Source organism: uncultured Dysosmobacter sp. (genome assembly GCF_947631635.1).
In the GTDB taxonomy this organism is placed as follows: domain Bacteria; phylum Bacillota; class Clostridia; order Oscillospirales; family Oscillospiraceae; genus Oscillibacter.
In genome coordinates this window covers 1-56,708 of record NZ_CANRMB010000003.1, presented here as the reverse complement: position 1 = coordinate 56,708, position 56,708 = coordinate 1, and the positions used below count along the sequence as shown (strand labels likewise).

The following is a 56,708-nucleotide window of genomic DNA, read 5'->3' as shown; positions in this document are numbered from 1 at the left end:
AAGAGCTGGGAGACGTTTTGATGCAGGTGGTCTTTCACGCCCAGATCGAAACGGAGCGCGGCCGCTTCACCATGGACGACGTGGTGGACGGCGTGGCGCAGAAGCTGGTGTACCGCCACCCCCACGTGTTCGGCACGGTGCAGGCGGATACCAGCGAGCAGGTCCTGGTGAACTGGGAGGCTCTGAAGCGCCAAGAAAAGGGCCAGCGCTCCACTGCGGACGCCATCGAATCCGTGCCCCACACCCTGCCCGCCCTGTGGCGGTCCGAGAAGATCCAGAGCAAGACCGCCAAGGCCGGCTTTGACTGGCATGACGCTGTCGGCGCTCTGGACAAGCTGGAGGAAGAGGTGCGGGAGCTGCGGGAGGCCATGGAGTCCGGCAGACCTGCCGACAGTCCCCATGGCGTTCGGGAGGAGCTGGGCGACGTCCTGTTCATCGCCAGCAAGATCGCCCAGACGTCCGGCGTGGACCCCGAGGACGCCCTTCACCGGGCCTGCGACAAATTCGAGGCCCGCTTCCGCCGTGTGGAAACGGCGGCGGACAAGCCCCTCTCCGCCTGCACGGAGGCGGAATTGGCCGCACTCTGGAAGTCGGCCAAAAAAGAGTCTTAATCGCTTTCCGCGTTAAGAAAATAGATCTGGATCCAACAAATGATACAATTAGGAGGATATGACCCATGAACAAAGCTGAACTGATCAACGCCGTCGCTGCCAGCGCCGAGGTCTCCAAGAAGGATGCCGAGGCTGTTATCTCCGCGACTCTGGACACCATCACCGCCGCCCTGAAGGAGGGTGAGAAGGTCCAGCTGGTGGGCTTTGGCTCCTTCGAGGTGAAGAAGCGCGCCGCCCGCATCGGCCGCAACCCCAAGACCCGGGAGTCCATCGAGATCCCCGCTTCCGTCGTGCCCGTGTTCAAGGCTGGCAAGGCTCTGAAGGACGCCGTCGCGAAGTAATAGGCGAACAGATTTTGAGGCTGCCGGCACTGTGGTGCCGGCAGTCCTTATTTGGAGGATATCCCATGCGTTTGGATAAGTATTTGAAGGTCTCCCGCCTCATCAAGCGGCGGACCGTGGCCAACGAGGCCTGCGACAACGGATTGGTCACGGTCAACGGCAGGCCCGCCCGGGCCTCCTATGACGTGAAGGTGGGAGACCGGATCTCCCTGCGGTTCGGCGTCCGCACCGTCACCGTGGAGGTCCTGTCCGTCCAGGAGACGGTGAAGCAGGCTGACGCCGCCGCGCTGTACAAGGAGATCGGCCGGTGATCCCATCTCCCTGAGCAAGGCGGGCGTTCTTTCAATAGCCGCCTTTTCGGGGGAAGCATCCGGGCGCTGCCTTTCCGGCGGTCCGGGAATATTGGCAGGCATATTCCCTCCCGTCCGCCCATATCATGGGACAGGGAGGGACGAGTAATGAACGATTATAATACGATCCCACAGGCCGCCCACCGCCTGGAGCTGATGGGGCGGGAGCATCTGACGGTCTCCGGCGTGGAGGATGTGGAGCGCTTTGACGAGACGGGCATCGTCATGTCCACCTCCGCCGGAACGCTGGTCATCACCGGAGAGGACCTTCACATCGGAAAGCTCTCTCTGGACGGCGGCGAGCTCCATGTGGACGGCCGCATCGACTCCGTGTCCTATGAGGACCAGGGGACCAGCCGGGGCGGATTTTTCAGCCGCCTGTTCGGATAGCGATGAGGAATTACATCTCCCAACAGCTGCTGGTGTTTGTCCAGTCCATCCTGCTGGGGCTGTCCGCCGGACTGCTGTATGACCTGCTGCGCCCCTTCCGGCTGCGGCTCCCTCGGCTCACCGGGCCGCTGGACACCCTGTACTGTCTGGCCGTTGGAAGCACGATGTTCCTGTTCCTCCTGCGCCGGGCCGAGGGCCAGCTGCGGGGCTTTGTGCTGCTGGGCGCCGTGGGCGGCGCGGTGCTTTTCTTCTGCACGCTTTCCGCGGTATTGCGCCCTGTGTGGTCCTTTTGGGCGGACACACTGGCCTACTTGGTACATTTGTTGTCTTTTCCGCTGCTTTGGGCCAAAAATTTTTGCGAAAAAATGGCCCGACGCGGAAAAAATCTCTTTTATTTTGCGCGGAAATGCTATACAATAAGAAAAACTGGGTATCGATCACTCTTACACAAAGGAGGCGGCAGGCATGGGAAGCACACAAAAAAAGCACGCGCAAAAACGCCGGCACACCCGCGCCAGCCTGCCCACAAAGCTCCTGATCCTGACCCTACTGGTGGCCATCGGCTGGCAGCTGCACAGCCTCCACGGTCAGGTGGAAAGCGCCCAGGAAAGAAAAGAGCTCCTGGCCGCGCAGGTAGAGGCGAAAACTCAGGAAAATGACGCCCTTGCTGCGGACATCGCCGAGGGCCCCACACCGGAGAAAATGCAGGACATCGCCCGGGAGGAGCTGGGCTGGGTCGCTCCGGGCGAATATGTGTTTTACAACAGGAACAATTGATCGGTGTCGGGCGACGAGGATGGCGGCCGCTTTCCGCGTGCGCCGGCATCGGTCTTTTTTGATGGCTGTTCTCAAGATTTAAGAACAGCGAAAATCATGGAAGGAGAAACAAGTTACTGTATGGAGCCGCAGGTTGGGAGCATTCTGGAGGGCAAGGTGACCACCATCACCAAATTCGGCGCGTTTGTCGCCCTGGAGGGCGGGCGGTCCGGTTTGGTACATATCTCGGAGATCGCCAACACCTTTGTCAACGACGTACACGATTTTCTGCAGGAGGGACAGACTGTCAAGGTCCTGGTCCTGTCTGCGGAGAACGGGAAGATCAATCTTTCCATCAAGAAGGCTCTGCCGCCCCAGGAACGGCCCGCTCCCCGGGGCCCCCGTCCCATGGGCGCCCGCCCCGCCGGACCCCGTCCGGCCGCCGGAGGCGGTGCAGCGGCTCCCCGGCCCGCCCAGCCGCCCCGGTCCTTTGGCCGCGCACAGCAGCCCCTGCCGCCCTCCGGCGACCAGTCCTTTGAGGATAAGCTCAAGCAGTTCCTCTCCTCCTCCGAGGGCAAAATGGCCGATCTGAACCGCAGCATCGACGGCAAGCGGGGCGGCCGCAGAAGAAGATAAGACCAACGGGACCGCACAGCGGTCCCGTTTTTCCATAGGGATAAAAAAGAGCCGCCCGGCGGTTTTCGCCGTGCGGCCCAAGCGGGTGGGATATTGGAAAGCTTCCTTCATCATAATAGCACCGCCCCTATTCCTTGTAAATAGGAGCTTTTGCCGCTTTTACACTGCTTTTGTCGAAAGACCGCACCCTTGAACAATTTGTAAAACTTCCCATATTTCCTCTATGCAAGAGCCGACAGATGTGTTATACTGTACAAAAGAGAGGACCCCGCCTCTCTTCCACACGAAAGGAGCGATCTCGATGAAGTACACCTACGCCTGCAAGAAAGTCTCTCTGAACGATTCGATCAAGGAGTACGCTGAGAAAAAGATCTCCAAGCTGGAGCGCTACTTCCGGGAGGAGGACACCACCGCGTTTGTGACTTTTTCCGTGGAAAAAGACCACCTGTGCACGGTGGAGATCACGATCCGCGGCGGCGGCACACTGTTCCGTGCCCAGACGGAAGCGCCGGATGGTGATATGCGCGGCGCCATTGACGCCGCGGTGGGATATATCGAGCGCCAGATCCTGAAGAACAAGACCCGCCTGTCCAAACGCCTGCGGAGCGAGGGCTTTCCGCCGCCCGCCCCTGCCAATGATTTTGAGGTCGCAGAGGAGAAGGAGTTCAACATCGTCCGCACCAAGCGCTTCTCCGTGAAGCCCATGAGCCCGGAGGAGGCCATTTTGCAGATGAATCTGCTGGACCACGATTTCTTCGTGTTCCGCAGCAGCGAGGATGACAGCCTCTGCATCGTCTACCAGCGGAAAAACGGCGGCTACGGCCTGATCGTTACCGGCGAGGAAGAGTGACGCATTCCTAAATAACCCGGGAGGCCGAGGATCGGCCTCCCGGGTTTTCTTGACTGGTCCACCCCTCCGTTGGGCGGGGAGCATGGGCAGTCCCAAAATGAAACTACCCGATAAATACGCTAATTCAAATCAAAAAGGCAACTCTCATAATCTTTTAAAAAATATCTGATATTTTTTCGCCCTCTTGGAATGATTACATGTCCTTCTCTCTCCAGCATCTCTTTCTGCGCCTCGATACCACCAGGATATTTTTCATTGAGTTCTCCATTTGCCTTGAGCGTTCTCCAATAAGGCGTTTTTTCTTCGGAGCGCTGATAACTCGCCCACGCGGCAATGGAAACAAAAATTCCGGCTGTAATGGGTTCTGTAAAATCCGCACCGCTTAATTTTGCAAAGTATTCTCTGATTTTACCAACTGTGATTATTTTGCCACAAGGTATTTTCCGCATCACTTTGTCATAGTCGATCGGCGGCGCAAAATACATTCTGCTTCCGCCATATTTCTCAATACTTTTTGGGTCTGTAATTGTCTGGATCTTTGGCATATCCTTACTATCATGCAGCATAGCATTAAAATCCTTCTTATCTTCATCAGCCATATCAGCCACCTCCTGCTTTAAAGATAATCCGTTCAGCAATTCTATGCAATGAGACAGTTTGAAAAAAGTATCGGCAGCTTCCACTTGATTGCGTTCATTTTATCAAATCAAATTGTCTGCGGCAAGGATGCTTTGTGAAGCCGCTGGGATTTTTACCGGCAGCAACTGTCAAAAAGGAGCCTGCACCGGCGCGGACTTGCCTTTTCATCTGGCATTTGTTATACTGTATAAAACCTCCTTAGAGGGAGGTAAATCGCGTGAAGGAATCTGTAAACTCTATGAAAATGATATTTTTAGTGGACGGCGACAACAATATCGGCACCGGCCTGAAGGGCATCGATATGCTCTCCGAGCAGGACGCCGTCCTGGTCTTTTACCAAAAGAGCGGCTTGGCGCTGGCCAAGATCCAAAAGCTCTGCGCCGGGACCCGCGCCGAGGTCCAGTATATCGAGAGCGTCCGGGGCGGCAAGAACTCCATCGACTTCCAGATCATCACAGAGCTGGGCGTGCTGGTGGGGAAGCGGGCGGCGGACTATGCCTATGTCATCAGCCAGGACAAGGGCTACGCGGCCTCCATCGACGCCCTGCGGGCCCGGTATGCCGACGCCTTCCAGGAGGTGGCCCTGCGCCCCTCCATCGAGGACTGCCTGCACCTGCCCTTTGTGCTGAAGGCCGCCACCCGGCAGGACCTGTGCAACGCCCTGGTGAAGGAATACGGCGCCGCCCAGGGCGAAGCGCTGTACAACCACCTGAAAACCGTTTTTCAGGGACCGGAAGCGCCGGAGTCCGCGGAACCGGAGAAAAAGGCGGCCCGTCCCCGGCGGAACTACCGCCGGAAAAAGGCCGTCCCGGAAAAAGAAAACGCATAAACAGACACGTCCCGGAGGGGGGGGCCTCCGGGACGTGTTTTTATAGTCGGCACAGTGGAAAAGAATTCAAAAGATTCTTTTCCATGCAGCGCTGCTGTGCAGCGTTGCAGACCTCATATACGGCCCTCTGTGCCTGCCTTCAATAGGAACCGCACACGCGCCTTGCGCGCCGGTGGGCCAAAGTTCCGCCGGTTGAAAAGGAGCTTGTGCCCCTTTTCAACTGCGTTGACTATATCAGGCGTTCTGCGTGTCCACCTCGTGCATGTGGGCGATCAGGTCCAGGAGCTTGTTGGTATAGCCCCACTCGTTGTCGTACCAGGCGATGAGCTTCACAAAATCGTCGTCCAGCATGATGCCCGCCGTCTCGTCAAAGATGCAGGTCTGGGAAAAGCCGGTCAGGTCCGAGGAGACCACCTGGTCCCGGGTGCAGGTGATGATGCCCTTCATGCTGTTCTGCGCGGCGTTTTCCATGGCCACGCACACATCATGGTAGCTGGCCGGCTGGATCAGCCGCGCGGTCAGGTCCACCACGGACACATCGTTGGTAGGCACCCGGAAGCTCATGCCGGTCATGCGGCCCTTCAGCTCCGGGATGACCTCGCCCACCGCCTTGGCAGCGCCGGTGGAGGAGGGGATGATATTGCCCAGCACGCTGCGGCCTGTCCGCCAGTCCCGGCCGGCACGGGCGTCCACAGCCTTCTGCTTGGCGGTGGCGGCGTGGATGGTGGACATCAGCGCCTGCCGGATGCCGAAGGTGTCGTTGATGACCTTGGTCATGGGGGCCAGGCAGTTGGTGGTGCAGGAGGCGTTGGAGACCACGTCCATCTCCGGGCTGTACTTCTTGTGGTTGACGCCCATGACAAAGGTGGGCGTGCAGTTGTCCTTGGAGGGGGCGGAGATCACCACCTTTTTCGCGCCGCCCGCCAGGTGGATGGATGCCTTTTCCGTGGTGTTGTAGGCGCCGGTGGACTCGATGATGTATTCCGCGCCGCAGTCGTCCCAGTGGAGCTGGGAGGCGTCGCTCTCGCTGTATACCCGGATCTTCTTTCCATTGAGGATCAAATGCTGGTCATCCCGCTCCACGCTGCCCTGGAACGTCCGAAAAACAGAGTCATATTTCACCTGATAGACCATATAATCCAAGTCCGCATTCCGCAGATTGATGCCGCAGATCTGATAGCTGTTGCAGCCCCGCTCCACCATGATCCGCAGTGCCACGCGGCCGATCCGGCCAAAGCCGTTGATACCCACTTTGATAGCCATAGTTCTGTTTCCCTTCCAGCCCTTTATTTTACCGGCGGTACCGGTAAGTCTTGTTTTCATTATACCACTTACCTCTGTTAAGTTAAATGGGTTTTACGCAAAATTGCGTATTGTTTGAAAATATTTTCTTAGGAAAATTGTACAGTCTACTGCCGTTTGCTCCTGTTCCTTCCGATGGGATTCGACACAATTCGACAAAATCCTTGTTTTTCCAGCGTAGTTTTGCTATTCTATTGGTACGGCAGGCAGGGTTTTCCTCGTTTGACCGGCAGGCCTGCCGCAAATGCTACATCCAGCGCGTCAAATACCCGAAAGGAGCTTTTCATGGAGCCGGATCAAAATCAACTGGCATCCCTGTTTCCCAATATCGCCGCGCAGCTGCGGGGCACTCTCAGCAATCTGCATCTGGCCGCCGCGCAGCTGGCTCCCGCCGGCGCCCGGGAAGAGGACCCCAAGCTGGATGCGCAGGCCGCCCTGTTGGACCAGAGCTATTATCAGCTTCTGCGGCTGGTAAACAGCCTGTCCTCCGCGGCCTACCTCACCAGCGACACACCGCTGCCTCTTCAGGACCGGGACATTGTCGATCTGGTCAGCGGCCTGTGTGACCGCGCCGCCGCTCTGGCGCCGCTCCTGGGACTGGAACTGCGGTTCGTCTGCGCCATGGACCGCCATATCTGCGCCATCGCGCCGGACGCACTGGAGCAGCTTCTCTATCATCTGCTGTCCAATGCGTTCAAATTCACCCCCTCTGGCGGGACTGTTACCGTGGAGCTGCGGGTACGGCAGAAGCATGTGCTTCTCTCCGTGGCGGATACGGGCTGCGGCATTCCGGAGGAACGTCTCGCCACTCTGTTCGACCGCTATCTCCAGAGTGGAGCGATCGATCCGCCGCCCCATGGACTGGGGCTGGGGCTGCCCCTGTGCCGCCGGATCGCGGAGCGGCAGGGAGGCGCCTTGATGGCGGAATCCCATCCCGGCAAAGGCAGCCGGTTTATCCTCTCCCTGCCGGACCGGCAGGTGGGCGGCGGTGTGTCTGATGTGCCCTTCGATTACTCCGGAGGCTTTAACCGCACGCTGCTGGCCCTGGCGGACGCCCTGCCCCCCCAAGCGTTTCTGCTCCGCAGCCAGGATTGATCTGTTTGGCCGCGAGGATCTTGTCCCTCGCGGCCAAATTTTTGTTTGCTTTTCCCGCCTGATCCGATACAATACCAGTATGGTTTTAAAAAAGGAGTGTTTCCATGTCTTATAAGCGCGTATTCGTCGCCATGAGCGGCGGCGTGGACAGCGCCGGTGCGGCGCTGCTGCTGCAAAAGGCCGGCTATGAGGTCTCCGGCGTCACGCTGCGGCTCCATTCTTATAAAGACCGCCCGGGACTCTGTGGCTCGGCGGAAGACATCGAAGCCGCCCAGTCTGTGGCAGCCTCTTTGGGCATTCCCCATACCGTGCTGGACTTGAGCGAGCTGTTTCAATGCGCTGTGATGGATAAATTCGTCTCCGAATACGTCCATGGGCGCACGCCGAACCCCTGCATCGACTGCAACCGGGAGGTCAAATTCGGCGCCCTGCTGGATTGGGCCCTGTCCCATGGCGCGGACGCCATCGCCACCGGCCACTATGCCCGGGTGTCCCTGGATGAGGCCTCCGGCCGCTGGCTGCTGCTGCGGGGGCAGGACCGCCGCAAGGACCAGAGCTATGTGCTCTACCAGTTGACACAGCATCAGCTGTCCCACCTGCTGCTTCCGGTAGGGACCTATGAAAAGCCTGCTCTGCGGGCTTTAGCGGCGCAGGCGGGCCTGTCCAACGCCGAAAGAGCCGACAGCCAGGATATCTGCTTCATCCCTGATGGAGACTATGTTTCATTCTTGTGCCGCTATGGCGGTGTGGAATTGACCCCCGGCGATTTTGTGGACCAGTCCGGCCGCGTTCTGGGCCGTCATAAGGGACTGGTCTGTTACACCACCGGCCAGCGAAAGGGGCTGGGTGTCAGCGCCGACATGCCGCTGTACGTGCTGAAAAAGAATCTGGATGCCGACACAGTCGTTTTGGGGCCGGACCGTGATCTATATGCCCGGGAATTGACCGCAGAGCGCGTTAACTGGATCTCCATCCCGGAGCTGACCGCTCCCATGGCCGTCACCGCCAAGACCCGCTACAGCCAGCGGGAGGCGGCTGCCGTGGTGGAGCCCCTCCCGGATGGGCGTATCCGCGTCGTCTTCGACGAGCCCCAGCGGGCCATCACCGCCGGACAGGCCGTGGTGCTGTATGACGGCGAGAAGGTGGTGGGCGGCGGCACTATCTGCGGCTGAACGCAAAAGGACGCCGCATCCGCGGCGTCCTGCACCCTTATCGGTCGCTGGTGAGCCAACAATCTTGAAAAATCAAATCGTCTACATCTCCCATGCGATTTGCCTGGACTTCCATATTCAGTTCCTCCTTTGCATTTCGTGCTCCTGTCAGTATATGCGCAAGGGCCTGCAAAATTGCACAGAACGATGCAACGCAGAATCTGTCGAAGGATTTTTTGATATTTTTCCCTTGCAGCCTTGACAGAATGGGGTGGTTGTGGTATTCTAATTATTGCCGACAAGCTGCCGGTGTGGTGGAATAGGTAGACACAGGAGACTTAAAATCTCCCGGTAGCAATACTGTACCGGTTCGAGTCCGGTCACCGGCACCACAAAATAAGATATCGCGGAGTAGAGCAGTTGGTAGCTCGTCGGGCTCATAACCCGAGTAGTTACCATCATTTCCGGGGCAGTACCGGAAACCGCGGAAAATTTAACATCGCGGGGTAGAGCAGTTGGTAGCTCGTCGGGCTCATAACCCGGAGGTCGGAGGTTCAAGTCCTCCCCCCGCAACCATGGTGTGCGACCAAAATAGATACGCACGATGAAACCCTAGAACCGCAACGGTTCTAGGGTTTTTTCGTCCCCCCATTTGAGGTTGCGAAAAAAAGATACCGAAAGCATCAGGTGAATATTCAGAATGACATGAACTAACGCCCCCTCTATTTCGAGCCGATTTTTCAAGATAATTTTGAAAAATCGGCTCTTTTTTCTTTCTTGAAATTGTAAATTTTTTATGAACAAAGAGGTTACGCCTACATTTTATCACAAACCACCCATCGACGAAATACAGGCGGAATTAAGCAAATGAGGTGTTGACCAGTTTCAAAAGAGTATGGTTTCCCATCATACGTTTACCTGCCGGAGTGATCAAGTTCACTCCGGTTTATTTTTTTGCAGGAGGAAATTGATATGGACAAGCAAAATGATATGGCGCAGCTTCGCTACCTTGAAGAAGTAGCCATCAGTCTGAAGCGAGCAGGTTTCGATACCGAGCGGATTGAAGACCATCACCTTCCCGTCACCTGGAACGGGAGCTACCTATGCCGCATCTCTGGCAAAGGCAGTGTCCTGTACCGCCAGCAGAATGTGGATGCCAATGGCGCACAGGCGGAGTTGCAAAACGTGATCGACATCGCAAAAACGACCTCCGAGTACATGGCAATGATGGAATGTGCGCCGCAGCTCAAGGCAAGAGATTTGGAGGGCGACTACCGTGTCCTGGCGGATTTCAACTGCATCGTTCTGGCGGGGCATCCCACCAGCTATGGCGTCCGCTTCATTACCTGGGAATGGGATTGGAATCGTGAGGGCGTCCACACCGGGAACTATTTCTATGAGCATTACGAGGAAGCGAAGCGGGACTTCGCCACACGGAGCGGGCTGGTTCAGAAAGACGCCCTTTTTGCACCGGAGCAACTCGCCGAGATCTACCATGCCCTGCGCTTCACCAGGGAGCAGGACGAGTCTCTTTCCATCGGGCAGGATCGGGAGCTGAAGAATATTATGACGCAGGTTGAGCAGCTGGTACCGGAGAATGACCTGCATCGCCGGGAATCCCCGGAGCAGAGCGGTATGACAATGAAATAAGATCAGACGGCTGAGTCGGACAGAAATGTCCGACTCTTTTTTCATTTTGGAGGAAATCACTTATGAGAGCTGGAGACAAGCTCCGATTTAACATCAGGCTTTCTCAAGTCCCGGAGTATCACCCGGAACCGGAGCCAAATCCTATATGCACCCATTCTCCAAACTGTCGGGACTGCCCGTATCCCCGCCACGGCTTCCTCTGCTGGGGCTCAGACGGGAGCTGCCTGCGGAGCAGAATGAGCGAGATCATAGGAAAGGAGGAAAAAAGCAATGATGCAGGTAATTCTCAGTAATTCCAAGCACCCGGAATACGGGCAGGCCACCATCCCATTCCCACTGGCACAGGACCAATACGAGGACTGTGTCGAGCTGTTGGAGAAACTGGAGGTCGGCAGCGCTACCAAGCAGGATTGCAAGGTCCTGGAGATCAGCAGCGCATTTCCTGTCTTGAAACGTATGGAAATGCTCACCGTCAACCTGGACGAACTGGACTATCTTGCCAAGCGATTGGCGAGCTTTGATGTTGGAGAGGCTGCGCAATTTCAGGCCATGGCACACAAGCTGGAACTATTTGAACTGAAGGACCTTATCAACCTGACCTTCTGCTGTCAGCAGGCCACCGTCATCACGGACTTCACCAATTTGGAGGCCATTGGCCGTGACCACTACATGAATCTGCATGGCGGCTGCGCCAGCACGCAGGAATTAGAGGACCTGGACGGTGCCGAAACCGCCAGATTACTCATCGACAGCGGTACCGGAGCGGTCACGCCTTACGGTGTGGTCTACGACAACGGCATGAAATTGGAGCAGTATTATGATGGACAGCACTTCCCGGCATATCTCTATGAACCGTGTATGCTCATGATGGGATTGACCCATCGCCTGGAGCCGGAGGAAACGAAAAATATCACATGGTTTTACCTTCCCGCAGCCAAGGGCCAATTGGAACGCGCCATGGTGCGTTCCGGCATTACAGACCCTGCGGATATGCGCTTCCGATTTTCTGAAAGTATGTTCCCCGATGAGGTGGATGCTACGCTGGACTTCCGATACGAAAATATCTACGAACTCAACAACCTGGCATTGGCGGTAAGCAAGCTCTCTGTGGAGGCGCAGAAAAAGCTGGGCGCTGTGGTGGAAATGGCCGAACCAGAATACGCCTCCCAGATCTGCCGTCTGGCAGAGAATCTGGATCAGTTTGAATTTGCTCCTGGCGCTCACACGCCCGCAGAGTACGGCAGATTTATGATCCAGGAGTCCGGCCACTTTGAATATGACGAGAATCTGGAAGGATTTTACGACTATGAAAAGTTCGGCCTCCAGCGTATGGAGCAGGAATCCGGCATGTTCACCGATAGAGGTTATGTTTCTTACCACGGAACCATGAGCCTGGAGGAACTGATGATGGAGGACCCGGCAGAATCCTTTCGGGAGGAACAGGGCCTCCAGATGGGAGGGATGAAATGATGACACTGTATCTGACGAGAAAAGCCGGCACAGAGCCTGTCCCCCTCTCACTTCCTGCAACGCCTGCTGATATCGGAAACGCCTTTGCGAAACTGGACACCATCTGTCCGGACCCTTCCACCACGGAGATCTATAAGGTGGACAGTGAAGTCCGAAATCTGAGCCGGTACATTTGCAAAGCAGATGTGGAGGACAGCGAAATCCTGCGGAAGCTCAACCAACTGGCGGAATTGCTTCAGGGCATGAGCCGGGAGGATCAGATGAAGATGGAGGGCGTGCTGGACGGCAATTCCATCAACGGTATGGACGATATCCTGAATGCGGCGAATAGGGTGAAAGAATATGTCATGCTGGAGGAGGTGACATCGGACCGCACTCTGGGGAATTACCTCGTTGCGCACGGCGTGATCGACTGCCCCGAAAACATCAAGCCGTATCTGGACTATGTTGGCATCGGCGCGGAGTTTTACAGTGACCACGGCGGGGCATATACGCTGAACGGTTATGTGGTCAGGAAAACGGAACTGCCACCGCAGCTTCAGTCTCAAAAGCCATTCCGTGTGGAAAGCCGGGACGAGATGCTCCGCCTGACCCTCCGTACCGCCCGCCATGCGGACTATCCTCTCATCCTTCCCGCGGATGAGGAGTACCTGTCTTCCGTGAAGAAATACCTTTGCATTGATGAATTTGCCGAGGCGCAGATTCGGGATGTGCGCTTCAAGACTCCCTATATCGGGCAGATGATCCATGCCATGGAATGCCCTTCCGTGGAGGAATACAATGAGTTCGCCGAAGCGTTGGAGGCAATCTGGCAGACAGACGGCGCTCTTTTGACCTACGCCGCCGTGCTGGATGCCGAGCAGCCGGACACCCTGCGCCGCGCCTATGAGCTTTTGCAGGATCTGGACAATTACGAGCGCATCGTTGAGGGAACCTACGAGTATGGACAGCAGCGCCTACAGGAACTGTTGGAATTGGATCACGACGAGATCGCGGAGCTGGACGGTTACATGGACTTTGAGCAGTATGGACAGGACTGCATGGATAAGGACCATGTCATCCAGACCGAGTTCGGTTTGCTGCGGCGTTTCGAACCGCCCTTTCCTGAGCAAAGTCAGACCCAGCAGATGAAGGGACTTTGAAAAACTTCTGGTAGCTATTACGGAAAGAGTGTGTCACGGTTACCGCTATTCATTAGGAAATAGACACTGAATTGATAACTTTTTGATAACACTTACCCCGACGTATAGCTATTGCTTCGAAATTGCGGTATGGTGCGTCGTTGACAGGAGGCGATGTGATGTACGAATACATGAGAGGACTGCAGCGGCAATTCTTCAAGGAACCGGACTTTCTGGAACTGCGGCAGGAACTGAATGAGCTCCACCAGGAACTGACGGAGGACAGCCCCAAGGATGAACGGCGCAAGCTGCTGAAGCTAGTGGATCTGGAGGCGGAGTTGCGGGACGAGATTTCCCTCGCCAGCTTTGCGGCAGGCTTTCGTCTAGCGTGGGGCATTATCGGTGAACTGAACATAGAGCCGCCCTACTCATTCGCTGAGGAAGAAGAGCGCAGAATGGGACGGCTTGCAGACTTAAGGAGGGATGAATAGTGGCAAAGCATAGGCCGTCCGGTGACGGCATGGTACGCAAACGCGATGATAGTCAATAGGAAGTTCGCATCGTGGTATGGCATCGGCTACAATAACAAAGGTTAGACTTTCGCAAAACGCTGTTGTATGTTGTGTGGCTATACCACAGGAAAAGAGGTGAAATACAATGCAGAAAAGCGAACCCAAACCCAATAACACCAGGTTCCAGATCAGGCCCGCTTCTCCCGAGGAAGCGGGCTTGTTTTATGCCCAGCTTCCTGTGGAGGATGAGCGGCTGGGCGCCATCGGCCATGTCCGGATGGACTTCGGTCGCAGCGGAAATGAGTTCTGGCACACCTGGTGGCCCCGCGGACCGGAGGAGCTGAACAGCCCCACGTTCAAATCCGAGCTTCAGGAGGTAGTGGATGAGCTTCGGGAGAGCGTCTTGAAAAACCGCTTTGCCATGGAGCGTTACTGCTACGGTCACGGGGGAAAGATCAGCGGCGGCTGGGTCCAGAACTATGGCTATGTCATAGAAACAGAGAACTACCGCTACTGTCTCCGCTGCAATCCATCCCCCGGCGACTACAACGCCTACCTGACAGCATTTGATCTGAACGTCCAGCGGCAGAACATGGCGCAGCAAGAAAAGCCGCTGGTCGGCAGGGTCACATTTGTCAATGGCGACACCCAGGAATTTACGGATGTCGAAGCATACCTGCGGTGTATCGAAGATGAGCTGCCGGACCGGCCCATTACTGGCTTCCGGTATGAGACCCTGACAGATGACCCCGCTGTCCGCAAGGGAGTGGACGATATCCTCTTCAATCTCTTCGGGGAGGAAAATCCTCGTCCGCTGGAGAAATATGAAACGCCCGATCAGGGCATGAAAATGGGAGGTATGTGAACATGATCGACCGCAATTTCGTAAAATTTCTGAAAGAGCAGTATCCCAAGGGTACCCGTGTCCGCCTGAACTCCATGTCAGATCCCTACGCGCCGGTGGAATCCGGCACTGAAGGCAGCGTCGAGATGGTGGATGACGCCGGCCAGCTTCTGATGAAATGGGACAACGGCAGGACGCTGGCGCTGATCCCTGGTGAGGACAGCTTTTCTGTGCTGCCGCCCAAGCTGACCACGCTCAAGCTGTATATGCCTATGACGGTAGATCGCTTCGAGAGCGACGGATGGGGCGGCACAGAGAACGAGCCGACTGAACTGAGCAATTATGAGGCCATCCGCTATGTGGACAGCATCAACGCGGCGCTCCGGCGTGAGGAGCTGCCCGCAGAGGCAGAGCGGGGACTCATGCACTATTACAGCAAGAACGACGATATTGCCCGGAAGGTCCGAAAGGTCACCTTCGCCGCCGAGGTGAGGGATCAGAAGCTCTGGGGCGTGGCGGAATGCCAGATCGCCGGTGAGCTGACGCCGGAGGAACTGACCGGGCTGAAAGAATTTGTGTCCGGACAGGCGTCAGATGGATTCGGCGAAGGCTTCGAACAGCGGGAGATTTCCGTGCCGGACGGCCATGAGATCTACGCCCACCTGTGGCAGTGGGAAAACTGGAGCATCCAGACCGAGCAGGAGTGCTTCTCACCTAAGCTGGCGGAAGGATTGCCGGAGCTGTGCTTCTCCGTTCTCCCCTCCACCGGCGAACTCATCTGCATCAAGCGGGGCGAGAGCGGGTACTATCCCAGCGATTGGAGTACCACCGATCCTGAGCAGAACCGGGAACTGGCGGATGAAAACAATGAGCGCCTGGGCGTGACAAAGGCGCAGGAGGAAGCCATGAAGGTCGGCTCCATGGTGGGCTGGGGAGTCCCCGGTGCGGACCCTGCCGCCTATGAACAGGATGGACCGCGGATGGGAGGGCTTGGCCGTGGATAAACTTTTCTTAGTGGAGTTGTCCGGAGGTAATATCAGGCACTGCGAACTGGAGTTGCCGGCAACAGATTATGAACTGCTGGACGCACTGGACAAGCTGCGGCTCTCAGCATCGGACAAGCTGTACTTTGATATCTGCGACTACTATGGCTACAACTACCTGGCACCGTTTATCAGCGACACTCTGAACCTCTATGAGCTGAACGCCCTCTCCCGAAGGCTGGCTGATTTGAACCCGGCACAACAGACAGCCTTTGCGGGGCTTCTGAAAATGGAAGTGGAAAAGCGGGACGGCGATATTCTCGTCCCGAAGCTCATCGACCTTGCCTACAGTGCGGACTGCTGCCATGTGGTAGCCGAGGCATTGAACGACTCCCAGCTGGGCAGATTCTATGCGGACAACGGCTTCATCCACATTACAGAGAATGTTCCCGATCCCGTCTACGAATTGCTGGACTTTGAAGCCCTGGGAAGAAAAGCACGCAATGAGGAGGGCGGCGTGTTTGTGGATCGGGACACCTACGGCTGCTTTGGCTACGTTGTCCGTCACGCTGACTTGGTGGAAGCGTACAAGGACATGGATCTGACCCCGAAGAAACCACCATACACAGTCCTGCTGGAACTGACGAAGGGATGGTTCCATGATCCTGCGTATGACAGCGAAAAGACTGTCCAGCTGTGGTTCCCGTCATCCCCTGCCGAGATGGACCACGCGCTGATTGAGCTGGGGGCGGCAACATGGGCTGAAGTATCTTTCCAATGCATCGACTGCCGCGTCCCCGCTCTGATGGATGCCGTCAGCAGCGCCAATAATGTGGCGGAAGTCGACCGGTTCAGTCAGTGGCTGGACAACATCCCGCAGGAGAAGCTGGCTGGATACAAGGCATTGCTGGCAGCCGCCCAATGCCGGGACCTGCAAAACGCCATGATGCTGATGGACGCTCTGGACAGCTATATCTTCACGCCCAGCTTCAGCTCTCCAGTGGATGTAGCCAGAGGTGAGCTGAAAGTGACCATGGCGAAGAGCGACGCGGAGATCCTGCTACCCCACGTCAACCTGTACACCTATGGAGATGCCCTGCTCCAGAGCCAACACGCCATCCTGACGGAATATGGAGTGATCGAGCGGCAGGACGGACAACCTATACTGACCCAGCAATCTCAGGAAATGGGGATGAATATGAAATGAACAAGGAACAATTCTGGCGCATTGTGGATGACGTTCGCAGCAGCGCCGATCCCAGGGATCAGGAAGCGATCCTTTTCGCGCTCCAGGAGCAGCTGAGAAAGCTGCCTTCGGCAGAGATCATGGAGTGGCAGGAGATATTCCAATTCTATGACGATGCCGCTTATCGCGCCGAGCTTTGGGCGGCAAGCGGCGCCATGGGCGTCCACTGCTCAGATGACGGATTTATGGACTTCCGCAGCTGGCTGATCTCCCAGGGCAGGGATGTGTATATGGCCGCGCTGAAGGACCCGGAATCTCTTGCCGAAGTGGATACCGAGGGGCAGAGCCTCAATTTTGAGCAGTACGCTTACGTCGCACCCAAAGCCTATGCCCAGCGCAAGGCGTATGAAGCCGGTCCGCTGACAGACGTCATCCGGGACTACATCAACTGGGCGTCGCAGTCTGAGCAGCAGGTGTTGGATCGCCTGATGAGAGCGTCGCCTCATAAGAAGAATCTCAGCGTAGGCATTGCCAATGCTTTCCTACAGAGGTGTTTGGAGTTGAAATATGATCTGTATGAAGATTTGCGACAGATCCCATCGAATCCTAAACTGCTGGACAGCCTGATGGAAGATATCCCGGAAAAGCGGGACTTCGACCCGAACTGGACGCTGGAGGATCTGCCGCGGATTTTCCCTCGCCTCTGCCAAAAACACGAGGCTCAGATGGTCACTTGGTCTGCTAAGGGACCGTTGCCTGTAAAAGCGGTAGAGCAATACTATTCATTTCGCGCGGATTGCCCGACAGCCAACGCCGTTCGCCGAAGAGTCGGGACGCTGACTGCCGACGAGGAAGCCATACTTGCCGCAATCGTCCTGCGCTACGATCCGAAATCGACAGAACGGGCAATGGAACTGTTGGATCATGCTTCTGAGTATGCGATCCTGAAAGGCGTGAACTGCTACGAGTCATTGGGCAGGTACTATCTTGCCCATGAAACCTCCGTACCGGAGGAGCTGTATGAATACATGAATCTGGATGCGCTGGGTTGCCGTTACGAAGACGAGCATCCCGGCGTTTTTGTCGGCAATGCCTATGTGCAGTATCCATCCCAGACGCAGACTATGAGCATGAAGATGAAATAGCATATCGCCATCCGCCATTGCGAATTTGAAAATTAGATTTAGGGGCCGTTTTCCGAAAGGGGAAACGGCCCCTTCTTTTTTTATGCCCTTTTTCGGAAAACCAGGCTCCGGAAAGGAAAGAAAATGCGTGAAGAAAAGCTGCTTGCATACCTAAAGGGTGCCTGCCCCGGCAGACAATATCGCGTCAGCGGCGCCGAGTTGGAACGGGTTCTTTGCATCAGTGGTACAGACCTGCGGAAGTTGGTGAACCGTCTTAGGCGCAAAGGATATCCAATCGGCAGCGACCGAAACGGCTATTTTTACGCCGTCACTGCAAGCGAGATCTACTCCACCATCCGCCAACTTCAGAGCATGGTAGCTGGATTGGAGGCGGCAATCCGTGGACTGGAGACATCCATGGACCGTTTTCAGGAGCGTGAGGGAACTCGTCATGGCTAAGCCCCCCTTTCCCTGGATTGGAAGCAAGGAGAAGCTCGCCCCCTACATCCTTCCGGCATTTCCTCCGAAGCTCCGGCAGTATGTGGAGCCTTTCGGCGGCAGCGGTGCCGTGCTGTTAGCTCTTCCCCCAGATTCAAACCGACTGGACATCTACAACGATTTGGATTCGGAGTTGGTCAATCTGTTCTCCTGCATTAAGGAACGTTCCAACGTTCTGATGCGAGAACTGAAATTTTTGCCCATTCAATCCAGAACGTTGTTCGAATACTACCGTGACTTTGTAGCACACAAGGATGTCTATTATCAAAACATTCAGGAGGAGATCGCTTGTCTGGGTGACCGCTCCTGCTTTACGGAGGAGCAAGCCGGAGAACTGCTCCCCATCTTCAAGGAACGGCTTCGGCTCTATGATGTGAAGCGGGCGGCAGCTTTCTACAAGGCCATCCGTGGCAGCTTCAGCGGGACAGTTACTTCCTACGGCGTGAAGGGTGTAGATATAGAGCACTTTCTCGGCCTGTTTCCCGCGGTGTCCGAGCGGCTAAAAGATGTGCCGCTGGAAAACAAGAACGCTCTACAGCTCATTCGGGAACGGGATCGCAAGGGAGGACTAATCTATTCGGATCCGCCCTATGTCACGACTGAAAAGATTTACCGTGTATCTCGCAACATTCGAACTATCCGTCGCATCCGCCATTTCCACGTCCGTTTGTGGCAGGTGCTTTCCCAGTGCAAGGGCTATATCGTAGTCTCCTACAACGACTGTCCCTTCATTCGAAAGCTCTACCAGGATTATTACATTTTAGCCTTTCGCCGGAATAATCCGCTGTCGCAGAAAAAAGGCGCGGAATTCGGTGAACTCATCATCACCAACTACGATCCAGAACCATACCTGAACCGTCAGATGAGCCTCTTTGACGGGCAGTTGGGGGATCTGGAACTGAAAGTGATCCATCGGCCTGACCGACCGATCAAATATCATTCATGAAAAGGAGAACGATTACTATGAAATTCAAGATTTGCCCTGATCCCGAAAGAAAGGCCCTCTCTATCCCCCGCGCTGCACTTCAAATCTCAGGCCTTGACGGTCAGGATGAACTGCATCTTCATGCGGATGACGGCTGCGTCCTGCTTTTGCCGGAGTGCCCCACCGCGGGGGAGACGGTGAAGACCATCCAAATGCTGGTCGACATCAACACCCAGCTCATCTCTGACCTGGCGGCAGCCAGCCGTCGAGCCATGGAGGATGTGGAGTGCGAGTGTCTGAACTGCGGACACCGAACTTCCTGTTTTGGCATCTGCATCCCGCCTTGCCAGCTGGAAGAAGCGGGGATCGATCCCGAATCTGAACTGGCCACCTGTGTGCAGGAGGGCAGAATCATTATCCAGCCCATGGAAAAGCCCGACGCAGACCAGTTCCTGGATGAACTGGATGAAGATCTGTGCTCCATGCTGACCGATTCCGGCGTCCTGCTGGCGGGCGTCCACCGCCTCCTGATGCACGAGGGGTACTGTCATGAATGATACCTACCTCTATCCATGGGGGGCCAAGGATGCCAGGAGGCGGAACGAGATCGCACTCTGGCGTGAAAGCTACCGAGCCAATGTGGCGTGCAGGCAGGCCATTGAGGATGCCATCCGGCAGAACTTTGACGGAATGCACCTCTCTTCTGACTGCCTGAAGCCTGTGCTGGAGGAGTACGGCTACAAGCGCACGGCTTGGGTCCTTGCCAATACGCTGCACGAACTCAAGTCGGACGGGCGCTTCAGCCAGTCCAACAAGCTCTGGGCGGAGCGTTTCTACATTCCCGCAGATCCCGACCACAACAGCGATTTCACGGTTCGCAGCCATCCCGCCGTGCTGGATGGTTTCGTGAATTTGTATCGGAAAGCATATCAGGATTTGGGTCTGTTCGGTCCTGAGCATTGCACAGGTGACCGGAGCGAGCAGGACTTTACAGGCAAGGTGCTGGTACTCAGCCCTGATACGCTGAAGGAATCCTGCTGGCGTCAGGAGGATCAGCTCTGGTACGCCCACGACGGCTTCGGCTGCAGCCCCCACGCCAGAGGGCGTTCCGTCCGCTGCACCTGCCTGGGTGACGGAGAGATGACACGCTGGAACCGCTCGGATTTTGTGGGCGTTCTGAAGGAGGAATACCTGCCGGACTGGGCGCTGGAAAAGCTGGACGCACTGTGCGGGCAGGAAAAGACGGATGCCCCTGCCATGGGCGGCATGACGATGAAATGAAGGAGGAATCACGAATGTGCGTGACATTTTATACCGTGGACGATCTCCGCCCCGGACGCTGTACCGGCTGGAATATCCGGCGGTTTCAGACGCTGAAGGACGCCATCTCCCATTACCGGACGCTTCCCGCTGAGGGAACCCGCATCCTCGGCATGGCGGATGAAGGCCGTGTTTGGGAACTGATCCGCTGTGTCCGCCTGTTCCCCGGTGAAGCGCAGGGGGAGGATGTGCTGGCAGCGGATTACCGCTCCTGTGGCCTGACGCGCGAACTGCCGGAGCTGAAGAAAGCGCTGAATACCTGCGTCGATGAGCTGCGCCCCCGCTATATGCTGGAGCCTGAGCGAATGGTCCCCATCCCCACGGGGAAAAAACTGCGGGAGGAGCTGCGGGACAAATTGCTCTGGCGTGGATATGGCGGGAAATACGATTCCGCGATCCGCTCCATGTATGTTTACGGCGTTGGCTGGGTCTCGCCCCAGGATGTGAAGAAACAGGGACCGCTCCCGCTGGTCCTGTGCTATAAGGTAGACGCCATGACCAAGGATGGGGCGTATCTGTCGCTGGAACCGGAACCCTGGGAGTACCAGCTGATGCTGAAGTACACGAAAAACTATTATGAAGATGAAAATAGGAGGAACATGAAATGAAACGAATGCTTTCCATTTGCGCCGCGGCGCTGTGCCTGACCATGGCGCTGGCCCCCACCGCTCTGGCGGCGGACTTTGAGACTGCCCCTCCCAATGCCAAGGTCTGCTACCCCACCTCCATCGTCCGCAGCGACGATGGGACGGAACTGAAGAAGATCTATGATCTGGGTCCCGAGGATGACCCTGCCGGAATCCCTCGCTCGGATTTCCAGAAGGATGGCTTCCAGTATACCCTGACGGACCTGCTCAAACAGGAACTGCCGGAAAATGAGAGCCGCCAGCACACGGAGACCGTCACCCTCCAGAGCAAGAAGAAGGATATGGAATCTGTCCTGGCCCTGCTGCCCCAGGAAAAGGAGTTCATCACCGACGATGGACTTGTTGGGAACTTGACGCTCCGACTTGATACCGTCCAGGTGGAGCCTGCGGGCTATGGCAGCTCCACCAAGGAGGTCTCCGCCAAGCGCAGCTATCCCAACCTCACCGGTCAGGATACCCAGTACATCCCCAAGACCATTGAGGAAAACGGACGCACCCTGACGCTGCAGGAGATCCAGTGGCAAACGGACAACACCGCCACCACGGACGGTTACGCCCTGGGTGACCGCTATACCGCCATCGCCACCTACACCGGCAGCGCCACCAGCAGCTATGTCACCGGCTACACGGTCACGGCAGAATACACCGGCACAGTCAGCCGCATTGCCCTGAACCGTGTGCGCTATGTTGCCATCTTCGAAGGCACACCCATCCAGCCCGCACTGCCTGTGGAAACCGATGCAGGCACCCCGGCCTTCCGTTGGTCCTATGTGCTGATTCCCCTGGGTGTTGTCGCTGTGGCAGGCGCAGGAATCGGCGGAGCGCTGCTGTTGAAGCACAGGAAAGAAAACGCTGATGAGGAGGACGCGGAAGAATGAAGAAAATGATGAGTCTTTGCCTGAGCCTTTGCCTGACGGCTGCTCTGGCCGCTCCCGCCTATGCGCTGGAGTATACCATCGATGCCCCTGAGGGGCCGTCCTATGGAACGCCCACCTCCATCGAGGTGGTGCATACGGCAGACGGCGGGGCAATGAAAAATGAGGACGTCAGCAAGAATGCCGCCCTCATCCCTCCCGGCTTCGGAACACCCAGTATGGACGCCATGAATACCGGAACTTACCTCACGCCGAATCTGGCCCTCGGCGGTATGCCCGCCACCGGCACAGTCATCGGCGGCAACTCCGCGGCTGTCGTGGACCCCGGCAGTGCGGTGGTCACATCCCCCTCCAGTACCGTGATCACCACTGGCTATACCGAGGTCACCTCCGACCTCTACTACTCGGCAGGATATCTGGGTACGCTGAAAATTCCCGCTCTGGATCTGAGCGTGAAGGTCTACCAGGGTACGGACAGCAAAACACTGGCAAAGGGCGTCGGCCACTTTGAGGAAACCAGCATCTGGAATGGCAATGTGGCGCTGGCGGCGCACAACAGGGGCGTGAACAACTACTTCGGACAGATCCACACGCTGGAGATTGGGGACAAGATCACTCTGACCACCAAGCTGGGGGCTCGCACCTACAAGGTGACCAATGTCAGCAAGGTCAGCGAAACGGACCGCAGCGGTCTTGCCGCTTCCGGCGAAAATATGCTCACGCTCTACACCTGCGTCCGCAACCAGCGGGACGCTCGCTGGTGCGTCACAGCGGTGGAGGTTTGATTTTCTCCCTTTTGCCGGATCGGTTCTGTTCGACTTCTGCCCAGGCCTTGTGCTATGTTGATGCTGCAAAGAGCTTTCCACAAAGTACATGAAAAAGACACGGAGGGTAGAATATGAACAGAATCAAAAATGCAGGAAAGAACATGAGCATCATGCTCACTGGCGTGGCCATCGGCGCCGTGCTGACCGGTGGGTCCATCGCGGCCGCGGCAGGTGTCGTGGCGGAGCCGACCTGGCAGCCCATCTTCGTGGATGGCCGTCAGGTCCAGATGACAGCCTATAACATTGCAGGCCATAACTATGTGAAGCTCCGGGACATCGGTGAAAAAGTGGGGTTCAATGTCTATTGGTCCGACGGCGTTCAGGTGGACAGCGACGCTCCCTACACCGGCGAAGCACCAGTGCAGAAAGTCCCGACAAGCAGCATGACCCAGGACCTATCAGAATGCCGGCAGGAGATCGTAGACCTGACCAATGCTCTGCGCCGGGAACACGGGCTGCCGGACCTCTCTGTGGATGAACGGCTCATGGAAGCCGCACAGAGCTGCTCCGCACAGGGCTTCACCGCGCACCATAACCGGGAAGAGTGCGAGGCGGTACTGGAGAGCGGATACCCCTATGGCTTCGGCTCCAACCTGACGGTGTTCACTGCCAGTCCCGCTTCTGGCATCGCGCAGAGAGCGGTCTCGAACTGGGCAAACTCTCCCGGACACTTGCGGACGATGCTGGACCCGGACTGTGACAGCATCGGCGGCGGCATCACCGTGAGCGGCGGCAGGACCTACTGCTATATGTTCGTCGGCAATCCCACAGCCAATAATCCCTACGCTTAATGTTCTCATCCTGCCCTGGCCTTTCAGCAACCGCTGAAAGGCTCTTTTTTTGTTGCCAAATTACGAAAAGAAAGGAAGTATCTGCTCTATGAAAAGATTGCGGCATTCTCTGAAAACCCGCGTAACGGCACTGCTGCTTGCGCTGGTTTGCGTGCTCGGACTTTTCCCGGCAACCGCCTTCGCTGCCGGTACCGATTCGATCAAGCTGGAGAGCTTCGGCATGTCCGGCGTTTCTTATCAGTCGGCAAGCCTCGGTACCTGTACGCTGCATCAGATGTACTACGATTACGGCGGCAAGACCACCGTTGGCTTCTGTGGAACCAAGGGTGGAGGCATGGGAAAGTCCCTGATCGGACAGACATGGGGAAATCCCCAGGCCATCTCCGATCCCACCGTCAAGATGATGATGGCCTACTACTATTCCCACTCCACCGGCACCTTCACCGACGAAGCCCATGCCCTCGGCGTGGATGACGTATGGGGACCTGAGTATACCTGGTATATGAATGCCTGGGTGCAGGCCATCGTCTGGCGCTACAAGGCAGGTTCCCTCGGTGATCCTGTAACTGCCTGTGCCGAGGAACTGATGTATGTCTGGAACTCCCTCAAAAACGCGAATTACACAAGCATCGACCAGGCCTGCGACGGCTCTACGTTCCGGGACAGAACGCAGTATATCTTCGACCTCGGCAACCGCGGCGTGTGGGGTGAGTGCAGTGTGTACGAGTATTCGTTCACCGGCTCCGGCTCCAGTTCCCATCCCGCGAATACCGTGCAGGCTGTTGTAGTCGGTGAGCTCAGCATGGACATCACTGAGGAACAGTACAAGCTCACGGTCAAGAAGGTGGACGCCACCAACCCCACCAAGGGGCTGCCTGGTGCGAAATTCCACATTGAAGCCCAAAACGGCTCTTTCTCCAAGGATATCACCACCGATGCCGATGGGACCTATACGCTGTCCCCGCTGGATGCCGGCACCTACGCCATCACAGAAACGGCTGCCCCGGACGGCTATGCAATCGATAACGCCGGTCCTGAATATGTCGTCCTCCCCAATGGCACCAGTAATAGCGTGACCGTCACCTTTACCGATACGCCCAGCATCACGGCCAGCGGCAGTATCCGCAAAGTCGATGCAGATAATCCCAGCCATGGCCTTGCCGGCGCGGTCATCAAAATTACCGGCGTTGATAATAACTTCACCGGTACCTACACCACCGGCGCTGGCGGCGCTCTGAGTGATGTGCCTTGGGATACCATGCCCGTGGGAAGCTATGTGGCAACGGAAGTGACGCCCCCTGCCGGGTATTCTCTCAGCAAAGATGCCAGCAAGGTGCGGCAGGAGTTTTACTGGGACGGGAAATCCGACGTCTCCCTGGTTTTTGAGAATGATGCCAAGGTAAAAGTCCAGCTCATCAAACTGGATGATTCCGACAGGCCGCTCTCCGGCGCGGTATTCAACATCCTTAAGGACGGCCAGCTGATCGGCACGGAAGCCACGGATGCCTCCGGCAAGATCACGGTCACCAATGTCACGGAGGGCATGTATACCTTCGTTGAAGTATCCGCCCCCGACCCCTATGCCAAGCTGACCTCTCCCGTCTGCGCCCACGTGGATCAGGCCGTTGTCAATGGCGGTGGCACAGTCACGGTGACGGCCAAAGACCAGAAGCTCCCCAATTTGACCATTAAGAAGCTGGACAAGCAGAACAAGCTGCCTGTTGCCGGAACTGTGTTTGAGATCAAGGGCATCCACTACGGCTACCATCAGGACGTCACGACAGACACTTCCGGCAAGGCCGTTCTGACTGCTATTCCCGTAGACAGCTATGAGGTCACGGAGAAGTCCGTGCCCAAGCCCTATGTCCTGGACGAAACCAACACCCAGACAATTTATCTGGGTCCCGGTGATGATCAGCAGCTTGTTTTCGAGAACCTGAAGCAGCCCCAGCTGACCATCTCCAAAATCGACGCGGACGATTCCAGCCCGGTCGCCGGAACTGTTTTTACCGTAGAGGGCATTGACAGCGATTACCGCAGTGACTGGACCACTGGCGAAGACGGCACTGTTACCGACCGCGTCGCCCCTGGCACCTATCGGATCACGGAGAAATCCGTTCCCGCGCCCTACTATTTGCCGGACAAGGACGCAGACCGGGTCCAGACCATCAGCCTGAACGCCGGTGATGATAAGAGCATCACGTTCAAAAACCGCAAAATGCCTCTGCTGACCATCTACAAGGAGGACAGCGTTGCAGGTGCTGATGTGGAGGGTGCCAAGTTCCACATCACCTATACCAGTAACGGTGAATCCGCCGAAGCGCCCGCAACCATCGACTATGGCTATTTCCTCACGGATTCCCGTGGAGAGATCAAACTGCATGAGTCCGGTAAGCGTCTGTACCCCGGCGAGTACACGGTGACTGAGGTGGAACCCGCTCCCGGCTTCCAGATGAAAGAGCCTTCCACGCAGAAGGTCATCCTGTATGGCAGCGAGAGCAAAACCCTGACATTTCAGAACACGCCCCTCAATGCCATTATCGTCGAGAAATACGATAGCGTCACTCACGAAGCTTTGCCTGGGGCCACGTTCCTGCTGAGATTCCTGGGCGGCACTTCCGGTACCGGCGGCACCGTCATCGGGCAGAAAATCACCAGCAAAAACGGCACCGCCATCTGGACGGGGCTGACTGCCGGCACCTACATCCTGGAGGAAGTGGACCCCGCGGATGGATACAGCATCATCCAGTCCTCCGAGACGGTCTATCTGGCGGACAGCGGTGAACAGAGTGTAGTCACCGTGCCCTTCGAAAATGCCCCCGATGGCATTCTGCTGATCCGTAAGGTCTGCTCCGTCAATCCCAGCGTGACGCTGGCCAATGCGGAATTCAAAGTGACTTATGCGGATGGCACCCTGATCGGTGATGCCAACGGCATTTTCAAGACGGATGTCAACGGCGAGATCCGCATTGACGGCCTGAAGCCCGGTAAGAGCGTGATCGTCACAGAAACGAAAGCGCCTGATGGCTTCCTCATCGATACCCAGTCCCAGGCGATTCAGATCAAGGAAGGGCGCACAGTATCCCTGACTTTTGCCAACCAGCCTAAGGGAAAACTGATCATCCAGAAGCGGGACAGTGCCACTGGGCAGCCTTTGTCCGGCGCGGAGTTCCGTGTGACCACTGCCGCTGGATGTGAAGTCAGCCTTGACGGTGTTATCGGCACTGCAACGCTTACGCAGAATGGCATTTTCACCACCGATGCGCAGGGAGAGATCCGCATCTCCAATCTGGCTCCCGGCGCCTACGTTATCAATGAGATCAAGGCTCCGGACGGCTATGTCATGGATACAGCTTCTACCAATGTAGTCATTGGGAAGAACGGCGACACCCAGACCGTGGTCGTGAAAAACTCCAAAGCCGGCTCCCTGGTCATCCTGAAGAAAAACTCGCTGAACGGAGAGCCGCTGGAAGGGATCACTTTCAAGGTGACTACTTCTACCGGCGAATATGTGCCGGACGAGAATGGCCGGATCAGCAGCAATGGTCTTTACTATACCGATAAGGACGGCAAGATCACCATCAATGGCGTCGTAGGTACGCTGGTCGTGACCGAGGTGAAATCTATTCCTGGCTACACCATCGATCCCGCGACGAAGACCCAAACGGTCGTCGTCAATCCTAACGACACCCAGACACTTACGTTTTTTAACACGCCAAGCACAACTTTGGTGATTCAGAAGTTCATTGAAGGCACGGACCATGAGCCGCTGGAAGGTGTCCGATTCCTTGTGACAGACAGCTCCGGCGCTGTGGTAGGCCGGAGCAACGGCGAGTATGTAACGGATGAAGCGGGCCAGATCACCATTACTGACCTGGAACCCGGCACGACCGTGACCGCCCGTGAAGTACAGACTGTCGAGGGCTATGTCCTGGATGGTACCCCCAAGAGTATTCTCATCAAAGAGGGCGAAGTCCAGACCCTGCGCTTTTATAACAAAAAGCAGGGAACGCTTGTCGTTCAGAAGAAAGATCGTGTGAGCGGCAAGCTTTTAAGCGGTGTGGAATTCCAGATCACCTACGCCGACGGTGGCTATGTGGATGATGCCAACGGCCACCTCTCCAGCAAGGGTCTCTACACCACGGACTCGAACGGTGAGATCCGCATTTCCGGCATCACCGGGACTGTCGTGGTGAAGGAGACAAAAACCATCCCCGGCTATACCATCGACCCGGCCACTCAGACGCAGACAGTGGTGGTGAACCCTGCGGACACCCAGACCATTACTGTATTTAACGACCCTATTGGCGGCGTGGAGATTATCAAGGTCAATGAAGCTGACCGAAATGAGCGCATCCCCAACACCACCTTTGAGATCCGCAGGGTCGGTGACGATGCACTGGTGGACACAGTGACAACCGATTCCAATGGCCGGGTGTATGTGACTTTGGAGGACGGCAGCTACTACGCTGCAGAGACCAAGGCCAACGAGAAATACCGGCTGGACAGCACTCCCCATTACTTTACTGTCAAAGACGGTAAGTGCCAGCCCGTAACGGTGACAAACCGTAAAATCAGCGGCATTCTCATCCACAAAATTTCCAGTACCACAGGCGATGGTATCTACGGTGTTTCCTTTATCCTCTATGACAGCAGCAACACCCCCATCGCCCAGGAAACCAGTGATGACCGGGGGTATGTCCGCTTTGAGGACCTGACCCCTGGCCGCTATTACCTGCGTGAGCTGGAAAATGAGGGCTATGTACCTGACACGCAGAGAAAGACCGTTTATGTCAGATCCGGCGAGACTACGGAGGTCGAGTGGGAGAACACGCCCGTCACAGGTCAGATTCAGATCGCCAAGACCTCCGCAGACTACAACAGCATGAACGGCTGGCCCGCCGGAACTCCTATCCCCAACACCGTCTTTGAGATCTACAACTATAAGACAAACCGTCTTGTAGACACGATTAAGACGAACAAGAACGGGCTCGCGGTCAGTAAGGTGCTGCCTCTGGGGCGCTACAAAATCGTAGAATCCCAGGCGGCGGAGTTTTATGGACTGGATAAGACCCCCATTGAGGTGGAGATCGAGTTCGCTGGCCAGATCGTCAAGGCGGCTATGACCAACAAGAGCCTGTATACCAACGTGTCCATCAAGAAAACCGGCTTCGTGGAGGTCATGCCCGGCCAGACGATCCGCTACGACCTCTCCAACATCGCCAACAACTCAACCACCAGTCTGACCTCGTTCTACTGGCGGGACACGCTGCCCACCAACGCGGTCCGGCTGGACAAGCTGGTCACCGGCACCTGGAATACCCCCGGCAATTACAAGGTGGTGTACAAGACCAACCTCAGCGGTGATACCTGGCGTGTGCTGGCGGACAATCTGAGTACAGCGCAAAACTATGTGCTGGACGCATCGCCCGCGGCACTGGGCCTTGCTTCCAATGAGTACGTCACACAGTTCATGGCATCCTTCGGCGTGGTACCCGCCAACTTCCGGCAGGTAGAGGCACCGAGAGTGTACTGCAGCGTGGTCTCCTGGCTCACAGGCGGCACGCAGTTCGTCAATCAGGCGGACGCGGGTGGCGTCTACGACGGCCAGTGGATCATGGCGACCTCCCGCTGGGTCACCAGAGTTTATAAGCCCAGCAAGCCCCTGCCCCGCACCGGCTATTAAGCCCTCCGAATAATCTTTAAGGGTGGACCGCTCATTTGAAGCGGTCCACCCTTAACCGTGCAAAAAATCCGGAAAGGAACCAGGCTGTAGGGAAACAGCTCCCAAAAGCCTGGTTTCTTATCTGGGTGTCGCTGTCTCCACAGTCTCTCCTTTTCAAAAAGGAAAGGACGATATATGAGAAAGCACAAGAAAATGATTTGTATCCTCGGCATGGTGCTCCTGATGACCTGCCTGCTCAGCACGGCAGCCTTTGCCGCAGGCGATGTTGCTTCAGCGGTGGAAAACACCTGGAAAGATGCCGCAAGCCAGATCAAAACCGTGGTGGACAATGTGGTATTTCCCGCGCTGGACATGATCCTCGCCATCGCGTTCTTTGTCAAACTGGGCAGCGCGTACTTCGACTACCGGCAGCGGGGACAGTTTGAATGGACGGGACCCGCCATTCTCTTTGCCTGCCTGATCTTCACCCTGACAGCTCCCAAGTACATCTGGACCATCATCGGGATCTGAGGTGCAACATGAATTTTTTTGAACAGGAACTTCGAAAAATCGTAGGGGACCGATCTCCTGACACCACATTCGTGGGCAGGGCCTGCTATGTTCGGCTGAATGAAATGAATCGTGTAAAAATTCGATTCATTTCTACCGAAATTTCAAACCACTACAATGCCCTGCGCCTGACAATTCTAAATCGACAGGAAGGCGAAGTAGATAACTTACTTCTGCGTTTTTCTGATTTGCTGGGGAAGAAGATGACTTCCAATCCAAATTTCCCAAGCGGTATCACCCCTCATATCTGGGATGACAACGGTAAGCTATCCTGGTATGTCTACCAGCCCAGCAGTCAGGATTATCAAACGCTCTCTGATGCCACATCTGATTATCTACAGATTTTTCAAGAGATGGAACAGAACGCTGACCAGGGGTGGCAGCAGTCCATGAAGTAGGCGGAGGTGAGCAACCATATTTATCTGGGATTTTGTTGCCGCGACGGTGCTGGATCAGCTGGTGGACTGGATCTACGGGCAGATCGTGGGCTTTCTCGGCAACTTCTTTGCCCTCATGGGCAACATGGGCGTGGAACTGTTTGAGCTGGACTGGGTAAACGCCATCGTGCTGTTCTTCTCCCGTCTGGGCTGGGCGCTCTTTGCTGTGAGCGTAGTAGTCTGCGCCTTTGAGTGCGGCATTGAATACTCCGCAGGCAGAGGCAATTTGCAGCAATGCGCCCTCAACGTCATCAAGGGTTTCCTGGCGGTGAGCCTCTTCACGGTGGTTCCCGTTCGGCTGTACGCACTGTCCGTGTCGCTGCAGGGGACCTTTTCCGCGGGACTCACCGGCTATGGCCGAAGCATCGGCGAGGTGGGCCAGGACATCGTCACAGAGCTCAGCGAGATCCAGACGCTCTCGGACGCGGTGAACAGCACCCATTTCGGTCTGGATGTCATCACCAGCCCCATCATGATCCTGTTCTGTGTGATCCTGATGGCTTACGCAGTGCTGAAGGTGTTCTTTGCCAACCTCAAGCGGGGCGGCATTTTGCTTATTCAGATTGCCGTGGGCTCTCTGTATATGTTCAGCATCCCCAGGGGCTATCTGGATGGCTTCGTTGGCTGGATGAAGCAGGTCATCGGTCTGTGCCTGACTGCTTTTTTGCAGTCCACCATCCTCATTGCTGGACTCATGATCTTCAAGGATCATGCGCTAATGGGTGTGGGCCTCATGCTCTCTGCCGGCGAGGTTCCCCGCATCGCTGGAAATTTCGGAGTGGATACCACAACGAAAGCCAACGTCATGAGCGCCGTATACACGGCGCAGGCGGCGGTGAGTACCACCAGGACCATTGCTGCGGCAATCAAATAAGAACGAGGTGGAACACAAATGGAAAAAAGTATTACCATGGCCAGCCTGTTCGACGGTATCGGCGGCTTCCCTCTTGCGGCAGTCCGCTGCGGCGTTGAGCCGGTATGGGCCAGCGAGATCGAGCCGTTTCCCATCCTTGTGACAAAGCTTCGCTTTCCGCAGATGACGCATATGGGAGACATTACAAAGCTCAACGGGGCGGATCTGCCGCCTGTGGATATCATCTGCGGGGGCAGCCCGTGCCAGGACTGTCTGTGGCCGGAGCGCGTGCTGGTTTGGCTGGCGAGCGTTCCGGCCTTTTTATGGAACAAATCCGAGTGATAAAGGAGATGCGCGATGCGGATAGAAGAACTGGAAGGACAGGAGTCTTTGTTCGCCCGCGATTCGGGATCTGGGAAAACGTCGTCGGGGCGCTCAGCAGCGGGCGAGATCCTGCAACCGGTCAAAAACGGCCTGGAGCAGACTTTCAAAAAGTCCTCGAATCGTTCCTCCAAATTGAAGAACCACACCTTCATGTTGTTAGACCTGAGACCGGACGCTGGGAATATTCTGGGGCCGTGCTGGGAGTACGATCCTGCGTGGCTTGGATCACTTGGGACGCTCAATACCTCGGAGTGCCCCAAAGACGTCGTAGAATCTACGCTGTGGCAGATTTTGCTGGATACAGTCCCATCCCGATACTGGCTATCCCGAAAAGCGTGCCGGGGAATGCTGCGCCGTGCGGACTGCCGTGGCAAGTTGTTGCCGAAATTATTAGAAATAGCGCTTTCGATGCAGGGAGGATTGATCCCGCCCGGACCGATTCCGGATGAACTCAAAGCCTACCACTTCAACCAAAGGAATGAAGGCATCGACCTTGGCGATGTAGCCGGTGCGCTGCTGGCAACGCAAAATCTCCAGATGCAGACTTTCGTCACGACGCCGGGTGCTTCTCCCGACGGCTCAGAAGAATCCGTTGCGTTTGCGATGAACCAGCGGGACGAGGTGCGGGACCTGCATGGGGTCGCCGGCGCGCTGCAGGCGCAGCCGGGAATGAAACAACAAACTTTTGTGGCGAGCTTCTCTGCCGGGGCAGGAGCCAGCGCCGGGTCCATTGCCTACAATGAAACCGTTTCGCCAACACTCAAGGGCAGCGCCAGCGGCAACTGCATGCCCAGCGTCCTCTGTATCAACGACCAGGGCGGAAAAATCATGGAGTGCAGTGAGGATGTGACCGGCACCCTGCGAGCTCAGGAGCATGGACACCAGCCGCTGGTACTGCGTCCGAAGCATCCCATGGTATATGAAAATCATGGCATTGACGGAAGATACACCGGCCCCCATGATGTAGCGCCCACCATGTCGGCACGCTATGGGACCGGTGGAAACAATGTCCCGCTGGTTCAGGCAGAAGAAGTTATCTGCATTACCGGCAACGCCATTGATCGCCAACCGCAAAACGGAGGCAACGGCATTGGCTGGCAGCGGGATATCGCCTATACCCTGACCGCCACGGACAGGCATAGTGTCTTTTCCAGGCAGCGAGTGGATCAGTTCAAGGAGGATGACATTGCCTCCACGGAAAGCGCACGGCAGTACAAGGATGCGACAGACATCGTCTGCCGTCCGGTATCGGAATGGAGTGACGCTTTCTGTCATCTGCTCCGCCGCCTGGTCCCATTGGAATGTGAACGGCTGCAGGGCTACCCGGACGGCTGGACAGATGTCCCCGGCGCTTCGGATTCGGCGCGGTATAAGGCCCTGGGCAACAGTGTCGCCATCCCCTGTGTGGAATACCTGATGGAGCGGGTGGCTCTTGTCATTGCGCTTGGTTTGGAGTGGCATCTTTAGTTGCTTTTGGTGAATAGCTTTTGCCCGCGCTTTAGCGTATGTTTGCTTTACCATCAAGGAAACGGAGGAACTGCCATGGCAGAAAAAACACGCAATCTGTGCGCTGAGATCCCGGAGGAACTGCACAGCAAGGTGCGGCAGCGTCAGAATGAGTCCGGCAAAACCCTGAGCCAATACATGACATGGCTCATCACTACATTTTATGAAATGGAGGACAAACCCAAAATGAGTAAGGAAAACACAAGAACGGTGGCGTTTCAGGTCCCGGAGGAATTGTTCGAGCGCTTCAAGGAATACCTGAGCAAGCACGGCATCAAGCAGAATGCCTTCTTTCTGGACTGCATCCAGCGGGCTCTGGCAGAGGACGCCGAAGCAGGCGCGAACGAGTAAATACATCATGAGCCGCTGTCGGGATTGACCCGACGGCGGTCTCGTTTTGGAGGAACACCAATGTTTATCTATCCTGACAACTTAAAGGCAAAGCCCATGCTGTGGCTCTGGCTGCTGCGGGACATTGCCGTCATCGGCATCGGTGCGCTGCTCTCTGTACTGGCGCTGGCCCAGGGGCTGGGCATGGGGTTGCTGGTGATCAACGTGCTGTACGCCTTTCTCACCATTCAGGTGGAGGGTTCCAGCATCCTGGATTTCCTGCGAAGGGCCGCTTGCTTCCTCTTTCTCTGCCAGCAGTATTACGAGTGGAGGCTGGACCCATGATGAACCGCAAGAAGAAAAAAGAGTTGCGCCAGCGACAGTCCACCCGGCAGCTCATGGGCATTGTGAAGATCACGCCCCACGGCATCCAGACGGAAGCCGGTGAGCGTGTTTTTTACCTGATCCGCCCGGACAACCTCTCTGTCCTCTCGCCGGAGGTGATCCGCAGCCGCATCCGATCCCTGACGGTGCTGCTCAGTACTCAGCCCGCGCTGGAGATCCTTGCCCTTGACTCCCGTGAGTCCTTCCAGCGCAACAAGGAGTATTACCAACGGCGCATTGAGGAAGAAACGGTACCGGAAGTACGGGAACTGCTGGAAAAGGACCTGGCACATCTGGACGCCATCCAGTTCTCCTCCGCCTCCTCCCGTGAATTTGTGCTGGCGATCCCTTTGAATGAGAAAGCGGATGCGAGTGAAGGGGCTCTGCGGCAGCTGGAAAAGTCCATCTGCGACCACGGCATCCAGGTGCGCCTTGCCAATGAGCAGGATGTCAAGCGTCTGCTGGCGATTTACTACCAGCAGGACCTGACCACGGAATTCTTCCCGGACCACGACGGAGAGGAGTATGTGCATGGCTAAGAAAAAAGCAAAGAAGAAAAAGAAAGCACCGGAGCAGGCCGTGCGTCCAAAGGACTTTCTGGACATGATCGCGCCTGCCGCGGCGAAATTCAACACGGACCATTTCATTCTGGGCGGGCGGTATCATGCGGCACTGTCCCTGAAAAGCTACCCGCCTGTCACCGACGAGCTGGCGTTGCTGCGCTGCGTTGGGGATATGGGCGGCGTCAATCTGCGCCTGACGGCGCGGCAGGTCACGCCTGCCGAGGAGGACGCCATCCTCCACGCCGCCGCCAACAAAAGCCGCATGGAGCGAAGCAATACCAACGACGTCAAGCAGAGCGTCACCGCGGAGGCAAATCTTCGGGATATGACGGAGATGATGACCAAACAGCGCCAGGAAAAAGAGCCGCTCATCCACTGCGCGGTCTACATGGACATTACCGCCGCCGATACAGACAAATTGCGAACGGCGCGGGATACCATCTCCGCCCAGCTCATCCGCTCCCGTATGGGCGCCGACCCGCTGACCTTGCGCCAGAGGGATGGCTTCCTCTCCGCCAATCCCGCGGGTGGACAGCAGCTCTCGAACTTTGCCGAGCGGGTGCTTCCCGCCAGGAGCGTTGCAAATCTGTATCCCATGAATTATTCCGGCAAAACAGATCCCAACGGCTTCTTTATCGGACGTGACCGCTTCGGCTCCAACATCATCGTAGACCTGGACCGCCGCGCGCCGGACAAGACCAACGCCAGCGCCCTGATCCTCGGCAACACCGGCCAGGGTAAGAGCTTCCTTCTGAAGCTCCTGCTGTGCAATGTGCGGGAGGCGGGCAAGAGCGTCATCTCTCTGGACTCCGAGCATGAGATGGAAGATGAGTGCAGAGGGCTGGGCGGCTGCTTCCTCGACTACCTCAGTGGGCAGTACCGCATCAACCTTCTGGAACCCCGCTGCTGGGACGATGGCAGCGAGCCGGACGATGCGGACGCGCCGGCAGCGTTTCACGGAACGCTGTTGGCACAGCACATCTCCTTCCTGCGGGATGTTTTCCGCGTCTACAAGGGCTTTGACACACCCCACATCGACACACTGGAGCTGATGATAGAAAAACTCTATCAGAAATGGGGAATTTCCGACAGCACCGATTTTACGCGGATGCGTCCGGAGGATTACCCCATCCTCTCCGACCTGTACGAAGTCATTCACGACGCCTACGAGACCTATGACGCAGCGAACAACCTCTACCCGAAGGAGATGCTGCGGGATCTGCTGCTGGGACTGCACTCCATGTGCAAGGGCGCGGACTCCCGCTTTTTCAACGGGCATACCAACATCGACGCGTCCAAATTCCTCGTCTTCTGTGTCAAGGGATTGGACAACGTGGCGGCGAACCTGCGGGACACGCTGCTGTTCAGCCTGCTGTCCTATATGTCCGACCAGCTCCTGACCGCAGGCAATTCCGTGGCTGCCATCGACGAGCTGTACCTCTGGCTCTCCAACACGACGGTGGTCACCTACATCCGCAACTGCCTCAAGCGTGTGCGGAAGAAGAATTCCGCCCTCATCCTCGCCAGCCAGAATCTGGAGGACTTTGACCAGCCGGGTATCCGGGAACTGACCCGCCCGCTGTTTTCTATTCCCGTCCACCAGTTTCTGTTCAACGGCGGTAATGTGGATAAGAAATTCTTCATGGATAACCTCCAGTTGGAGGAGTCCGAGTATGCTCTCATCCGGGACCCTATGCGTGGATCGTGCCTTTATAAATGCGGCAACGAACGCTACTTATTGCAGGTCCAGGCGCCGGACTACAAGAAGGAACTCTTCGGAACGGCAGGTGGCAGGTGATGGCTGTCCCTGCCGCGGCACTGGCCAAGGCCGCCGCTGCCGCACTCTCAGATGAGGAGACCCGGAAAAGGCTTGGCTGGATCGTCGCGGCGATCCTCTCACCATTGATCCTGACCCTCGCTTTTTTCTGCTCTCTGCTCTCCGGCAGCGTGGATCACAACAACTCCGCCGTGCTGCTCTGCTTCCGCGGTGGGGAGATCCCCGCCAGTACTCCTGCGGAATATGTGGCCTACATCGAAGAAATGCGCGACAGCTTTCAATTGCTGGATGAACTGATCAGCACCGTCAATGAGATGACGGAGGATGGAGAGAGCCTTGACGAGATCCGCGTCAAGGCTGTTTTTTATGCCCTGTACTTCGGCGAGAATGCGCCCAGCCGCCGTGCACACCGGCAGTTCGTGGATTGCTTTGTCACCTATGAGGAGCGTACCCGCACCGTGACTGGCGAGGATGGTACGGATACGGAGGAGAGCTACACCGTGGCAATTCCCATCACGGATATGGCGGAGGTCTATCGGAACATCGAAAGCGCCCTGCGACTGGAGATCACAGAGGAGCAGACAGGCAATGCCGACAGCGTCTACAACCTCGTCCGCTACGGCGTCGCCGCCGGAACGGATGGCTGGATACCCGGCGCGGACGTTCCCTTCATTGGCGCGGACGGCTTCTGCTCCCCCATCGGGGCGGGCTGGGAAAGCCGCGTCACCTCTGAATTCGGCAACCGCATCGACCCGATCACCCACAAGCCGAAGGGACACTCCGGCATGGATCTGGCTGTCCCCACGGGAACGCCAGTCCGAGCGGCGCTGTCGGGGACGGTGACGGTCTCCAAGTACAACGCCGGCGGTTATGGTTACTATGTGATGATTGACCATGGAAACGGGCTCTCCACGCTCTATGGGCACTGTTCCAAACTGCTGGCGCGGGTGGGGCAGACCGTGGAGGCGGGCGACATCATTGCCCTCTCCGGCAACACCGGACGCTCCACCGGTCCGCACCTGCACTTTGAGGTGCGCGTCAACGGTGAACGGACCGACCCGCGATACTACCTGCCAACCAGTTAGATTGTCATGAACAAACAGGAGAAGAACGATCATGAATATTGGAATGAAACAACTCACACCGGAGCGAGAGCGGGAGCTGTGGGACCGGATCGCCGGATTTCTCAGCAGCCGATTTTCGGACGGCGACCTCTATGACATCCTGCATCAGAATCTCGGCATGCGTCATGAGGAGATGGAGGCGCTGGGCTTTCTGCTCCGGGACTACTATGAGGAGGGTGCCTGACATGGCCTATGTGAAAGCACAGATCCCGTCAGAGGTCTATCACCTGACGAAAGAGAAGAATTTGGACAGCATTTTGAGTGACGGCAAGATTCGCCGCTTCAACGACACGGAATGTTGGTTCTGCGAAAACCTCACCAAGATGAGAGCGTACATGGAACAGACCGTACTCTGCGAGGGAAAACCCTACTACGCCGTTGGCGGGCAGCTCTGCCGCTACCCGAAATTCATCCCGGAGGACTATGTCATCCTCAAGCTGACACCCTGCCGCCGTGAGGGAAATTGGTACCGCTGGAATCAGGAGGTGCCACCCGGCAGCCCCAAGGCACTGGTGCGGGCTGCGAAAGAGTTTTCGGCACTGAAGATCGGCTTCCGAGGTGACCTGGCGTTCAAGGACGTGGAAGTCATCGACGTTCCGCGGTTCCTCTGCGGCGAGATCGTCTACCGCCCGGAATACGAGGCCTTCAAAAATGAGGAGTCTTCGGCGCCGGAAATGAAAATGAAACTGTGAAGGAGGAAACAGATCATGCAGAAAAAAGATATCACGCTGACATTCGAGGATGAGAAACTCGACGCGCTGGAGTTCTCGCTGAAGAAAAAGGGCAGCTCTGTACAGCGGCGGATGCAGGAAGCGCTGAAGGATCTCTACGAGCAGGAGGTGGCCGCACCGGTGCGGGAGTACCTGGACAGCAAGGCCGCGCCTGCCGCCAAGCCCAGGCGTCCTGTCAAGCCGCCCAGACCGCAGGCGGCAGGGGCTTCCTCCGCCATTGCGCCGCCTGCCGAAGTAACGGGAAAGGTTGGTGACTGAGATGGCACAGCAGGAAGAGATCGTCCTCTGGATCGACCGGCGCTGGCGAGTGGCCATTGAGAAACAGCTCAAGGGTGAAACGCTGCAGGAGCATCTGGACAATGTGCTGGATGAGCTGTGCAACCGGCTCCCGGACCAGGAGTATACCCGTATCAGCAATGAGATCCAGGAGGAGGCCCGCATCGCGCGGGAGGCGGTGGAAGCAGCCCGCACGTACTCCGCCTATCGGGTGATGGAAAATGGCGAGGCACGATACTTCAAGGTTTCTCCCGGTGAGGAGCTGCTGGCTGCGGCACAGAAGCTACGGCACTACCTCAAGGACTTCGATCATGCTGCCGGTAAATTCATCGGCCTGTTCAGAAATAGGGAGCCGATCTCGCCGGAGGAGTTCCAGCAGATGACCGTGCAGCGCATGGAGAATACCGGCAAGGTGGCAGGTGTCTTTGATATCGACTTCGATAAGCGGGAGTTTTCAGCTGTTCATATCATGGACGGCTGGAAGACATGGGCGATGCACGATGTGTCCGTGGCGGCCTACCATGCCAGTCGAAAAGAATACATGGACACGGAGAAGCGTTGGCAGCGTCTGCTGGATCATCTGGAGGGTAAAGAACTGACCTCGGCAGGTCACCTCTCCGCAAGGGAGTTCACCTTCGGGGATGAGATCATTGAGCATGATGAGAAACTCAATTTTTATGTGCAGGCTGAGTTTGACGTGGACGCTGTCTTCGGAACTCATGTCCTGACAGACGAGAACGACGACTGGCTCAACATCTACGCCAACTATGACACACAGGAGGATCGGGTGTGCGACACGCTGGATGTGATGCTCTGCAAGGGCGACGGGTCCGAGGAGTATTTCAGCTACCTGCTCAACGCCGCGGAGAAGGACGTCCTGCTGCGCAAGATGGAGGAGTACTGTCAAAAGCAGACCGGCATGAGCCTGTGTGATTACAGCAGGCAGCTCCGTGAGGAACAGGAGCAGGAACAGAGCTTCGAGCCGAAGATGAAAATGTGAGCCGCGCGAATCAGCAAGCCGGAAACCTCCGCTGACTCCCAAGGCACAGCGTCCAGGCTGCGCGGTCCTGCGGGACCGCGGCGCCGTCAAACTGCGTCCACCCGCCCCGGCGGGCAGCCGCAGTTCGCCGGCTTTCTATCTGACACTGCGGGTACTGGCGGAGCGGCAGAAACAGAGTCCTCCCCTGGCCCCCGCTGTTTGCCCCCGTGAGCCGCTGTGTGCGATTTTAGGGGGCGGCGGCGGGAAAGTACCCCCTGGCTCCGTTTCCGGCGAACGTGAGGCGCTTGTGCGAAAGTGCGAGCGCCCTGTTCCGGAGGGGAATCGGCGGGTGTTTGCCCGTTCGATTTTAGCACAAGATAAAGAGAGGTGGTCGCACGCGACCACCTCTCAGCCACAAAGCCCCGCAGTGCGGGGCTTTTTCACGGCTTGGACAAGGTACACCTTTTCAGCCGGTTTTCCGGTTTCAGGTACACCTTGACCGCAAAAACGCAGGCGTGACAAGGGGTTGCGCCGTTTCAGAGAGGAGAGCCTCACTTTGAAAGAAAATCATGAAAAACGGAGCGAACGCACCGTGGTATGGCTGGATTCCAGACTCATCCCCCGCATGGATGGCTGGCTGGAAGCGGACAACTGCAAAAACCGCAGCGAGTTCATCAACAAGGCACTGCGGTTCTATATGGGCTATCTCGGCAGCGAGGACAACACGGCGTATCTCTCCCGTGCGCTGCTGACAGCCATCCAGGGGACGATGGACGATAACGCCAACCGTCTCCGCTCCCTCATTTTCAAGTGGTGCGTAGAGCTGAACATGATGAGTCACACCATCGCCGCGCACTTCCGCACAGACGAGATCTACACGCGGGAGCTGCGTGCTTTCGCCGTGGATGAGGTGAAACGCACCAACGGGCAGGTGGACTTCGAGGACGCCGTGCGGCGTCAGCGGCGAATCGAGCCGGATGACCAATGGCAAGGATCGTTCTGATTTCCCCCTACCTCAAGGGTGGACAGAATGCGGCGAAGCTGGCGCAGCGCACCCGTTACTTTGCCACACGCCCCGGCGTAGAGCTGCTGGCCGATGAGCACAGCACACTGCCCGCGACAAAAAAACAGTGCTCATTCATCAACCGGCTGGTGAAGTCGTTCCCAACGAGCAAGGAGCTCATCGAGTATGAGGACTACCTTGCGAACCCCACACAGGGCAACGCCTCGGCCTTCATCCAGCAGACCTGGGAGGACTACGTGGAGGCCCTGGATCAGAAAGAAAATTTTATTGACTACATCTCCCACCGCCCCGGCGTTCAGAAGGACGGCGAGCATGGCCTGTGGGATGCGAACGGAAAGGTGCAAAATCTCTCGCAGGTGGTGCGGGAGGTGGCGGAACACACCGGTAACGTGTGGACGCCGGTGGTAGCGCTGCGCCGTCAGGACGCGGAGCGGCTGGGCTATGACAACGCAAAAAACTGGCGCGCTCTGATCAATGCCTCCATCTGCGAGATCGCTGCGGCGTATAAGATCCAGCCGGATCACCTGCGCTGGTACGCTGCCTTTCATCAAAAGCCCCAGCAGATGCACATCCACATGATCATCTTCTCCACAGATCCCAAGGAGGGCTATCTCACCAAGGATGGCATCCAGCAGGTCAAGTCCGCCTTCACCCGGAGGATCTATCAGGCGGACCGTATGCACGTCTATCAGCAGAAGGATCAGTCGAGAGATACGCTCCAGCGGGAAGCGCGCAGAGCCATGGCGGAATGCATCGTTCAGTTGAAGTGCGGCACGATCCGCGACCCAAAGCTGGAGCAGCTCATCACAGAGCTGGCGGACCGGCTGCAGGAGACCCGCGGCAGGAAGGTCTACGGATACCTGCCACCGCGGTCGAAAGCAATCGTGGACGCCATCGTAGAGGAGTTGGCAAAGGATCAACAGGTGTCCGCCGCCTATGAGGTGTGGCAGAAGCTGTATGAGCAGATCTGCCTGGACTACAACGAGCAGCTCCCGAAACGCCTGCCGCTCTCCCAGCAGAAGGAGTTCAAGACCGTCCGTAACATGGTCATTCAGGAAACGCTCCAATGGATGTCGGAGCGGCAGCGGTATGCCGAGGCCCTGGCTGGGAACCCTGCCGCGCCGGATACACCGGAACGATCCGCACCCACAGAAAGTACGCCCACGGCGTTTCCGAAGCCTGAAAATTCAGGAGCCCCACCTGCGCCTGAAAATGCCGGCGTATCCGCAGACGCTTCCCGGCCGGGCAGTACGGACCTGCCGCCATCCGAAGGAGAGCGACCGTTATATGCACCACCGCAGTTTGATGTTCAGAGCAGAACCACGGGATCGACCTACGATCCCCCAACGGTCAGCGAGGCGGTCGTTCGGATGCTGCACCACATGAGCAGGATCTTTGAGGACAACAGCAGGACGGACCGCATCCATCGTGGGCTGCAGATCGACCGCAAGCGCCGGCAAGAGCTTCAGCGTAAGCGGCTGGCCATGGGTCATAAGGCGGACGATCATGAGGAGCAGAGTCTTAGCAGTCTGTAGTAAAATCAGGTTGACGCAGAAAACGAAAAAAGTTCATCCGGCGTTGACAATCTATTTGTCCAGATGAAAACCGCAGCCAAACTGAAAGATAGTCCTGCTCTTGCTGGCAGACTGTTTTTTCTGGACAATGTGTGGGGAAATGAGTATACTAATCTTATAAGATAAATGGGCCGGTACTGTGTGCCAATGTTTTGTGGAGGTGACCTAGTATGCCAAATAGTATCCCCGATGATAGAATTGTAGTGCAAAATGCAAGACGTGCGGTTGCGGCGGAACTGAGGAAAAAAAAGATTCTGGAACAGCCAATTGCCAAGTATGATCCGAAAACAGGAAAAGTGTTTATGGAACACAGCGATGGCACGAAAGTAGAGGTCGGCGAAACCAGAAGGGGACGGTACAGTGAGAGAAGGAAATAAAAAGCCCGAAGTCGTAGTGTTTGCAGGGCCTAACGGTTCTGGGAAAAGTACAATCACAAATCTTCTCCGACCAGTGAATATGCCCTATATCAATGCTGACGAGATTCAACAGGCACTGGGCTGTGACAACATGAAGGCTGCGAAGATAGCTGAAGAGCGTCGGGAAGCATGCCTCAAAGAACATCGGGATTTTTGCTTTGAAACAGTCCTTTCTACGGATCGAAATCTGAACCTGCTTAAGCGGGCTTCTCAAGACGGCTTTTTTATTCGTTGCTACTATGTCCTAACAGCAGATCCTCAGATAAATGTAGCTCGTGTCGCATCGAGAGTATCTGCCGGTGGCCATGACGTGCCGATAGATAAAATCATCTCTCGTTACGACCGGGCTTTGGATCTGGTTAAAGAATTGGTCCCAGTCTGTGATGTTTGCCATATCTACGATAATTCAATGCATACGCCCTACCGCATCTTCAAAAAGCGAAAGGATCAGTGCTGGTATTGTTCGGAACCTGGCTTGTGGTTGAAGGATGATATCGTTGCACTGACAGGAATCAAATCTGTTGTGCGTGGCGCACTGAATTTGAAAACTTAAATCATTTATAACAACTGCTTGCACCAGCTTCTCTCTATGGGGAGGCTGGTGCTTTTTGAGGTTCGTACCCAATTGGGGACGAACCTCTTTTTGTTTGTGAGGAAAATAAGATGAGCAATTATATTTATTTCACACCGGAGGAAAAGGCCCGTGCTCAAAACACGGATCTCGTGTCATTGCTCCGGGCCAAAGGCGAGCGCCCTATTCGCTCTGGCAGGGAGTACCGCACTCCCAATGATCCCAGCGTCACCGTGCGGGGAAACAAGTGGTATGACCACTCTGAGCGGGTAGGCGGCTATGCCGTCAGCTTCGTCCAGCGCTATTACCGCCTCTCTTACCAGGAGGCGGTTTTGCTTTTGCTGGGCAGAAAAGACGGCAAACGGTATGAGCAGGCACAGTCTGCCCCGACAGAGCCGAAGCCTTTCGCTCTGCCGGACCCTTACGACAATATGCGCCGCGTCTATGCCTACCTCATGCGCCAGCGGCACATTGACCGGGACGTCATTACCGGCTTTGTGCGTGAGAAGCTGCTGTATGAGGACGTCCACCACAACTGCGTTTTCGTTGGCCTGGATGGCTGCGGCGAAGCAAAGCACGTTCACATCCGCAGCACCAACAGCCAGGGCAAGACCTTCCGCATCAACATCGAGGGCAGCGAGAGCATCCACAGCTTCCATAAAAACGGCACGGACAAATCCCTCTATGTATTCGAGGCGCCCATCGACCTGCTCTCCCACATCACCCTCTATCCCTACGGTTGGTTAGAGCACAGTTATGTGGCCTGCTGCGGCACGTCCATCCAGCCGGTGCTGGAGCGGCTGCGGCAGAATCCAAAGCTGGACACGGTGTACCTCTGCCTCGACAACGACGACGCGGGCAACGAAGCCTGTGACCGCATGAGGGACGCACTGGGGGGTATGGGGCTGGACGTGGAGCGGCTCACGCCGCGGCGTAAGGACTGGAACGACGATCTCTGCGCCAAATTTGAAAAGCACAAGGAGGATGCCACATGAACGAGAATACATGGCCCTTTCTTTTGATCTGCGGCGGGCTGCTGGTGTTCCTGCTGGCAGTGTCCTTCTTCTCCCAGCGCTACTCCCTCAACAACATCAAGAGCAAGACTGTGGGCGACGGCCAGCACGGAACGGCACGCTGGGCGACGCCGAAGGAGATCCGCAGTACCTACCACGTCGTTCCCTTCCGTCCCCGCCGCTGGAGGAAGGGGATAGATCTACCCAAGGAACAGGGTGTCATCCTCGGCAGCATGGGCGGCACAAAAAAGAAACGGCCAGGCCAAACGGCGCGGCTTCCGGGCAAAGTGCTGGAAAAGCTGCGCCGTCCTGCTGCCCCAAGGAGGGAACCGAAACAGGAGAAAAAGAAATCCAGGGTGAAGGACTTTATAGAGGAACAGCAGGATATTCGGGCGTTGGTGGACAGCGACGATATCCACTGCCTCATGATCGGCGCGTCAGGTGTCGGCAAGACCGCTTACTTTTTATACCCCAATTTGGAGTATGCCTGCGCCTGCGGTATGAGTTTCCTGGCGCTGGACACCAAGGGCGATCTCGCCCGCAACTACGGCAAGATCGCCTCCCATTACTACAAGTACAGAGTTTCCGTCATCGACCTGCGTAACCCCACCCGGTCAGACGGTTTCAGTTTCCTGACTCTGGTGAATCACTACATGGACAAGGCACGAAAGACCCCCAACGACCTTGCCTCAAAAGCAAAGGCAGAGAAGTACGCCAAGATCCTGGCCAAGACCATCATCAATCCCGAAGGGGACGCTTCCCAGTACGGCGAGAACGCATTCTTCTATGACAGCGCCGAGGGCTTGCTGACAGCCATCGTGCTCCTGCTGGCGGAGTTCATGCCTCCTAAAGAGGACGAACCGGAGAAACGGCACATCGTATCCGCATTTAAACTGGTGCAGGATCTGCTGGCTCCCCCTAAAAACAGCCGCAGCAAAAACGGGTTCCAACCGTTGATGGATCTCTTGCCATCCGAACACAAGGCACGCTGGCTGGCGGGAGCTGCCCTCAACAGCTCGGACCAGTCCATGGCGTCTGTCATGTCCACGGTGCTGTCCCGTCTGAATGCCTTCCTCGACACGGAGCTGGAGCAGGTCATCTGCTACGACAGCCCCATCAACGCCGAGATGTTCGCATCCGAAAAATGCGCCATCTTTCTCATCCTGCCAGAAGAAGATCCGGCGAAGAACTTTATTGCTGGGCTCATGATCCAGAACCTCTCCCGTGAGTTGTTTTCTGTTGCCGACGAAAACGGCGGCAGGCTCAAAAACCGTGTCATCTTCTACTGCGACGAACTGGGGACCATGCCGCCCTTTGATATCCTGCCTCTGTTCAGCGCGGGGCGCTCCCGTGGACTGACGCTGGTGCCGATCATCCAATCGCTGGCGCAGCTGGAAAAGAACTACGGAAAAGAAGGCGCGGAGATCATCTGTGATAACTGCCAGGATACCATCTTCGGTGGTTTCTCTCCCCAAAGCAAGACGGCGGAGGCGCTTTCTTCGGCGTTGGGAAGCAGGACCGTTCTCTCCGGTTCCGTCAGCCAGGGCAAGGACAGCAATAACCAGTCCCTGCAAATGATGGAGCGGCCGCTCATGACGCCGGACGAGCTCAAGTCCATTCCCAAGGGAGAATTTGTGGTGATGAAGACCGGCACACATCCCATGCGGACGAAGCTGCGGCTGTTCATCGACTGGGGCATTACCTTCGATCCGGAGGGCTACCGGATGCCGGAGCAGGCCGCGCGGAAGGTGGCTTACGCCAACAAGGAGGAGCTGATCACCAACATCCGAAGTCGCTATCCCGGCGGTGGAAGCCCCTACAATATGGGAGGAAACACATGAGCCGGTTTAATTTTATCTACGCCGAGGAGGAACTGGGCCACCGGGCGAAAACTGTCTACATCTACCTGCGGGACCGGTCCGACGCCTCTGGTTTCTGCTGGCCGGGGATCAAGACCATTGCCCGTGAGCTGGAACTCTCGCCCCGCACTGTCCAGCGGGCGCTGGGAGACCTGGAACGTGCGGGACTGGTGGAGAAGCGCCAGCGACACCGAAAAAACGGCAGCCTCACCAGCAACCTTTATCGCCTGAAAATGAAAGACGAACAGGAAAAGTCACAGCCTTCCGCCAAGGGAGAACTGTGACTTTTTGCTGGCTATAGGGTGGTGACATGATGTCGCCCCCGGAAGAACCTACTCTATCGGAGGATATCCGACAGAGGAAAAACAAGAATATGGAGGATATCTATATGAGAACTATCGTTAGAAGTACAGCGCTGACACTCGTGGCTCTTGCCCTGGCGCTGGTGTTGCCGAATACCGCATCCGCCGCCTGCGAGGGCTTTGCCGACGTACCGAAGGATGCCGTCTGCTATGAGAGCGTCATGTATCTGGCGGAGCATGGGATCACGAAAGGCACCGAAGCCACCACCTTTTCTCCGGCGCAGCCTGTCACAGTGCGGCAATGGGCAGTCATGCTCTGCCGCGCCTACGGGCTGGAAACAAGCGGCGAAACATGGGCTGAGTTGGGACGGAGCGCCACAGAGCAAGCTTGTCAAAAGGGCTGGCTGAATGTAACCGCACTCTCCACGACAGATACGAGAATGTGCCGTGGTGCGCTTTACGAAAGCGCCCTGGCCGCAGCCGGGGTACCGGTCTATGACAGCGTGCTCTATGAGGGAGGAAGGAATTTATCTGCCTACGACAATTACCTGCGCGTGGGCTGTGAGCTTCAGCTCTGCCCCGTTGACGCCACGGCAAGTGAGATCGTCACTCGCGGTGAGGCGGCACAGCTGCTCCACGCCATCCTGACGCAGAGCTTTGCGGTGGAGGCACCTCCCGCACCGGTGAAGCTGGAGAATCCGACGGGGGTGCATACAAACGACTTCCTGCTGGAGCTGCGCCGCGTACCGGAACCGATCCTTGCGGCGTTCAATGAAGCCGGCTGGACTTACCGCATCGACTTTGACTTCATGGCAGATCTCAGCGACCGCCTTGATATGTCCTGCATCGGCGCTACCAGCTACGGGAAGAAAATCATCTATGTCTCCGACGCCAAGGCTACGATCCATGAGTTTGGACATTTCCTGGACGGAGCACTGGGTTTCCCCGCGGAGCATGAGCGGCTGTATCTTGCCGAGGCACAGGACTCCGGTCTCCGGGACTACGCCAAGACCAACAGCCGGGAATACTTTGCCGATTGCTTCGTCTACTGGATCACATACAGCGGCAACGAAAAGCGCATGGAAATCTTCCGTAACGCCGCACCGCAGACCTACGCCTACATGGAGAAGATATTAGCCGACGATTGGAGTTGTTGAAAAAATAGGCAGGGTGTTTTCTCACCGGCCTTTTGAACTGTCCAATAAATCTTTTGGAGGAAAAATGTCATAGCATAAGTTCATACGCATAAAAAATTTCAAAAGAGTCGGTCTCATCTGACCAAGTAGCCCACCGGCCCTTTACAGGAAACCGGTGGGCTTTTTTTGCTTGCAAGTCTTTCTATTTGATGGATGTCTTTTGACTGGTGGATTTATAGGGAAAGCACCGTTGTATATACTACCATTAGGAAGAAATCTGTCTAATAGGAGGTGTGTGCTTGGACGCAAAGAAGATTGGGAACCGAATCAAACTGATCAGAAAGTCCAGAGGAATGACGCAAGCCGATCTGGCGCAAATGGTTGATTTGACGCCGAAGTACTTGAGCAATCTGGAGTGCGGCTTCAAATTGCCGAAGTTTGAAACATTCATCTCCATCGCAAACGCCTTGAAGGTAGATGCAAATACACTGCTGCGCGATGTTCTGGATGTATCCACCTCAACAGCCAGTTCTGAGATCTCAGAGAAACTGGCGGCATTACCTATGGAAGAGCAAAGGAAAATCATGCGCATTCTCGATGTGATGATCAGCGAAGAGAATGCAAAGCAATCTTAATTCTATATTGGCAGTTGCTCCACGCCGTTGTGCGTGGAGTTTTTTTGCCGTTTCGTGACTGCATTCGACACGGTTTGACAAAACTCCTGTGCTAAAGTATTTCTTATAGAAATACTTTTAAAATGGTAGTATTACAGGAGGATGGCTTATGAAGCGATTGTATGGTTTCTGGCTTGCTTTCCGCATTGAATATCATTGGTGGTACATACTGCGGTACAGAAAGCGTGGCAAAGGGATGATTGAGAGCGGCGTTGCATTGAGTTCTCCAGAACTGATAAAGCTCAGCCAGAAGATCACCGGGCACGGAATGGTGGCCCTACGCCTTCAGGACGAATATGAAGATAAGGTGCTGTCCTGATTATTGGACGACACCTTATTTACAATAGACACATGAAAGTGAGGGAATGTGCCTATGAAAAAGAGAATGACAATTTGGTTGTTAGCCCTCCTGCTCCTCCTGTCAGGATGCGGAGCAGTTGATGCCACCGAACCTGCACTGCCGGACAACTCAGATGAAATTTCTTCTGAAGAGGTATGCTGTCGTGATGAGCCCCCGCTCCTCCAGCTTTGCCACATACTTGCGCACGGTGTTCTCACTCATGCCCACCGCTTTCCCGATGTTTCGGTAGCTGGGCCAGCACTGATGGGTCCTGCGGTCCTCCAGATACTTCAGATAGCAGTAGACCGCCAGCTCTCCATGCGCCAGCCCCAGCAGAAAAATTTCATTGGGGAGTGAGAAAAAGTGTGTGAGTTTCGTCTGCTTGTTCCAGCCCTGGAAACGCAATATTCACCCGATCCCTTTCCCGGCAGAGCATTCACTCCGCCGCAGCTGTTGTGGATACTTCTCCTTGCCGCCGGCCATACGGCAAACTCGTGATTGACTTTTTCCTCTTTGCGATATAGACTAATTAAAATGAAATTATCTTAATTAGACTATGCTCAGCATAACAGGTTTTGTACCCACTGTCAAGTCTGATAAAAGATTGTATCTAACGATTGGTCTATTGGGGTGACGCACCATGCCGGACTATGTATTCAAAACGTATCTTGCTGACGGCAGGGAATATTTCCTCTATGGTGAGACGGGAGATAGCCGAACACAACTAACAAAACAAGACTTCCCCTTTCCGGAAAGTCTGCTACGGTTATTATACCTGGACATCTGGGGCTATGACGGACAGATTAAGCGGTTTGACAAACTGCTTATGGAGCTGTACCGTACCAGGGAGGAGAAATGTGCCCAGCAGCTTCTTCCGCTGTTGGACGAGCTGGCGGAGAGCCACATCTATTTCCAGCTGCTCCGCCTGGACTGGCGGGCGCGGCTCCGGGAAGCCCGGAGCCGAAATTACCAGGACATCCTTGACCTGCTGCCCCATAAGGAGATCACCCACATCCCCAGCAACATCCACGCCATACAGAATCAGGTGCTCAGTTTGATCCAGAAGGCGCTGGACATAGACGGACGCAAGGGCTCTCTGGAGCAGAAGCTGGCTGACTACTACGCCCGGGAGGAGCGGGAACCGCTGAAGGTGTTCCACTTCCACCCCCAGCTTGTGGACTTTGAGCGGGTAGAGGGCCATGGCTTTGCGGAAGTTTTGCACCCCAGGAGCATCTACGACCTCATCGACTTCAATGTGCGGGAATGCATGAAACGGGAGATCAAAATGCGGATGTGCAAGAACTGCGGACACTGGTTTGCCCTCACCGGTCGGCCAAACGCGGAATACTGCGAGGTGACCCGGGACAGCAAGGGCCGCACCTGCAAGGAGATCGGCGCTATCGCCCTATGGAACAAAAACAAGAGCGGGGACGAGGTCTTCAAGGCCTACCGCAGGGAGTATAAAAAGCGCTTTGCCTGGATCAAGGCGAAGCGGATCGACCCGGCGGTGTTCTACGAGTGGAGCGCCAAAGCCCGGGAGAAGAAGGATGCATGTGAGCGGGGCGAGCTGCCCCTGGAGGAGTTCCAGGTGTGGCTGAAGTTGTCATGAAAAAATAGAGTCAGCGCCGACCAATACACAGGGCTGACTCTATTGATTCTATGCGGCGCAGATTCCGTATTTTTTATTCTGCTATCTGAGGACAGATGAACTTTGCGTGGTGTTCCTTTGCAGAAGGGGCTTCAGTAGTCCACACATTTTCTTGGATGGGATATCCATTTCGTTCAGAATCACCACGCCTGCCTGCTGGCAACAAAGCGTGATCTGTTGGCCGTTTTCGACCTTCTTGCCTTTGTCCCGTTTGTCATCTGCTTCAAAGTCGGCCAGATTGCTTGCGGTGCAACCCTAAATTTCTGACCCGCATTGTGGTCCGCGTCTATACAAATTCCAGATCACTCGCTTCACCTTGGCGGACAAAGCTCGCTCCTTTCACTGAGCCTCTGTTTCCAAATGAGACCCGCTGCGTGGGGGCAGCGTTTGGGCAAAAGACCACTGGACAGGAAGTTTGTGCTTTCTGTCCGGCGCTTTTTTCTGATTTTATAGGACCTGCTCCATGAAGTTCCCAATAGTGGCCGCGACCTCATCCTGTTTCTGCCGTGTGGCGTGAGTGCAGGCTCGCGGGGAGGACCCGGCGTTGCAGTGGCCCAGCATGGAGGGCACGGTTTTCATGTCCACCCCCTTCTGGAGGGTGGCGGTGGCATGTCCGAGGCTGCCCTGGGCCGTTTTGATGCCATCCCCAGAACGGACCACGGCCACGGTGTAATCGTGCCGGAGACCATGGAAGCAGAGGTGCCCCAGCTCTCTGCGCTCCGCGGGGTTTTTGTGCGCGCTCATCGCTGGGGCTGGGTGGTACAGCTCCCCGGTGAGGGGTGAGGGGAAAAGGCGGGGACCATTCCGCCATCGTGCGGGGCGGATAGGCCTTCCTCACCAAACTGCGAAATGACTTGACACCTCTATATCTGTAAGCTACAATCGACGTATGATATCCAAAGGTCGCAGAAATGGATAGAACAATACAGAGAAATGGATGATGCTTTATGGCGGAGATGGTGGGAGTACCGCTTTATCAACAAATCAAAGAGGATATCAAAGCGGCCATTCAAAGCGGAAAGTACCAGCCCAAGCAGCAGATCCCTCCAGAGCCAGCCCTGAGCGAGGAGTACTCCGTCAGCCGGGTCACGGTGCGCAGAGCGGTGGAGGAGCTGTGCAGCGAGGGGTACCTGACCAAGATGCAGGGGCGCGGCACCTTCGTCAATGCCCCCCGCATCCATCGGAAGCTTACCGCATCCGCCCGGCTGGAGAGTTTCACCCGATGCTGTGCCGCCAACGGGATGACAGCAGGGGCCAAGGTGCTGGACCGCAAGATCGTGCCCGCCCGGACCGACGAGCACGAGTTTTTGCAGATCCCGGAGAACGAGCTACTGCTCTACATCCAGCGCCTGCGCACGGCGGACGGGCTGCCGGTCTTTCTGGAGAACGTGTTCCTGCCCTACCAGCCGTACCGGGAGCTGATGACCGCGCCGCTGGAGGATGTGTCCATCTTCGAGACCATCGCCCGGGTCTCCGGCCGCCGGGTCGCCGACGCCGCCCGGAGCACCGTGGAGGTCACCCGCGCCAGCGTGGAGCAGGCCCAGCGGATGGGCATTGCGGTGGGGGAGCCCCTGTTCTACGTGAACGGCTATTTCGTGGATCAGGACGGAGCGCCGCTGTGCATCGGGCGGCAGTATTACATTGGCAGCCGGTATATGTTCGAGTTCTGACCGGCAAAACAGCGGAACGGCGCCGGGCCGCCCTGTGGGGCGGCCCGGCGGTTTTTTATCTCCGGCGGGTGGTGGCTTTCCATAAAAACAGCGGGCTGAAATTGTACAATCGGACGGAATCCTGTCCCTTTTGCGGAACCCCCCTTGACAGGGGAGGCAAAAGGGGTATGATTCAATATAACGTTATAATATGAATATAATGATTAAAATGACTTGGTCGAGGTCCGGCGCACAGCCGGGAGGAAAGGCGGGGAGCGAAATGTATCGAGGGGTCATATTCGACCTGGACGGAGTGCTGGCGGACACGGAGGGCTTCTATAACCGCCGGCGGGAGGAGTACCTGGCTGTCATCGGCTTTCACTGGCCGGGGAGCACCGATTTCACCGGCCTGAACGAGACGGCCATGTGGGAGACCATCGTGCCGGAGGACGGGGAGCTGCGGCAGGAGCTGCTCATGGGCTACCGGGCCTACCGCCGGTTCCACCCCACCCCCTTCCGGGAGCTGGCCAACCCCCAGATGGTGCCGCTGTTCCGGACCCTGAAAGCCCGGGGGCTGAAGCTCGGCGTGGCCTCCTCCTCCGACGAGGAGATCATCGACCAGCTGCTGGAGACCATGGAGGTGGAGGACCTGGTGGATTTCCGGATCAGCGGCCGGGCGTGCAGGGCCTACAAGCCGGACCCGGAGATCTACCTGCGGGCGCTGGAGGCGCTGGGCCTGTCCGCCGGCGAGGCGATGGCGGTGGAGGATTCCCCCGCGGGCATCCTGTCTGCCAGGCGGGCGGGCCTCACGGTGCTGGCCCTGCGGCCCCAGGGGGGAGCGCCCCTGGACCAGTCCCAGGCGGACCGGGTCATCGACCAGCTCAGCGACGTTCTGACCCTGCTCTGAGCCCCCGGGGAGCGGGAGAATTTGTGGGAAGCGAAGAGAAGCGGGGGAAAAACAGCGGAGAATTTGTCAATTTTTCAAAATTTCTATTGACAGCGGAAAGAAACTGAGTCTATAATAACATATAACGATATATGACGTTACACAATAAAACAAAAGGAGGAAACAACAATGGAAAAGAAAGCCAAGATCCTGGCAGGCCTTATGGCAACCCTGCTGCTGACGAGCTGCTCCGGCAACGGCGACCCGGCGGAGACCGGCAGCTCGGGCGGCGACGGCGCGGAGGAGAAGAAGCTGGTGGTCTACACCTCCGAGTCCGAGACCCGTCTGGACCAGGTCATCCCCTACTTTGAGGAGGAGACCGGCATCGAGGTGGAGCTGATCACCGGCGGCCTGGGCGAGCTGACCAAGCGCCTGGAGACCGAGGCCGACGATCCCAACGCCGACATCATGATGGGCTCCGGCGTCATGAATGCCCTGAATAACGCCGCCCTGTTTGAGGAGTATGTCTCCCCAAACAACGAGTACGTGAGCGACGCCTACAAGAGCAACGGCGTGGCCAACCCCTACGTGGTGGGCTGCAGCGTCCTGCTGGTGAACACCGACCTGATCGGCGATATCGAGGTCAACGGCTACATGGACCTGCTCAACCCTGAGCTGAAGGGCAAGATCGCCACCGCCGACGCCGCCTCCTCCAGCTCCGCCATGGAGCACGTGGAGAATATCCTGGCCGACTTCGCCCCCGAGGGCCAGGCCGAGAGCGAAGAGGGCTGGCAGTACATCCAGGACCTGCTCTACAACATCGACGGTTGCGTCCTCTCCTCCAGCAGCGCCGTCCACAAGGGCGTGGCTGAGGGCGAGTACGCCATCGGCCTGACCTACGAGTCCCCCTCCGCCACCTACATCCACGACGGTGCCACCAACCTGGAGATCGTGTACATGGAAGAGGGCGTCCAGAGCGGTCCCGCCTGTGTGATGCTGGTGAAGAATGCCAAGCACACTGAGAACGCCAAGCAGTTCATCGACTTCTGCCTGAGCGCCGAGGTTCAGCAGCGCTTGGTCTCCGAGGCCGCCTCCCGCCCCGTCCGCGACGACGTGGAGCTGAGCGAGGGCATGAAGCCCACCAGCGAGATCAAGCTCATCGAGCTGGATGAGGAGTACATCACCGCGCACCTGGACGAGTGGAAAGAAAGATGGACTGACTGTGTAGCCAATGTGCAGTAACAGACAGCACCGCAGGAGGTTTGGCCATGAGTAACCCGATTACATTCCAAAACACGGTGAAAAAGTACGGGGAGAACACGGTGATTTCCAACCTGTCTCTCCAGGTGAAGAGCGGGGAGTTTTTCACCCTGCTGGGGCCGTCCGGGTGCGGTAAAACCACCCTGCTCCGAATGGTGGCGGGATTTAACTCCATCGAAGGCGGAGAGATCCGCTTCGGCGACAGGGTGATTAATGCCATTCCTCCGGAGAAACGGAACATCGGCATGGTGTTCCAGAACTATGCGATCTTTCCCCACATGACTGTGGAGGGCAACGTGGCCTTCGGATTGAAAAACCGCAAGGTGCCGAAGGAAGAGATCTCCCGCCGCGTGGATGAGATCCTGAAGAAGGTACACATCGACAATCTGCGGGACCGCCTGCCCCAGAACATGTCGGGCGGCCAGCAGCAGCGCGTGGCGCTGGCGCGGGCTATCGTGATCGAGCCCGACGTTCTGCTGATGGACGAGCCCTTGTCCAACCTGGATGCCAAGCTCCGGGTGGAGATGCGGGACGCCATCCGCGAGATCCAGCACACGGTGGGAATCACCACCATCTACGTGACCCACGATCAGGAGGAGGCCCTGGCTATCAGCGACCGAATCGGCGTGATGTACAAGGGTGTGCTCCAGCACGTGGGCACGCCGCGGGACATCTACCTCCGCCCCGCCAACCAGTTCGTGGCGGGATTCATCGGAAAGAGCAATTTCCTCCCGGTGACCGGTAGCGAGGAGGGCGGTAAGAAGCTCCTGCGCTTTGGCGAGTACACCATGGAAATGCAGAACATCGTGGACGATGCTCCCTTCAACGGCAAGTTCATCGCGGCGGTGCGGCCGGAGGAGTTTGAGATTCACGCTTCCGCGCCCGGGATCAAGGGCGTGGTCCATGACTGCGTGTTTCTGGGGCTGACCATGCACTATTTCATTGAGCTGGCCGACGGCATGCAGGTGGAGACCATTGCCCCCGCCGAGATCGAGAACGAGATCAAAAAAGGGTCCACCGTCTATTTGACCGTGAAGCCGAACCGCATCAACGTTTACACCGATGACGGGGAGCGCAACATGGTATGTGGAGTAAAGAACGATGCGTACCAATAAGTTACACAAGGATATCTGGACGGCAGCCACGCTGATCTGTCTGGCGCTGTTTCTCTTCTTCCTGGTCTATCCCGTTTTCCAGATCTTCCGGCAGAGCGTCATCGACAACGACGGGGCGTTCACCTTCGAGTATTTCCTTAAGTTTTTCAGCAAGCCCTACTACCTCAACGCACTGTTCAACAGCCTGAAAGTCTCTCTGTGCGCCACGGTGCTGGCCGTCATCCTGGGCACCGCCCTGGCCTACCTGATGCACTCGGTGAAGATTTACGGGAAGGGGATCGTGGAGATTCTCATCATCATCACCATGCTCTCCCCGCCCTTCATCGGCGCGTACAGCTGGATTCTGCTGCTGGGCAGAAGCGGCGCCATCACCACCTTCATTCGAGATGTGTTCGGCATCCAGATGCCGGCGATCTACGGCTTCCCCGGCATGCTGATGGTCTTTACCACCCAGATGTATTCCCTGGTGTTCCTCTACGTCTCCGGCGCGCTGAAGAACCTGGACCGCTCCATGCTGGAGGCCTCCGAGTGCTTTGGGTGCACCGGCCTGCGCCGGGTGCTCAAGGTGGTGGTCCCCCTCATCGGGCCCACCATGCTGTCCGCCGGACTGCTGGTCTTTATGAGAAGCATGGCGGATTTCGGTACGCCCCAGCTCATCGGCGAGGGCTACCGGACCATGCCTTACCTCATTTACAATGAGTTCATCAGCGAGGTGGGGGGCAACAGCGGCTTTGCCGCCGCCCTCAGCGTGCTGATGGTCCTGCTGACCACCATCCTGTTCTTGGGCCAGAAAATGGCCGCCCGGAAGTTCTCCTACAGCATAAGCGCCGTCAACCCCATTGAGCCCCAGCCCCTGCGGGGCTGGAAGGCCGTCCTGGCCCATGTGGTGGTCTATGTCCCCGTCTTTATCGGGCTGTTGCCTCAGCTCACGGTGACCTATACCGCCTTCCAGAACACCAACGGCGTCCGCTTTGTGGAGGGCTACTCCCTCAACAGCTTTGCCGAAGCCCTGGACAAGCTGGGCTCCAGTGTGCGGAACACCTTGGTCTTCAGCCTGATCGCCGTGCTAATTATCGTGGTGCTGGGCACCCTCATCGCCTACCTGTCGGTGCGGCGGCGCAACGCGGCGGTGTCCGTGCTGGACTCGCTGACTATGATGCCCTACATCATTCCCGGCTCTGTCATGGGTATTGCCCTGCTGCTGGGGTTCTCCTCGAAGCCCATCAAGCTCATGGGTACGGCGGCTATCATTATCTTGGCCTATGTGTTGCGCCGGATGCCCTACACCATCCGCTCCGCCTCGGCCATCTTGATGAACATCCACCCCAGTGTGGAGGAGGCCTCCATGAGCCTGGGAGCCTCCAAGCTGAAGACCTTTGTGAGGATCACCGCGCCCATGATGCGCAGTGGTGTGATCTCCGGGGCCATCCTCAGCTGGATGACCATCATCAGTGAGCTGTCCGCCTCCGTGCTGCTCTATGTCACCAAGACCCAGACAATGACCATCTCCATCTATACGGAGGTCATCCGGGGCAACTACGGCACCGCCGCCGCCATGTCCGTGATGCTGATGGCGGTCACCATCCTGGTGCTGATGCTCTTCTTCAAGGTCTCCGGCAAGCGAGAGATGAGCCTATAGCCCGGATGGGAAAGCCAAATCAAAACAAACGCAAACGGGAAGGAGTGCGAATTGCGCTCCTTCCCGTGTTTTTGTAAGCGAAAACCACCGGCTGTGCCGGTGGTTCCAAAAAGCTTTAACTATGCACGAAAAAATATCCTCCTTTGGTAAAATGGTGGAGGTCTGCCAACCACCCCAAAAACCAAAGGAGGAATCAAGTCCAGATGAAACTTGATGTATCGAGTGGTGCCGTCAAGAGTTATGCGCAAAATAGTTTGCAGACTCTGGCTGAATGAAGTCAGCCGGCAATAGAGACGTCTT

At 56.6% G+C, this 56,708-nt stretch carries 61 protein-coding genes, 2 tRNA genes and 1 pseudogene (1 of these 64 running past the window's edge); 60 read left to right on the top strand and 4 right to left on the bottom strand.

Translation table 11 applies throughout. The features are described 5' to 3' along the window. The 8 genes and pseudogenes from mazG to raiA all read left to right on the top strand — a co-directional run. Positions 1–611, top strand: partial view of a nucleoside triphosphate pyrophosphohydrolase gene (mazG, locus tag Q0Z71_RS02920; RefSeq protein WP_298017978.1) — the 3' portion only. The gene continues 190 nt to the left of window position 1, outside the view; only the last 611 of its 801 coding nucleotides appear in the window; the start codon falls outside the window, past its left edge; the stop codon is at positions 609–611. Between the two features lie 65 nt (positions 612–676). Beyond that, entirely contained in the window at positions 677–952 is a 276-nt protein-coding gene (locus tag Q0Z71_RS02915) for an HU family DNA-binding protein (RefSeq protein WP_298017975.1), read from the top strand. A gap of 65 nt (positions 953–1,017) precedes the next feature. Then, on the top strand, positions 1,018–1,263 hold the full coding sequence (locus tag Q0Z71_RS02910; protein ID WP_298017971.1) for an RNA-binding S4 domain-containing protein: 246 nt from the start codon (positions 1,018–1,020) through the stop codon (positions 1,261–1,263). Positions 1,264–1,410: 147 nt separating this feature from the next. Further along, entirely contained in the window at positions 1,411–1,692 is a 282-nt protein-coding gene (locus Q0Z71_RS02905) for a YabP/YqfC family sporulation protein (RefSeq protein ID WP_298017968.1), read from the top strand. A gap of 2 nt (positions 1,693–1,694) precedes the next feature. Continuing rightward, a pseudogene (yabQ, locus tag Q0Z71_RS17060) lies at positions 1,695–1,946 on the top strand (spore cortex biosynthesis protein YabQ); the annotation flags it as partial. Between the two features lie 211 nt (positions 1,947–2,157). Then, entirely contained in the window at positions 2,158–2,469 is a 312-nt protein-coding gene (locus Q0Z71_RS02900) for a septum formation initiator family protein (RefSeq protein ID WP_298017965.1), read from the top strand. Between the two features lie 120 nt (positions 2,470–2,589). Next, positions 2,590–3,084 (top strand): S1 RNA-binding domain-containing protein, encoded by a 495-nt coding sequence (locus Q0Z71_RS02895; protein WP_298017961.1) that lies wholly within the window; start codon positions 2,590–2,592, stop codon positions 3,082–3,084. A gap of 301 nt (positions 3,085–3,385) precedes the next feature. Beyond that, the gene (raiA, locus tag Q0Z71_RS02890; RefSeq protein WP_298017958.1) at positions 3,386–3,934 is read left to right on the top strand and encodes a ribosome hibernation-promoting factor, HPF/YfiA family; all 549 of its coding nucleotides are present in this window, start codon (positions 3,386–3,388) and stop codon (positions 3,932–3,934) included. 119 nt (positions 3,935–4,053) lie between these two features. On the opposite strand, the gene Q0Z71_RS02885 is transcribed toward raiA, so the two are convergent. Next, positions 4,054–4,533: an MGMT family protein gene (locus Q0Z71_RS02885; protein ID WP_298017955.1), complete on the bottom strand. Its 480-nt coding sequence runs from the start codon at positions 4,531–4,533 to the stop codon at positions 4,054–4,056. Positions 4,534–4,790: 257 nt separating this feature from the next. Between Q0Z71_RS02885 and Q0Z71_RS02880 the strand changes: the two genes are divergently transcribed. Further along, positions 4,791–5,402, top strand: coding sequence for a PIN domain-containing protein (locus tag Q0Z71_RS02880; protein ID WP_298017952.1), 612 nt, complete (start codon positions 4,791–4,793; stop codon positions 5,400–5,402). A 234-nt stretch (positions 5,403–5,636) separates the two neighbouring features. Here Q0Z71_RS02880 and gap read toward each other — a convergent pair whose 3' ends face one another. Beyond that, a complete protein-coding gene (gene gap / locus Q0Z71_RS02875) occupies positions 5,637–6,665 on the bottom strand; it encodes a type I glyceraldehyde-3-phosphate dehydrogenase (protein WP_298017949.1) in 1,029 nt (342 codons plus the stop codon). Between the two features lie 324 nt (positions 6,666–6,989). Here gap and Q0Z71_RS02870 point away from each other — a divergent pair, with 324 nt between their 5' ends. The 45 genes from Q0Z71_RS02870 to Q0Z71_RS02645 all read left to right on the top strand — a co-directional run bounded on the left by Q0Z71_RS02870 (position 6,990) and on the right by Q0Z71_RS02645 (position 48,190). Then, positions 6,990–7,799 (top strand): sensor histidine kinase KdpD, encoded by an 810-nt coding sequence (locus Q0Z71_RS02870; protein ID WP_298017946.1) that lies wholly within the window; start codon positions 6,990–6,992, stop codon positions 7,797–7,799. 104 nt (positions 7,800–7,903) lie between these two features. Beyond that, complete coding sequence (gene mnmA, locus Q0Z71_RS02865) at positions 7,904–8,971, top strand: tRNA 2-thiouridine(34) synthase MnmA (protein WP_298017944.1); 1,068 nt, start codon at positions 7,904–7,906, stop codon at positions 8,969–8,971. A 284-nt stretch (positions 8,972–9,255) separates the two neighbouring features. Then, positions 9,256–9,342, top strand: a tRNA-Leu gene (locus tag Q0Z71_RS02860). Between the two features lie 108 nt (positions 9,343–9,450). Next, a tRNA-Met gene (locus tag Q0Z71_RS02855) sits at positions 9,451–9,526 on the top strand. Between the two features lie 396 nt (positions 9,527–9,922). Further along, a complete protein-coding gene (locus Q0Z71_RS02850) occupies positions 9,923–10,600 on the top strand; it encodes a hypothetical protein (RefSeq protein WP_298017941.1) in 678 nt (225 codons plus the stop codon). A 270-nt stretch (positions 10,601–10,870) separates the two neighbouring features. Beyond that, positions 10,871–12,070 (top strand): antirestriction protein ArdA, encoded by a 1,200-nt coding sequence (locus Q0Z71_RS02845; protein WP_298017939.1) that lies wholly within the window; start codon positions 10,871–10,873, stop codon positions 12,068–12,070. Beyond that, positions 12,067–13,212 carry an antirestriction protein ArdA gene (locus tag Q0Z71_RS02840; protein ID WP_298017937.1) on the top strand — a complete coding sequence of 382 codons (1,146 nt, stop codon included), beginning with the start codon at positions 12,067–12,069 and terminating at the stop codon, positions 13,210–13,212. Before Q0Z71_RS02845 ends, Q0Z71_RS02840 begins: the two co-directional genes overlap by 4 nt. A gap of 158 nt (positions 13,213–13,370) precedes the next feature. Next, positions 13,371–13,682, top strand: a complete 312-nt coding sequence (locus Q0Z71_RS02835) for a DUF6809 family protein (RefSeq protein WP_298017935.1) — start codon at positions 13,371–13,373, stop codon at positions 13,680–13,682. A 166-nt stretch (positions 13,683–13,848) separates the two neighbouring features. Further along, positions 13,849–14,568, top strand: a complete 720-nt coding sequence (locus Q0Z71_RS02830) for a hypothetical protein (RefSeq protein ID WP_298017932.1) — start codon at positions 13,849–13,851, stop codon at positions 14,566–14,568. Between the two features lie 2 nt (positions 14,569–14,570). Next, positions 14,571–15,551: a DUF4314 domain-containing protein gene (locus tag Q0Z71_RS02825; protein WP_298017930.1), complete on the top strand. Its 981-nt coding sequence runs from the start codon at positions 14,571–14,573 to the stop codon at positions 15,549–15,551. Then, positions 15,544–16,737 (top strand): hypothetical protein, encoded by a 1,194-nt coding sequence (locus tag Q0Z71_RS02820; RefSeq protein WP_298017928.1) that lies wholly within the window; start codon positions 15,544–15,546, stop codon positions 16,735–16,737. Before Q0Z71_RS02825 ends, Q0Z71_RS02820 begins: the two co-directional genes overlap by 8 nt. Next, positions 16,734–17,861, top strand: coding sequence for a DUF4240 domain-containing protein (locus tag Q0Z71_RS02815; protein WP_298017926.1), 1,128 nt, complete (start codon positions 16,734–16,736; stop codon positions 17,859–17,861). The genes Q0Z71_RS02820 and Q0Z71_RS02815 overlap by 4 nt, the downstream gene beginning before the upstream one ends. A 123-nt stretch (positions 17,862–17,984) precedes the next feature. Beyond that, a complete protein-coding gene (locus tag Q0Z71_RS02810; RefSeq protein ID WP_298017925.1) occupies positions 17,985–18,299 on the top strand; it encodes a hypothetical protein in 315 nt (104 codons plus the stop codon). Beyond that, complete coding sequence (locus Q0Z71_RS02805) at positions 18,292–19,284, top strand: DNA adenine methylase (RefSeq protein WP_178746043.1); 993 nt, start codon at positions 18,292–18,294, stop codon at positions 19,282–19,284. Before Q0Z71_RS02810 ends, Q0Z71_RS02805 begins: the two co-directional genes overlap by 8 nt. A 17-nt stretch (positions 19,285–19,301) precedes the next feature. Further along, positions 19,302–19,820 (top strand): hypothetical protein, encoded by a 519-nt coding sequence (locus Q0Z71_RS02800; RefSeq protein ID WP_298017921.1) that lies wholly within the window; start codon positions 19,302–19,304, stop codon positions 19,818–19,820. Then, complete coding sequence (locus Q0Z71_RS02795) at positions 19,813–20,544, top strand: DUF3849 domain-containing protein (protein WP_298017918.1); 732 nt, start codon at positions 19,813–19,815, stop codon at positions 20,542–20,544. The genes Q0Z71_RS02800 and Q0Z71_RS02795 overlap by 8 nt, the downstream gene beginning before the upstream one ends. 14 nt (positions 20,545–20,558) lie before the next feature. Next, positions 20,559–21,191, top strand: coding sequence for a hypothetical protein (locus Q0Z71_RS02790; protein ID WP_298017916.1), 633 nt, complete (start codon positions 20,559–20,561; stop codon positions 21,189–21,191). After that, on the top strand, positions 21,188–22,108 hold the full coding sequence (locus Q0Z71_RS02785; protein ID WP_298017914.1) for a cell wall anchor protein: 921 nt from the start codon (positions 21,188–21,190) through the stop codon (positions 22,106–22,108). Before Q0Z71_RS02790 ends, Q0Z71_RS02785 begins: the two co-directional genes overlap by 4 nt. Beyond that, positions 22,105–22,890: a class D sortase gene (locus Q0Z71_RS02780; protein WP_298017912.1), complete on the top strand. Its 786-nt coding sequence runs from the start codon at positions 22,105–22,107 to the stop codon at positions 22,888–22,890. Before Q0Z71_RS02785 ends, Q0Z71_RS02780 begins: the two co-directional genes overlap by 4 nt. A 113-nt stretch (positions 22,891–23,003) precedes the next feature. Further along, positions 23,004–23,723, top strand: coding sequence for a CAP domain-containing protein (locus Q0Z71_RS02775; protein ID WP_298017909.1), 720 nt, complete (start codon positions 23,004–23,006; stop codon positions 23,721–23,723). Positions 23,724–23,811: 88 nt separating this feature from the next. Next, positions 23,812–29,409, top strand: a complete 5,598-nt coding sequence (locus tag Q0Z71_RS02770) for a SpaA isopeptide-forming pilin-related protein (protein WP_298017907.1) — start codon at positions 23,812–23,814, stop codon at positions 29,407–29,409. A 174-nt stretch (positions 29,410–29,583) separates the two neighbouring features. Then, positions 29,584–29,919: a DUF3852 domain-containing protein gene (locus tag Q0Z71_RS02765; RefSeq protein WP_298017903.1), complete on the top strand. Its 336-nt coding sequence runs from the start codon at positions 29,584–29,586 to the stop codon at positions 29,917–29,919. Between the two features lie 8 nt (positions 29,920–29,927). Continuing rightward, positions 29,928–30,356, top strand: a complete 429-nt coding sequence (locus Q0Z71_RS02760; RefSeq protein WP_298017901.1) for a hypothetical protein — start codon at positions 29,928–29,930, stop codon at positions 30,354–30,356. Positions 30,357–30,372: 16 nt separating this feature from the next. Beyond that, complete coding sequence (locus Q0Z71_RS02755; RefSeq protein ID WP_298018194.1) at positions 30,373–31,269, top strand: conjugal transfer protein TrbL family protein; 897 nt, start codon at positions 30,373–30,375, stop codon at positions 31,267–31,269. A gap of 18 nt (positions 31,270–31,287) precedes the next feature. Then, entirely contained in the window at positions 31,288–31,590 is a 303-nt protein-coding gene (locus Q0Z71_RS02750; protein WP_298017898.1) for a DNA cytosine methyltransferase, read from the top strand. 15 nt (positions 31,591–31,605) lie between these two features. Then, positions 31,606–33,099, top strand: a complete 1,494-nt coding sequence (locus Q0Z71_RS17055) for a DNA cytosine methyltransferase (protein WP_363316670.1) — start codon at positions 31,606–31,608, stop codon at positions 33,097–33,099. Between the two features lie 75 nt (positions 33,100–33,174). After that, on the top strand, positions 33,175–33,489 hold the full coding sequence (locus Q0Z71_RS02735; RefSeq protein ID WP_298017893.1) for a hypothetical protein: 315 nt from the start codon (positions 33,175–33,177) through the stop codon (positions 33,487–33,489). A 60-nt stretch (positions 33,490–33,549) separates the two neighbouring features. Next, positions 33,550–33,813, top strand: coding sequence for a hypothetical protein (locus Q0Z71_RS02730; RefSeq protein WP_298017890.1), 264 nt, complete (start codon positions 33,550–33,552; stop codon positions 33,811–33,813). After that, positions 33,810–34,391 carry a hypothetical protein gene (locus Q0Z71_RS02725; protein WP_298017888.1) on the top strand — a complete coding sequence of 194 codons (582 nt, stop codon included), beginning with the start codon at positions 33,810–33,812 and terminating at the stop codon, positions 34,389–34,391. Before Q0Z71_RS02730 ends, Q0Z71_RS02725 begins: the two co-directional genes overlap by 4 nt. Continuing rightward, a complete protein-coding gene (locus Q0Z71_RS02720; protein ID WP_298017885.1) occupies positions 34,384–36,213 on the top strand; it encodes a VirB4 family type IV secretion system protein in 1,830 nt (609 codons plus the stop codon). The genes Q0Z71_RS02725 and Q0Z71_RS02720 overlap by 8 nt, the downstream gene beginning before the upstream one ends. Continuing rightward, entirely contained in the window at positions 36,213–37,277 is a 1,065-nt protein-coding gene (locus tag Q0Z71_RS02715) for a M23 family metallopeptidase (protein WP_298017883.1), read from the top strand. Before Q0Z71_RS02720 ends, Q0Z71_RS02715 begins: the two co-directional genes overlap by 1 nt. Before the next feature lie 31 nt (positions 37,278–37,308). Beyond that, entirely contained in the window at positions 37,309–37,500 is a 192-nt protein-coding gene (locus Q0Z71_RS02710; RefSeq protein WP_298017881.1) for a hypothetical protein, read from the top strand. A gap of 1 nt (position 37,501) precedes the next feature. Continuing rightward, the gene (locus tag Q0Z71_RS02705) at positions 37,502–38,008 is read left to right on the top strand and encodes a hypothetical protein (RefSeq protein ID WP_298017878.1); all 507 of its coding nucleotides are present in this window, start codon (positions 37,502–37,504) and stop codon (positions 38,006–38,008) included. Positions 38,009–38,023: 15 nt separating this feature from the next. Further along, positions 38,024–38,305 (top strand): DUF6103 family protein, encoded by a 282-nt coding sequence (locus Q0Z71_RS02700; protein ID WP_298017875.1) that lies wholly within the window; start codon positions 38,024–38,026, stop codon positions 38,303–38,305. A gap of 1 nt (position 38,306) precedes the next feature. Continuing rightward, entirely contained in the window at positions 38,307–39,323 is a 1,017-nt protein-coding gene (locus Q0Z71_RS02695) for a hypothetical protein (protein WP_298017873.1), read from the top strand. 535 nt (positions 39,324–39,858) lie between these two features. Then, entirely contained in the window at positions 39,859–40,305 is a 447-nt protein-coding gene (locus Q0Z71_RS02690; protein ID WP_298017871.1) for a hypothetical protein, read from the top strand. Next, positions 40,287–41,861, top strand: coding sequence for a MobP3 family relaxase (gene mobP3, locus Q0Z71_RS02685; RefSeq protein ID WP_298017869.1), 1,575 nt, complete (start codon positions 40,287–40,289; stop codon positions 41,859–41,861). Before Q0Z71_RS02690 ends, mobP3 begins: the two co-directional genes overlap by 19 nt. 209 nt (positions 41,862–42,070) lie before the next feature. Then, entirely contained in the window at positions 42,071–42,277 is a 207-nt protein-coding gene (locus Q0Z71_RS02680) for a hypothetical protein (protein ID WP_298017866.1), read from the top strand. Next, positions 42,261–42,869: a zeta toxin family protein gene (locus Q0Z71_RS02675; protein ID WP_298017864.1), complete on the top strand. Its 609-nt coding sequence runs from the start codon at positions 42,261–42,263 to the stop codon at positions 42,867–42,869. The genes Q0Z71_RS02680 and Q0Z71_RS02675 overlap by 17 nt, the downstream gene beginning before the upstream one ends. 110 nt (positions 42,870–42,979) lie before the next feature. Beyond that, on the top strand, positions 42,980–43,882 hold the full coding sequence (locus Q0Z71_RS02670; RefSeq protein ID WP_298017862.1) for a DUF3991 domain-containing protein: 903 nt from the start codon (positions 42,980–42,982) through the stop codon (positions 43,880–43,882). Beyond that, positions 43,879–45,741 carry a type IV secretory system conjugative DNA transfer family protein gene (locus Q0Z71_RS02665; protein WP_298017859.1) on the top strand — a complete coding sequence of 621 codons (1,863 nt, stop codon included), beginning with the start codon at positions 43,879–43,881 and terminating at the stop codon, positions 45,739–45,741. The genes Q0Z71_RS02670 and Q0Z71_RS02665 overlap by 4 nt, the downstream gene beginning before the upstream one ends. After that, positions 45,738–46,043 carry a helix-turn-helix domain-containing protein gene (locus Q0Z71_RS02660; protein WP_298017856.1) on the top strand — a complete coding sequence of 102 codons (306 nt, stop codon included), beginning with the start codon at positions 45,738–45,740 and terminating at the stop codon, positions 46,041–46,043. Before Q0Z71_RS02665 ends, Q0Z71_RS02660 begins: the two co-directional genes overlap by 4 nt. Before the next feature lie 104 nt (positions 46,044–46,147). Then, positions 46,148–47,218, top strand: coding sequence for an anthrax toxin lethal factor-related metalloendopeptidase (locus Q0Z71_RS02655; protein ID WP_298017853.1), 1,071 nt, complete (start codon positions 46,148–46,150; stop codon positions 47,216–47,218). Between the two features lie 278 nt (positions 47,219–47,496). After that, positions 47,497–47,832, top strand: a complete 336-nt coding sequence (locus Q0Z71_RS02650; protein WP_298017850.1) for a helix-turn-helix domain-containing protein — start codon at positions 47,497–47,499, stop codon at positions 47,830–47,832. 148 nt (positions 47,833–47,980) lie between these two features. Continuing rightward, the gene (locus Q0Z71_RS02645) at positions 47,981–48,190 is read left to right on the top strand and encodes a hypothetical protein (RefSeq protein ID WP_298017848.1); all 210 of its coding nucleotides are present in this window, start codon (positions 47,981–47,983) and stop codon (positions 48,188–48,190) included. Between the two features lie 150 nt (positions 48,191–48,340). Here Q0Z71_RS02645 and Q0Z71_RS02640 read toward each other — a convergent pair whose 3' ends face one another. Further along, on the bottom strand, positions 48,341–48,616 hold the full coding sequence (locus tag Q0Z71_RS02640) for a helix-turn-helix domain-containing protein (RefSeq protein ID WP_363316669.1): 276 nt from the start codon (positions 48,614–48,616) through the stop codon (positions 48,341–48,343). A gap of 235 nt (positions 48,617–48,851) precedes the next feature. Here Q0Z71_RS02640 and Q0Z71_RS02635 point away from each other — a divergent pair, with 235 nt between their 5' ends. Then, complete coding sequence (locus Q0Z71_RS02635; RefSeq protein WP_298017845.1) at positions 48,852–49,820, top strand: DUF6076 domain-containing protein; 969 nt, start codon at positions 48,852–48,854, stop codon at positions 49,818–49,820. A 486-nt stretch (positions 49,821–50,306) separates the two neighbouring features. On the opposite strand, the gene Q0Z71_RS02630 is transcribed toward Q0Z71_RS02635, so the two are convergent. Further along, entirely contained in the window at positions 50,307–50,603 is a 297-nt protein-coding gene (locus Q0Z71_RS02630; RefSeq protein WP_298017843.1) for a hypothetical protein, read from the bottom strand. Positions 50,604–50,806: 203 nt separating this feature from the next. Between Q0Z71_RS02630 and Q0Z71_RS02625 the strand changes: the two genes are divergently transcribed. The 5 genes from Q0Z71_RS02625 (at position 50,807) to Q0Z71_RS02605 (ending at position 56,408) form a co-directional block, all read left to right on the top strand. Continuing rightward, positions 50,807–51,529: a GntR family transcriptional regulator gene (locus Q0Z71_RS02625; RefSeq protein ID WP_298017841.1), complete on the top strand. Its 723-nt coding sequence runs from the start codon at positions 50,807–50,809 to the stop codon at positions 51,527–51,529. Positions 51,530–51,788: 259 nt separating this feature from the next. Next, complete coding sequence (locus Q0Z71_RS02620) at positions 51,789–52,415, top strand: HAD family phosphatase (protein WP_298017837.1); 627 nt, start codon at positions 51,789–51,791, stop codon at positions 52,413–52,415. Between the two features lie 168 nt (positions 52,416–52,583). After that, on the top strand, positions 52,584–53,636 hold the full coding sequence (locus Q0Z71_RS02615; RefSeq protein ID WP_298017834.1) for an extracellular solute-binding protein: 1,053 nt from the start codon (positions 52,584–52,586) through the stop codon (positions 53,634–53,636). A 26-nt stretch (positions 53,637–53,662) separates the two neighbouring features. Continuing rightward, complete coding sequence (locus Q0Z71_RS02610) at positions 53,663–54,769, top strand: ABC transporter ATP-binding protein (protein WP_298017831.1); 1,107 nt, start codon at positions 53,663–53,665, stop codon at positions 54,767–54,769. Then, positions 54,756–56,408, top strand: coding sequence for an iron ABC transporter permease (locus Q0Z71_RS02605; protein ID WP_298017828.1), 1,653 nt, complete (start codon positions 54,756–54,758; stop codon positions 56,406–56,408). Before Q0Z71_RS02610 ends, Q0Z71_RS02605 begins: the two co-directional genes overlap by 14 nt. Positions 56,409–56,708 lie beyond the last annotated feature (300 nt).

Coding starts and splice junctions, on each gene's coding strand:
- Q0Z71_RS02915 (WP_298017975.1), top strand. CDS start 677: ATGAACAAAGCTGAACTGATCAACGCCGTCGCTGCCAGCGCCGAGGTC.
- Q0Z71_RS02910 (WP_298017971.1), top strand. CDS start 1,018: ATGCGTTTGGATAAGTATTTGAAGGTCTCCCGCCTCATCAAGCGGCGG.
- Q0Z71_RS02905 (WP_298017968.1), top strand. CDS start 1,411: ATGAACGATTATAATACGATCCCACAGGCCGCCCACCGCCTGGAGCTG.
- Q0Z71_RS02900 (WP_298017965.1), top strand. CDS start 2,158: ATGGGAAGCACACAAAAAAAGCACGCGCAAAAACGCCGGCACACCCGC.
- Q0Z71_RS02895 (WP_298017961.1), top strand. CDS start 2,590: ATGGAGCCGCAGGTTGGGAGCATTCTGGAGGGCAAGGTGACCACCATC.
- raiA (WP_298017958.1), top strand. CDS start 3,386: ATGAAGTACACCTACGCCTGCAAGAAAGTCTCTCTGAACGATTCGATC.
- Q0Z71_RS02885 (WP_298017955.1), bottom strand. CDS start 4,533: ATGGCTGATGAAGATAAGAAGGATTTTAATGCTATGCTGCATGATAGT.
- gap (WP_298017949.1), bottom strand. CDS start 6,665: ATGGCTATCAAAGTGGGTATCAACGGCTTTGGCCGGATCGGCCGCGTG.
- Q0Z71_RS02870 (WP_298017946.1), top strand. CDS start 6,990: ATGGAGCCGGATCAAAATCAACTGGCATCCCTGTTTCCCAATATCGCC.
- mnmA (WP_298017944.1), top strand. CDS start 7,904: ATGTCTTATAAGCGCGTATTCGTCGCCATGAGCGGCGGCGTGGACAGC.
- Q0Z71_RS02850 (WP_298017941.1), top strand. CDS start 9,923: ATGGACAAGCAAAATGATATGGCGCAGCTTCGCTACCTTGAAGAAGTA.
- Q0Z71_RS02845 (WP_298017939.1), top strand. CDS start 10,871: ATGATGCAGGTAATTCTCAGTAATTCCAAGCACCCGGAATACGGGCAG.
- Q0Z71_RS02840 (WP_298017937.1), top strand. CDS start 12,067: ATGATGACACTGTATCTGACGAGAAAAGCCGGCACAGAGCCTGTCCCC.
- Q0Z71_RS02835 (WP_298017935.1), top strand. CDS start 13,371: ATGTACGAATACATGAGAGGACTGCAGCGGCAATTCTTCAAGGAACCG.
- Q0Z71_RS02830 (WP_298017932.1), top strand. CDS start 13,849: ATGCAGAAAAGCGAACCCAAACCCAATAACACCAGGTTCCAGATCAGG.
- Q0Z71_RS02825 (WP_298017930.1), top strand. CDS start 14,571: ATGATCGACCGCAATTTCGTAAAATTTCTGAAAGAGCAGTATCCCAAG.
- Q0Z71_RS02815 (WP_298017926.1), top strand. CDS start 16,734: ATGAACAAGGAACAATTCTGGCGCATTGTGGATGACGTTCGCAGCAGC.
- Q0Z71_RS02810 (WP_298017925.1), top strand. CDS start 17,985: ATGCGTGAAGAAAAGCTGCTTGCATACCTAAAGGGTGCCTGCCCCGGC.
- Q0Z71_RS02805 (WP_178746043.1), top strand. CDS start 18,292: ATGGCTAAGCCCCCCTTTCCCTGGATTGGAAGCAAGGAGAAGCTCGCC.
- Q0Z71_RS02800 (WP_298017921.1), top strand. CDS start 19,302: ATGAAATTCAAGATTTGCCCTGATCCCGAAAGAAAGGCCCTCTCTATC.
- Q0Z71_RS02795 (WP_298017918.1), top strand. CDS start 19,813: ATGAATGATACCTACCTCTATCCATGGGGGGCCAAGGATGCCAGGAGG.
- Q0Z71_RS02790 (WP_298017916.1), top strand. CDS start 20,559: ATGTGCGTGACATTTTATACCGTGGACGATCTCCGCCCCGGACGCTGT.
- Q0Z71_RS02785 (WP_298017914.1), top strand. CDS start 21,188: ATGAAACGAATGCTTTCCATTTGCGCCGCGGCGCTGTGCCTGACCATG.
- Q0Z71_RS02780 (WP_298017912.1), top strand. CDS start 22,105: ATGAAGAAAATGATGAGTCTTTGCCTGAGCCTTTGCCTGACGGCTGCT.
- Q0Z71_RS02775 (WP_298017909.1), top strand. CDS start 23,004: ATGAACAGAATCAAAAATGCAGGAAAGAACATGAGCATCATGCTCACT.
- Q0Z71_RS02770 (WP_298017907.1), top strand. CDS start 23,812: ATGAAAAGATTGCGGCATTCTCTGAAAACCCGCGTAACGGCACTGCTG.
- Q0Z71_RS02765 (WP_298017903.1), top strand. CDS start 29,584: ATGAGAAAGCACAAGAAAATGATTTGTATCCTCGGCATGGTGCTCCTG.
- Q0Z71_RS02760 (WP_298017901.1), top strand. CDS start 29,928: ATGAATTTTTTTGAACAGGAACTTCGAAAAATCGTAGGGGACCGATCT.
- Q0Z71_RS02750 (WP_298017898.1), top strand. CDS start 31,288: ATGGAAAAAAGTATTACCATGGCCAGCCTGTTCGACGGTATCGGCGGC.
- Q0Z71_RS17055 (WP_363316670.1), top strand. CDS start 31,606: ATGCGGATAGAAGAACTGGAAGGACAGGAGTCTTTGTTCGCCCGCGAT.
- Q0Z71_RS02735 (WP_298017893.1), top strand. CDS start 33,175: ATGGCAGAAAAAACACGCAATCTGTGCGCTGAGATCCCGGAGGAACTG.
- Q0Z71_RS02730 (WP_298017890.1), top strand. CDS start 33,550: ATGTTTATCTATCCTGACAACTTAAAGGCAAAGCCCATGCTGTGGCTC.
- Q0Z71_RS02725 (WP_298017888.1), top strand. CDS start 33,810: ATGATGAACCGCAAGAAGAAAAAAGAGTTGCGCCAGCGACAGTCCACC.
- Q0Z71_RS02720 (WP_298017885.1), top strand. CDS start 34,384: ATGGCTAAGAAAAAAGCAAAGAAGAAAAAGAAAGCACCGGAGCAGGCC.
- Q0Z71_RS02715 (WP_298017883.1), top strand. CDS start 36,213: ATGGCTGTCCCTGCCGCGGCACTGGCCAAGGCCGCCGCTGCCGCACTC.
- Q0Z71_RS02710 (WP_298017881.1), top strand. CDS start 37,309: ATGAATATTGGAATGAAACAACTCACACCGGAGCGAGAGCGGGAGCTG.
- Q0Z71_RS02705 (WP_298017878.1), top strand. CDS start 37,502: ATGGCCTATGTGAAAGCACAGATCCCGTCAGAGGTCTATCACCTGACG.
- Q0Z71_RS02700 (WP_298017875.1), top strand. CDS start 38,024: ATGCAGAAAAAAGATATCACGCTGACATTCGAGGATGAGAAACTCGAC.
- Q0Z71_RS02695 (WP_298017873.1), top strand. CDS start 38,307: ATGGCACAGCAGGAAGAGATCGTCCTCTGGATCGACCGGCGCTGGCGA.
- mobP3 (WP_298017869.1), top strand. CDS start 40,287: ATGGCAAGGATCGTTCTGATTTCCCCCTACCTCAAGGGTGGACAGAAT.
- Q0Z71_RS02680 (WP_298017866.1), top strand. CDS start 42,071: ATGCCAAATAGTATCCCCGATGATAGAATTGTAGTGCAAAATGCAAGA.
- Q0Z71_RS02670 (WP_298017862.1), top strand. CDS start 42,980: ATGAGCAATTATATTTATTTCACACCGGAGGAAAAGGCCCGTGCTCAA.
- Q0Z71_RS02665 (WP_298017859.1), top strand. CDS start 43,879: ATGAACGAGAATACATGGCCCTTTCTTTTGATCTGCGGCGGGCTGCTG.
- Q0Z71_RS02660 (WP_298017856.1), top strand. CDS start 45,738: ATGAGCCGGTTTAATTTTATCTACGCCGAGGAGGAACTGGGCCACCGG.
- Q0Z71_RS02655 (WP_298017853.1), top strand. CDS start 46,148: ATGAGAACTATCGTTAGAAGTACAGCGCTGACACTCGTGGCTCTTGCC.
- Q0Z71_RS02645 (WP_298017848.1), top strand. CDS start 47,981: ATGAAGCGATTGTATGGTTTCTGGCTTGCTTTCCGCATTGAATATCAT.
- Q0Z71_RS02635 (WP_298017845.1), top strand. CDS start 48,852: ATGCCGGACTATGTATTCAAAACGTATCTTGCTGACGGCAGGGAATAT.
- Q0Z71_RS02630 (WP_298017843.1), bottom strand. CDS start 50,603: ATGAGCGCGCACAAAAACCCCGCGGAGCGCAGAGAGCTGGGGCACCTC.
- Q0Z71_RS02625 (WP_298017841.1), top strand. CDS start 50,807: ATGGCGGAGATGGTGGGAGTACCGCTTTATCAACAAATCAAAGAGGAT.
- Q0Z71_RS02620 (WP_298017837.1), top strand. CDS start 51,789: ATGTATCGAGGGGTCATATTCGACCTGGACGGAGTGCTGGCGGACACG.
- Q0Z71_RS02615 (WP_298017834.1), top strand. CDS start 52,584: ATGGAAAAGAAAGCCAAGATCCTGGCAGGCCTTATGGCAACCCTGCTG.
- Q0Z71_RS02610 (WP_298017831.1), top strand. CDS start 53,663: ATGAGTAACCCGATTACATTCCAAAACACGGTGAAAAAGTACGGGGAG.
- Q0Z71_RS02605 (WP_298017828.1), top strand. CDS start 54,756: ATGCGTACCAATAAGTTACACAAGGATATCTGGACGGCAGCCACGCTG.